This is a genomic window from Psychrobacillus vulpis (assembly GCF_006861825.1).
GTDB lineage: Bacteria > Bacillota > Bacilli > Bacillales_A > Planococcaceae > Psychrobacillus > Psychrobacillus vulpis.
Window position 1 is genome coordinate 57,672 of the sequence record NZ_VDGI01000006.1, and the last position, 57,671, is coordinate 115,342.

Here is a 57,671-nt window from a genome sequence, read left to right on the forward strand (position 1 = left end):
TCAAAGAAAAAGTAGAACGTCCTGGGAGAGTTGAGGTAGGTAATAGTGAGTACAAACAATCGAAAAATCTTGAATGGGTATCATGTTATTTTTTTGACGCAAAGTACAATGATTGGTACTGGAATCCTTTCACTCCCTCAAAGACTCAGTTCACTAGGTTATAGCCAAGCATTTGTCCCACTATTGTTTGGGGTAATTGCAAGTATCTCGTTATTACCTATGATTTGGATTAGCTCTCAATATAAAAATGATAATTTATTTACTATAAATGAGAAATTATTGGGAAAACCGTTTGGAAAAAGCGTTAATTTGTTTATTGTTGTTCACTTTACTCTTTTTTTGGCAGGAATCATTAGTAATTATATGCACCTTATTCAAACGACTGCACTTTCAGAACAATCAAGTACAATTCCAGTTTTCTTTCTCTTACTGTTACTTATTTACATAGTCAGTGGTGGTATTAAATCGATCGCTAGGTTTTGTACAATAACGTTTTTTTTAACGATACCGATGTTATATTTTTTACGTTGGGCAATTGAGAAAGGTGAACTAAGTCATTTGTTGCCTTTATTCAACTTTAATGGTAGCCAATTTTTAGATGCGTTAAAAAAAGGATATATATCAGTATTAGGATATGAGTTAATTATGTTTTATTTCCCGTATATTATAAACCAAAAGAAAGCATTAAAACATTCTTTAATAGGACTTTGGATAAGTATCATTCTTTGTTTTATAACGACTTTGGTAAGTGTGATTTATTATTCTGAGTGGCAATTGAAAAATATTGAGTATTCGGTATTACACTTGTTTAAAGCAGGGGAATTTACTTTTATAGAAAGAATCGACATAATCGGAATTACATTTTGGATATTTCTAATTTTATCATCGGCAGCTACTTATTTATGGAGTGCTAAGAAAGGAATAGATTCTCTTCGAGCTAAGAAAAAGAATTATCATACGTATTTAATAACTTTAGCTATTTTCTTATTCGTAGTAATACCATATTCAAGAGAATATCAAGACAAGTTATTTAAACTTTCCTACCAAATTTCCTACATAATGCTGGCGTGGCCATTACTTTTGGCTGTTGTTCATTCACTTAAGAAAAAGCAGGTGAAGCAATGAACAGGAATCTAATATTATTTTTTGCTTCGATTTTGATCATGTCAATCTTAGTTGGTTGTACAGATAAGGAATTGAAAGTACCTTTGGAAGACGTCGGAATGGTAGGAATAATGGCATTTGACTATATCGATGAAAACTCATTTAAATTAACGGTATCGATTCCTCAATTTTCTCCGGAAGCAAAAGAGAGAGCACAAATTTTCTCTGTTACTACAGATTTGATTTCTAAAGGAATTGTTGAAATTGAAACACTTTCAGACAAAAAGGTAGTATTAAATCAATTGCGCGTCGTTCTCATAAACGAAGAATTTGCTCGTAAAGGAAATATTCAAAAAGCAATTCACCATTTATATAGAAATGCAGACGTAGGAAATAAAGTGCTTCTTGCAATTGTGAAAGAAAACGGGGAAGAAATGTTAAAGGCGGAATACCCTGACAAACCGAATGTTAACATTTACCTAAACGACTTGTTACAACCAAGTATCAATACTGCATTTAATCCAAATACGAATATACACGATTATATGTACACAGAAACAAATCCAGTTTTTGACACGATAGTGCCGCTACTAGAAAAAAAAGAGGGCAAAATAGAAATGGATGGAATTGCTTTATTCAAAGAAAAGCATATGCTGAAAGAATTGCCAGAGGAAGAGGCTCTTATCATTCAGGCTTTACTAGGACGTAAAAAACTTGCTCCGCTATATCTAGAGTTAAATCAAGCTGAACAGAAAGAAGAATTAATGATGGATTTGATTAATAGTAAGGTTAGCATAAAAGGTAATAAGAATATGGAATCTCCAAAGGTATCTATTTCATTGCATATCGAAGGGACACTTGTTGAATATAGAGGAGGAAGAGAAAAAGAACTGGTAAATATAAAAGGTATTACAAAGTTAGAACATGATATTAACAAACAAATTGAAAAAGATATTAAAGAATTTTTGGAGAAGTTAAGTGAGCTGAAGGTCGATCCAATAGGACTATCTGAAAATTTCCGGATGTATTATAAAGGAAAATGGAACAATAAATTGAAGGAAGAAGTAATTAGTAATCTACAAGTGGATGTTCAGGTGGACACTTCTATCATTAGTACTGGTACACTGAAATGAGGAAATGAAAAGGAATGCTGCACTGTAAGTGATCAGCATTCCTTTTTTTATTCTTCACCCACTCATTACTAGTACGCTCATATTTTTATGAATCTCGTTTTGTTCAAAAAGAGTAGGAGAAGAGGGGAAAGTAAATTCAAATCTAGTGCCTACACCCAATTCACTTTCTACATGAATTCTTCCATTCATAGCATGTACAATGCTATAGACAACCATTATTCCGAGGCCAGTTCCTTTTTCTCCTTTTGTTGAATAATATGGTTCTCCTAAACGGTTTAGTTGTTCCGCCGTCATCCCAGCTCCGGTATCTTGAACTAGAATAGTCATGTTGGATGAAGTAGACATAGTTTCTACTGTTAATACACCGCCGTTTGGCATGGCTTCTATTGCATTTTTCATAATATTAACAAAGCATTGGTGGAACTTCTGACTATCTCCTTCGATTGCACCAGTATACGAATAGTTCGTAATTATGTGGACAGAATTCCGATTAGCTAATACTTGGAGTGATTGAATAATTTGCTGAAGTTCTTCATGTACAATGAGAGGTTCAACTAATTCAATTTCAGGTTTAGAGAAAGTTAAATAATTTTGAATAACCTGCTCCGCCGATTTTAGTTCATTTCTTAATATCGAAATGTATTGGACTCGGCTCTCTCTCGAAATAGACTCGTCTTGTAAAAGCTGAACAAAACCGATTGCTGCGGTCAATGGATTACGGATTTCGTGGCATATAGCTGCCCCCATTTGTTCTACTGTTTCAAGCCTTTTTAACTTTACAACATGTAGTCTCAACTGAATAGTTTTATAAATTTCTTCAATAAAATAGGCGATTACACCAACTCCCAATGGCTGAATGAATAAATAGGAAAACCAAACATCAAATTGGTTCATATCCGCGAAACCCAAAGGAAACGATTGAACGAAACTAAAAAGAAATGAAACACTAACAGAAAATAGAATACGCTTTTTGGATGAGAGCTTCAAAAACCAGGGGGAAATCCGCCAAAATAAAATAGCAAGACTTCCGTAAAAAAAGATTGTTAACCAAAATCCAGTGTCAATCCCATAAAAACTTCTCACAATTATTGTCAAGGAGGCTAATAAAGGTCCGAGTCCAATATAAAGACCTCCAATTATGAATGGAATTTTCCGTAAGTCGAGTATGACATCATGACCTTCTATACGATGCGTGAATACAAAACATAGGAGTAAACTAGCAATAATATAAACTGTGGCGATAATTTGAATGGTGCGTAAACTTTCAGCTCTTTCTACCCATAACATACTAAAAAAAAGCAATACGATTAATAAGGATAAGTTAAAAAAGAAGTGTTCTATTAATTCCAATGTGTTATCACTCCTAAATTACTAGCTATATTTAGAATAATAAAAATTTATCGAATACACAATATTTTTGTTGTAGTCAGAAAATATTATTTACATAATATACTAGATTTATATTGCTTAAAAGTGAATTGAAAAACAGTACCCTTACCTATTTCACTTTGAACATCAATCGTTCCCCTCATAGCACGTAAAATACTGTAAGCTACCATCATACTAAGTCCTGTTCCGGTCTCTCCCTTGGTAGAATAATATGGTTCTCCTAAACGTTTCAATTGATCATTACTCATACCTGCTCCAGTGTCTTGAATAGTAATTATCATATTACTCTTAACAACTTCTGTTTTTAGCAATAATGTACCACCGTTCGACATGGATTCAATCGAATGTTTAATAATATTAATAAAACATTGATGGAATTTCGATTGATCACCTTCAATCATTCCATGGGATGAGAAATTAGTAGATATCTCTACAGAGTAGTAGTTTGCTATTGGTTGTAGTAATTTTAGAATATGGGTTAGTTCCTTCTGGATATCTAGTTCTTCAACCGATTCAATTAATGGTTTGGAAAAGGTTAAATAATCTTGGATAATTTTTTCTGCCGCATCCAATTCCCTTTTTAATATGGAGAAATATTGCGTTTTCTTCTCTTGATCAAGAGAATCTTTGTTAAGCAATTCAACAAACCCAATGGCAGTTGTTAATGGATTTCGAATCTCATGTGAGATTGCAGCTCCCATTTGCTCAACTGCTTCTAATTTTTCTGCTTTTACCAACTGTTGTTGCAACTGAGTATTTTTTTCTGCCATTTCAATTGCATAAGAAATCATCGCAACGCCTATTGGTTGTACGATGAGATAGGCGACTAATAAATCTAATGTAGGTTCAGATGTTTCGGGAAATAGAACAACTGTTAAGATAGCAATACTTGTAAGTAAAGTAGTGCCCGTGGAAAAAAGTACTCGGTACTTGGAAGTTAGTTTTAAAAACCATGGGGAAATAAGCCATATGGAATAACTAATCAAAGAGTAAAATGGGATTGCTAAAAAGAATCCAAAATCTATCCCATGGAATGCGCGTAAGAAAATAACAAATAAGCCTAATATAGGACTTAATCTCATATAGAGACCACCGATTAAAAATGGAATAAGACGCAAATCTAATACTAATTCATCACTTAAACGATAGGAAAATATGTAGCAAATTGCTAGAGAAATAACAAAATAAAAAAGGGCTGTGAGTTTTAACGAACGCAGGCTATCAGATATTTTAGGATATGAAAAACAAAGAAATAGTAAGATAATTAACAAGGAGAGATTAAACAAAAAATGTACCGTTATGATTCCCAAGTGTATTCCTCTTCTACTGTTTTAGGTAAATTTTACCTCGTCAAGTATTAAAATACAATACATTTATTAACTATTTAGAATAGTTATACTTATATATGTTTTCTCATTCCTGGCTATTTATTCAATTAGATTGTTCTCATATAACTTTGCAATAATCCTTCTTTTTCGATAGAGCATCTTACCTGCTTCTGCAATATCGTTTACAGCGGAACGATTAATAAACGCACCAAATACAAGCCCGGCAATTGGGATCATTTGAAAAAGTTTTTTCCAGCCAAATTGATCACGATAGGAGAAAACGACTTCGCGCCATCCTTGCATTTCAGATAGAATCTCTCGTTTAGCTGCTTCGTCCTGTTGATTGAACATGGACAGTTGTGTCAGAATAGCTTGTTTTCCAACAATGTCTGAAGAGACAAACTGAAGGCATTTCACAATAAATAGACGCTCTTGTTCATCATTCGGATCATAGCCATAACAAATTGCTATGTCCTGTAAAGTTTTTAACTGAATACCTAATAGGAGAGGGATATCAATTGTTAATGTAAATATTCCTCCGATACCTGTACCAGCTCCTTGTAATGTTGCAATATTTTTTCTGTTTTTAGTTAGAATATCTACCGAGTGATCCATTTTAGAGACCGGAAGTTTTTCTACATCCTCTAGTGTTTGGACACCTAACTTAGGATAATAAGAGGGGACTTTAGATGTGGAGCTTAAATAGCTGCCGCCTGATTGTATATATTGACTGAGCTCGTCTAAAAGGACGCCAATTTTATTTTGAATGAATGTGGGAGTCCATTTATCAAGAATTTTAAATGGTAAACGCCCAAGCTTTTCCCAAAACATTAAATCATTTTGTTCCTTCTCCCAAATCTCCACTTTTTTCAATTCTTCTGATAACCATTGTTTAGAATCTAACACGTTTATTCTCTCCTCTTTCTTTCATTACTTTTAATACGCATATTGTTTAGGAAAGTTCCATCTCTCTTCTAAAGGAATGCATATATAGTAGAAAGAGTTCAATAAACGTATTATTAGGTTGGGATCAAATTAATATGGAATTTCGTACAGAGGAAATTTAGAAGCTTGATTAATCGAGGGATAAAACGGATCGAATGGTAAGTTAATTTATCCTTCTGTATTCTTTAGATTAAGAAAGAATTTAGAAAAAGACAAATCCCACTGGCATTCATTTTTGCAGTGGGATCTGTGCTTTTAATGTTCCTTTAACTCGTTGACATTTACTTCTGATCTTTCTTCTAACGAATGTCTAAGATGAACAGTTGCCGTTCTTCCATCCTCATGCAATTTGTCAATCCATACGGAAACACCATTATAACTGACCTCAAATTCGGAAGGAGAAGCTACAATTTCTTGTGCACGTTGATATTGCAAATTCAGACCTCCCTACAATTCTCTGTTTTCTTCGTTGCATTTTCTCCTAGCTCGGCAAATTCCCGAGCAAATTCCTCTTGAATATCATTAGGTTTAATTTTTTGATTTTTAGGTGTTTGAGGAAGTGAGTCTTTGTTCTTACTTTTTCCTTGTTTATTGTCTCTACCCATACTAATTCTCCTTTCTTATTTTCCGTACCACATTAATATGGCATTGAAATTACATATTAATCATGGAAGCATAAAAAGGAATTGACAAACTTTTATATTAATCGTACATTGTATATGAGCATATGTTCATATACTTTCTTAGAGGTGTTTACTATGATTTATGATGTAGTAGTACTAGGGGCAGGTCAAGCTGGTTTATCTATGGGATATTACTTAAAGAATTCCTCTTTATCGTTTTTAATAATTGATAATAGTGAACGAATAGGAGATGTTTGGAGAAAGAGATATGACTCTTTAACTTTGTTTACTCCAAGTTCTTATAGTTCATTACATGGATTAGCTATGGAAGGGAATCCTATTGAATTCCCAACAAAAGATGAAATAGCTGATTATCTAGAGCGTTATGCTAATAATTTCAATTTACCGTTATTACTTAACACTGAAGTCAAAAAGATTCATAAAGAAGATACCATATTCAAAATAACTACTGAATGCGACATCCTAGAAGCCAAAAACGTAGTCATAGCAACCGGGTCATTTCAATACCCAAGAATACCATCACTTTCGGAAGATATTTCAGAAGAGGTAGTTCAACTACATTCATCTCAATACAAAAATCCCTCTCAGTTGAAAGAGGGCTCCGTTATAGTTGTTGGGGGCGGAAATTCCGGTTCTCAAATTGCGTCTGAAATTTCACAATCACATGAAACGTATCTTTCAGTTGGCCAGAATCTTCGTTTTCTTCCGTTAAACCTTGCAAACAAAAGTATTTTTTGGTGGTTTGACAAAATAGGAATACTAAAAGCAAGTAGTTCTTCTTTTATTGGAAGAAGAATTCAAAATCTAGGCGATCCTATATTTGGATACGACCTAAAAGATAAAGTGAAAAATGGTACGGTTCAGATCAAAAATAGAACAGTTAGTGTAAAAGGCCATACAATTACATTTGAAGATCAAACATCATTAGATGTTCATAATATTATTTGGGCAACTGGCTTTATACCGGATTACTCATGGATAGATATTCCTTCCCTTTATGAAGAAAAGGGGAAATTACAGCATAATCGTGGAATTACAAATATTGATGGACTATACTTTCTCGGGTTACCATGGCAACACAGAAGAGGCTCTGCTCTCTTATTAGGAGTTGGCAACGATGCAAAGTACTTGTATCAATTTATTATGAGTAAAAACTAGACGAAGTGAGGATTTTTTATGAAACAACAAGATTATTCCATTTTATCGCCTAATACGGTAGATGAGGCTTCTCGTATTTTCAAAGCATTATCCGATCCAACAAGGATAAAAATATTATTTTTACTATCTCAAGAAGAATGCTCTGTAAATCATATTGCGGAAGTACTTGAAATGACACAATCAGCCGTTTCCCATCAATTAAGTTTTCTAAGAAATTTGCGACTTGTTAAATACAGACGTGAAGGGAACACTTTTTTTTACACTTATGATGACGATCATGTAATGACAATTTTAAATCAAGTGTTGTCACATATTGAATGTGAGTAATAATTTATCATCATCATGTGATGTTGTGACTAATTTTTATTTTGCTTTATTAAAAAAAGCAACAAGTTGTTTCGGGGTAGGTGATTGAACTTTGTATGAGATATTTCTATCTGCGTTATTTTCAACTCGGGGAATAATGGATTCGATAACGTTAAATTTCCAAAAAGAAGGTTTACTTTTCGTACTTTTTTCAGTTGAAGAGGTCATCATTTTTCTTTGAAAAGAATGAAGTTTTGCCATTAAGAATTTTTCTTTTATTCTAATGAGTATATAGCCTTCATCTTTTTCAGGATTATACTTTTTCAGAAGAGATTCGCTTATCTCGAACGTATTAGTTTTATTTTGAACTGACGGCGAGATAACGAAAATATTTCCTTTGCGAAATAAGGATGTATTAGATACTTGACGAAGACCTAAGTCATTTATGAGAAAATCAAGGTTTACTTGGGATGCTGGACTAGCGACGGACATAATAGTACCTCCTTTATTTGTACATTGATCAATACTATTAGTATACCCCAACTTGTATATAATAACTTCGTTTTTGGGAATTCTTCCTTAATATAAAGAAAACTACTCGTTTTTGTGTAATTTCAACACGGCTATTCGGAAAGGATGGCAATGAAAAGTGGAGTTCTGATATTTTTTTAATTAATATTTGCTCCTGCGGTTACTCGTCGCAGAAAAAATCGTTGCTCCTGCGGTTACTTGTCGCAGAAAATTTGCTACTAGGATTTAGCGCTCTGGCATTCGCTTTCCGCGGGCGAGCGCCGAGCCTCCTCCTTCGCTTCGCTTCGTGCGGGGTCTCTGCTGTCTCGCTTTCCCGCAGGAGTCTCATGCCTCCGCGCTAGATTCTTTTAATAGGAATTAAAGATTGTAAAAATACCAATTTAGAATTTCTCAGTGCACTTGATAAAATCGAAGGCACTGGAAAAGCATAACACTCATAAAATTGCTAATAAGCAGTGGCTCTAGGATTTAGCGCTCTGGCATTCGCTTTCCGCGGGCGAGGCCGAGCCTCCTCCTTCGCTTCGCTTCGTGCGGGGTCTCTGCTATCTCGCTATTCCCGCAGGAGTCTCATGCCTCCGCGCTAGATTCTTTTAATAGGAATTAAAGATAAAAATACCAATTTAGAATTTCTCAGTGCACTTGATAAAATCGAAGGCACTGGAAAAGCATAACACTCATAAATTTGCTGATAAGTAGTGGCTCTAGGATTTAGCGCACTGGCATTCGCTTTCCGCGGGCAAGGCCGAGCCCCCTCCTTCGCTTGTGTGTACTGAAAAAGTGCTATTATTCATAAGGTTGTTCAATATTCCAATAAATATGAAAATCGTTGAAACGGCTCCCTTTCCGGAAGGCACTGAAAAAGTCACTTTTTTTCAAAAAATAAAAACGAAATCCCATAATTCCTTCACTTTTTAGGGTGTTTATGGGGACGTCATGCCAATTTTGATACAAATATACTTCTCAAGTGGTGACTTTATTTTCTGAATTTTGGTTTTTCAGTGGCCTCCCTTTCCGCGGGCGTTGCCTCAGCCTCCTCGCTTCGCTGTGGGTCTTCGACTAACGCTATTCCCGCAGGAGTGTCGCCTTCTTCAACGATTTTCTAGAAATGCAAAAGTATTTAAATAAAATAATAGACAGTTTTTCAGCGCCCTTTCAGAAAGTATGGGTGTTTTTTATTTTCTAAAACTTTTTTCATAGTTGTAGGTCTAATAGATATGGACGAATGAAATGAGGTGAAATCTTGAGTGAAATGAAACTGGTAGAGCAAGCGATTAAAGGTAATGAAGATGCGTTTTTAGATTTAATTCACTCATATCAAGAGGCACTGTATCGAACAGCAATCTCATATTTGAAAAATGAAGGTGACGCACTAGAGGCTGTCCAGGAAGTGACATATAGGGCATATCGCAGTATAAAAACCGTGAAGCAACCTGCGTATTTTAAAACGTGGCTTATTCGGATCATGATGAACTATTGTCAGGATGTCATAAAGAAAAGTAAGAGGGAAGTGCTCGAAGATAGAATAGTTAGTATGCAAGGAGTAAGTGAAGATTTCACTTACTTGGAGGTCGAAGAAGCTCTTTTAAATTTATCTGATTACGAAAGAGAGTTATTGCACTTGAAATACTTTGAAGATGTCAAAATAAAGGACATCGCCGTTATGTGGAATACTCCGGAAGGAACGATTAAAACACGACTACATAAGGCGTTGCGAGCACTTAGGCACAATTTTGAAGAGAAAGGGGAGATGAAACGTGTTTGAGGAGGAAGAAAAGAAATTGGAGCAGAGGAAGAAATCCATAGATAAAGTCGAAGTACCAAGGGATAAGCTGCATTTTGCAGTACAAAGTGGGTTCGAGAAAGCAAAAAAAGAGAGAGCGTTAAAAAGGAGTAAGATTAGAAAAAGAAGTACATGGTCGATAGCGATAGCAGCCATCCTTCTCATCTCATTTGTTACATCTATCTCTGTATCTCCTGTATTCGCAAGTAAAGTTGCTTCGATTCCCGGTCTGGAGAAGATCGTTTCTCTTATAAAGCAAGATAGAGGTTTAACCGCAGCGGTAGAAAATGATTTCTATCAACCTATAAATCTGTCTCAAGAAAAGAACGGTATTACAGTAACGCTTGATGGAATAATTGCAGACAAAAAGGGAATGGTCATTTTTTATTCAGTTCATTCGAAAGAAGTGGATTTGAGCACACTTGAAATAAAGTATCTGGAATTATCCTCAGGAATGACCCCCCGCTATCGTTTTGGTCTAGGTAATAATTATGGTTTGAATTTGACGCCAAGAGAAGGAACAAACTTTTATAGCGGAGTGAAAACTATAGAAAAAGTAGCTTTTTCAAAGGACCCCTCTTGGGGGATGGGTATAAAAAATGGAGACAAGATTGAACATTTTAATATTCCATTCACTTATAAATTAATGGATGTAGAAAATAAAAATATTGTTGTGGATAAAGAAGTTACCATAGAAGGACAACGTTTTAAAATAAAGCAGCTAATCGTCAATCCGATAAGAACCACTATTAAATTAGAGGAAGATCCTAATAATTCAAAGAAACTTCTTTCAAGAGCATTTGATGAATTAAAGCTTGTAGATGAAATGGGTAGGACTTGGTCTACTACGCCTGGAAATTCATATAAAGTACTTCCTAAAGGGAACTTGTGGGAAGTCCCGCTTATGGAAAGTTTTTATTTCCATGATCCGAAGGAATTAACTTTAACCTTTGGAAAAGTAGCAGCAATGGAGAAATCGGAAGCATATGTTTTAATCGATACAGAAACTAAGGAATTTTTGGAACAGCCTTCAAAATCGATATTCTCCAACTTGCAAGTGAAGGATAATAGAGTCAGTTTTATAGTACAAGTTGATAAGGAATACGATAAGAATTTAGTTCACTTTAATAAATTTATAGATGCTAATGAAAAAGAATTCTATATAGAGACTGGGGGACTTACGCCAGTTGTTAATAATTATGTGAGAGGTTCAATGATAACCGTTCCTGAAGTAGGGCAGAAATTCGAATTTGAACTACCCGATAAGTCTTTTACTACTTATACAAATCCAATTCGGTTAGATCTCGAATTTTACCCATCCTGGATAGAAGAGGATGTACAGATAGAAATTAAATAATAAAAAGAAGAGGTTCTTGAACAATTTTTCGTAGTTCAAGAACCTTCTTTTAACGATTAATACATATTAACAATACCTATCTGGTCAATTTTATATTCCATGTATCCGGTAGGTTGTACCGTAAAATATAATTTGTTCTCTCCACTAACTAGGGGGCCATTATAATTATTATCGACTGTCACTTGAATAGTAGCAATAAATTCTACTTGCATACGGCTTCTGTCAATTTCCTTTAAGTTTGTCATTTCTACTTTTCTAATTCCTTTTTTGAATTCAGTTACTTGGAATGAAGAGTAGGGAAGGAATTGATTTTGAGCTACCTTTGAATCAACGAGTAAGTTATTGAATAGAATGGAAATCGGATTTACGTTCCCTGGGATATTTAGGTCTACGTATGGTTCCTTGCTTATTCTCCATCCAGCTTTATCAACATACTGATACTCCACGATATACATAAGCTTTTCCTGAGTTTCTCCAAAAGGTACAGTTAGTCGATAACTCATTGTATGCTGATCTTTTTTAATGAATTCAATGCTCGCTTTTTCCCATTCCGCTAATGAACCACCATCGGCATCCACTTGTGCAAGTTTTCCGTTGTACTCGATGATTCCTCTATTTTTAATAAATTGCTCAGCTGTAGATGAAGTCATCCATTGAGTTAAGTAATTCATTAATTCTGCTTTCGTGTCTAATTTGCTTGAAAGGTATCGATAAGTTGAACCTGTATAGGAAAATGTTTTGTATTCATCTTTTCCATAATCTCCACCAGCCTGAACATAAAGTATGGCTTTGGCGTACTCCGCTGCAAGTTCTACAACCATCTGATTTGTCAAGGCAGTACTTTTTTCTTGTTTAGGTTCTTTACTAATTTTCCAACCAAGTTTGTTTACATATTGATATTCAACTATGAAATTTTGCTTTTCATTCGTATTCCATACTGGAACTGTTAATCGGTAATACAGGGTATCTTTTTCGGTTTTTACATACTTAGCAGTTGCTTTTTCCCATTGTAGCAAGGAACCCCCATCTGCTTCCACCTGTGCTAGTTTACCTTTGTACTCAATAATGCCTCGATTTTTTATAAATTGTTCAGCTTCTGAAGAAACAAGAACTTTTTCTAAGTAAGTCTTTAACTCTTTTTTTGTATCAATGGTACTTGATAGGTAGCGGTACGTTTTTTTATTGTAAGAAAAAGTTTGATACTCTCCTTTTTTATATTCCCCTCCACGTTGCACATAATTGGACACTTTATGAAACTCAATTGCCAGATTAATTGCTTGTTCGGATGTTAACTCCTTTTTTTGTTGTGTGGATTGTGCGGTTTTGGTTTGGTCTTTTGCTGACACTAACGCATTTTGTGAAAAAGGAGTACTTAACATAATAGCAGTTAATCCAATAAATAAAAGCTTTTTTCCAACTTTACTCATGTAAAAACCTCCAAAAAGTGTATTACTTACTATTATTAAACATTCTCCACTAAATTCCTGTTACACCTAAAAATTTTATCACCTCTTATAAATAGTAAATTTCGTCAAAATTTATTCATAAAAAAACTGCAGCTACTTGTATTTCTACGAGTATTGCTGCAGTTAGTAATATATTATTCTACATCAGATTCATCAGATTCAATGAATGCATCAAGGTATTTCCAGTTACCTTCTTCATCTTTTTCTAAAATATAAATATAAGTATGTTCAAGCTCATCTTTTTCGTCAATAGTTGATTTTTCATCATGAATAACTAACGCAGTTCCGTCTACAATGTACTGAACTTCTAAGCCTAGAGTCTCATATTTAACATCCATGTCTTTGAAAGTTGTTTCCATATTTTCTTTCAGACTATCATAGTCAGGGAATTCTTTGCTATATAAGCCCATCAATGCATCTAGATCTTCAGCATTTGCATATTCAGTAGACTTTTTGAAAAACTCGCTAATTTCTTTTTCTTTTGCAAGGAAGTTCGTGTCTTTTCTAATAATATCATAGTAAGCATAGTATAAATCTGCTGCAGTTTCATCATTTTCAATTACATCAAGTAAGTCGAAAAATCCAACAACATGTGTTTCAACAGTTTTTTGATCAGCATTTTTAGTAATCAACTTATCAAGTTCATCTAAGTTCATTTTTGCAGTAATGACATATTTAGTAGATTGAAGTGCTTTTTCACCAGGTGTTTTGTATTCTTTAAGAATTGCGTCACGTGTAGATTTTCCATATACACGGTATAGTAAAATGGCTTGTTTACGAATCTCACTAGATAGTTCGTGGTAGCTTTTTTCAGTTACATCTGATGTTGGGTTCTCTGCATATAATGCGTTATATTGATTTGCTTTCTCTACTATTTTCTTACCAGAAGTAATAGCATCAATATACCCCATTGCGCGAGTATAATGTATTCCAACATTCTCTTCTAAACGTTTTTCTAATATCAATTTATCTTTAACACTTACTTTAGCGATTTCTTTTTTGGCATTTAAATAAGCATCTTTTGTTAAGTTGAAAATTTTCATGTCTGGATACTTAATTTCTTTTGTTAGCTCATAAGAAATTTGCCATTTTAAAGCTCCTGCGTGTTGTTCTGCTGTTTTTACTAAAGATTCTGCTGTAGTGATAGATGCTGCTTCTACGTTAGTAAAAGGTGTCAATGTACTAGCTCCTATGATTCCAGTTGCTAATATGATAGATAATAATTTCTTCATACATATTCTCCTACAAAATAATTAGTCTTATTAAAAGTTATCTTTCATAAGCCTTATTAAGAATATGATATATCGTAAAATTCTACTAGTATTATTATATGGGTATAAGACCATATAATGGTATTATTTTATAAGAGGTGGAAATAAAAATAGAGTTATCTGGAATAGATAACTCTTTTATGCATTATATTTGCTCAATTTTTGGGGGAAATGGATATTTTAGTTCATTTTTTACCATTTTTTGTCGTGCAGCTTCTTTTAAATCTATTCCTAATAAATTTGCAAATTGAAGTAGATAAATAAAAACATCTGCTGTCTCATCTATAATCGCTTGTTTGTCCTTTTTGATTGCCTCTTCTGCAGAAATCCATTGAAAACATTCTAATAGTTCGCTTGCCTCCAAGGAAATGGAGATAGCAAGACTTCTAGCGTCATGATTTCCGCCCCAGTCACGATCATCTCGAAATTTGAGTATTTCATCTGTTAATTCTTTCATGGTGTTCTCCTCCTAAAAATAGTTTTCTATTTACTTAGCTGCAAATGCATAGGTAGACATAGATTTTATCTCATTCCGATTGATTGCAGCTTCTAATAAATATATTTGAGATTGAAACAGTGCTTTAAACTTTGCAGGTAAATTGTCCACTACTAAGAGCTCTTTTTCATAGTCTAATAATGTTTGTTCAATTTCCCATTTCCCGTCTTGAAGTTGAGAAGAGTCAATAGTGTTTTCGGTTAATATGTTCCACCCAGCGCTTTTAGCTATAGTTTGAATATCAATTGGCGTGAAGAGTGTACGAATATTAGAAAAGCTGTTTTCTTTAAAGCACTCATATTGAGCTTGTATCAGCACAGATAAAAAGTGGGGAAGCTGTTCATTTGTAGTGATTCGTGTATCCCATTCTGCAAAGCATAGCGTTTTTCCGAAATCTTTAATTTTCTTTAAAATTTCAAAGAGTTCCTCAGGGGATTTGAAGTACCATGAACAATGAGATAACACAATGAAATCAAAAGAATCTTTAGGGAAATTTATGTCAGGTGAAAGTATATTCGTTTCAAAATCAATTTGTATTCGGTTGCCTAAAGAAGAGTTCTGTAAAAACTGAATTGACTCTCCTAAAGTAACAGGGCTTCCATAGTTAGGTGAAGCAATATCAATTCCGTGTACGAATCCTTCAGCGCCAACTAAGTGGGCTAATACTGCAGTCGTGTCCCCTTGTCCACAACCAATCTCTAATACTTTGCTTCTTGTTTTAATATCCCAAAAGTTAGCTAAATTCAATCGGTGCTCTGTTTGAACTCTTTGTATCGTAGCGTCGTATTCATTTGGTGGCATACATGTCACAATCGTATCTACTATATGGTTAATCACTGAATCGCCCCTTTAAGAGTATTTTAACACTCGCTGAAATTCCATCATACAAATTGTTAGAAAACATGAAAAATAGTGCTTGAAAATTAAGATTAAAGGTAGGGACTGATTCTTCAAGTAGACTAAAAAGCCATCCTTTTCATATATGAAAAGGATGGCTTTTGAGATTTCAACTTTTATGAAAAAATGCATATTTATCTTCTAGTACGAAACTACAATCTGGTACAAGAGGAGATTCTTTAAGACGTGCATCAAATTGATCTAGTGTAGAAGTTAGGTTAACTAGCTCAACCTCTTCCATTTTATATTCTAACTCATATTGATAAACACCAGTATTCTTTTCTTTCAACCAAACAACGGAACCTTCTAATGTTATGATTTGATTTAATATTTTTGTTTTCAAGCCTAAAATAATTTCTTGATTTGCAGCTAATTTAATATTAGATATAAAACGTATTCCTCTTGTCCAAATCTCATAGATTAATACTTCAGTTGTACCAAGCTCCACTTTTTTACCTCGTATGTGAGTTAATGTCATAGAGGCGCTTAAAGAATGTTCAAGTTTAATCCTGAAATCTTTTTCATGGTCTATAAAATCTTCATCTTCTGTGTTACTTTCTAGTGGCATAATTTTACCTTTTCGCAAAAGTTTTTCAAAATCTGCTGTTGATACCGGTTTTGAGAATAAATAACCTTGAATTGTATTACAGTTATAATTCCTTAATACTTGAAGTTGTTCAGACGTTTCTACTCCTTCAGCAACTACTTCCATTTTTAGCTGCTGTGATAATTGGATAATCATATTTGTTATAAAATTTGAATCGTCTGTTTCGATTTCACTTAAGTCTTTAATGAAAGTACGATCAATTTTAAGTATGTCTATTAACCCTTTAAACCGTTTCAATGAAGATAGCGAAGAATAGCCTGTACCAAAATCGTCTAAAGCTACTTTGATACCTAATTCTTTTAAGCCACCTAGAACAGAAAACACTATTTTTTCGTTTTCTAATAAAGACGTCTCTGTTATTTCAACCTCTAAGTATTTCGGTTCTAATTTTGTTTCTTTTAACGTCTCTACAGTGTTTATAAGTAAGCTGTGTTCTAAAAAACGATTAGCGGAAAGATTAATAGAGACAGGGATTTTTGGTAAATTAGCATCTTGCCATAGCTTGTTTTGAATACATGCAGTGCGTTTAACCCAACTTCCAAGTTCTATATCAAGTCCCGTTTCTTCGGCTAGTGAAATAAATTCATCAGGTAGTACAAGTCCCCATTCTGGGTGATTCCAGCGAATAAGTGCTTCTGCACCGATAATATCATATGTATTCGGACAAACTTTAGGTTGATAATATAATTCCAATTGATTTAAATCAATTGCGTTCCGAAGATTGGACTCCAATGAAAATATTTTAAACGTTTGTGCATTCATTGAGGAGGTATAGACTTGAAAGTTATTTTTTCCTAATTCTTTTGCTTTATATAGTGCGGAATCTGCATTCTTCATAAGTGTGTGACTATCTTCCCCGTCATTTGGATAAATACTAATTCCAATACTAGTAGTTATAAAGAGGTGATAGCCTTCTATAAGAAATGGTCCCTCTAGAGCATCTATAATTGTTTTAGAACGTTCTATTACTTGATGCATATAGAAGTTTGGTAGCAATACTCCAAACTCATCTCCACCCAATCTAGCAAGAATAACATCTTCTCCAAGACATTTTCTCAACCTCTTTGCTATTTGTACGAGTAATTTATCACCTAAAAAATGACCAAGTGTATCGTTAATATATTTAAATCGATCCAAATCTAAATACATAACAGCAAGTTTTTGCTGTAATGTCTTGCTAATGATTAAATCCTGTTCCAATTTTTCTTGGAATAACCTTCTGTTTGGAAGATTTGTTAAAGAATCATAAAAAGCTAGATGTTTATTTAAATCTTCTGCTTTTTTATGGTCTGTAATATCTTTTGCAATTCCAAAAATAGCACTAATATGTCCATCATAACTAGTTGGAATCAGTGTTAAATTAATATCAATTAAGCGTCCATCCTGATTTATAAACGCTGTTTCCATATTTTGAGGTACTCCAGAGAGTGCTTTATAAAAAGCATCTTTATACGATTGGATGTCTTCCGAATGGAATAACAACTCCGTTGCTTTAAGTTCAGTGTTATTTGAATATCCAAGAGTTTTGGAGAATACACTATTCCTTTGTTTTACTGTTCCAAAAGTGTCTATTAGATAAACCATTTCTGGGTTATGCTCGTACAAAGAGCGATAAAAAAAATCAGCATTTGCATTAGATTCCATTGTTTTGCTCCTTTCGTATGAACAGAATCTAAATAACCATTCGTATTTATAATAAATAAGTTCTTTTTAACTAATTAATTTGAATGATTTGTAAAATTTCGTTCTAAATTTGACCTGCATATACAATAGTATGATATATAATCCAAAAGATATAGTCATTTTGATATTTATTTTAACATGAATATGTTAAAAATTGATAAAAAAATAAGAATATTTATTTTATTCTAATATTGGTCTGTTGGTAATATTTCTTTAATAAAAAACCATTTGAGACGGAGAGCTCAAATGGAGGGAGGAAATCTTTATTTATTCTGCAAAATGATAATCATTTTTTCCTTTTTCTTTCACTTGATACATTGCATTGTCTGCTTTATTTAATAATGTTAATACATCCTTACCATTTTGAGGGAAGCGAGCAATACCAATGCTGGGAGTTACTAGAACTTCGTCATATAAAAATCGGAAAGGCTTATTAAGGGTTTGAATAATTCTTTCAGCTACAGCGATGCAGTCTTGATCTGAAGCTTCTAATAATAAGATTGTAAATTCATCTCCTGCCAATCTTGCGACTAAATCATTTTCTCGGACACTGTTCATTAATCGTTGGCTTACATTTTTTAGAAGTTCATCTCCGGCTTCATGACCATGTCTATCATTCACTTGTTTAAAGCCATCCAAATCCATGAAAAAAATAGCAAAGCTAGTAGGGGATTCCACATTTAATAGTTGCTCCAGTTTTCCAGTGAAATACCTTCGATTTGGAAGTTCTGTTAATTCATCTTGAAAAGCAAGTTGTTTAACAATTTGTTCACGTTTCTTTCTATTTGTTACATCTCTAGCGATGAATTCTCTTGCTGGTAATCCGTTAAATTCAATATCAATGGATGTGATCTCTAAAACGATAAGTTGTCCGTCCAGTCTTCGAGCGATAATTGGAAGATTAGTAACATTAAGTTGGTTCCTTTTTAAATATGCTATGGATAGTTGTTCTGGATTGTAGGAATGAAAATGAATAAGGTCTTCCCAATTTCGGTTTATTAACTCTTCTAAACTAGTAGCACCAATTAATGAAACACTTGCTTGATTTGCATAAAGTATGTTTCCATCTCGATGAACAAAAATAGCTTCCGGCACAAGATCAATTAAATGACGATATTGTTCTTCTTTTTCTTTTGCATTATTAATTATTCTATTTCCACAGTAAAGAGCCCAAACAATCAAAACAATTGCTCCAATAGTAAACCCAGTCTCGAGCATAAATACAACTAGTTTATTATCTTTGATAATTAAATACTCTATAAGTTGAAGATCCAAAATTTCTAAAAGAATCACAAACGAGATTAGAGTGAGAATAATCCTAATATTAATTGTTAGTTTCTTCATATTCATACCTCCAGTCTGTGCAAACTCTTACTTTTTAGTATATATTAGTTAGCGTTTAGTAGACTTGTTTTATATGATAGAAATTTTTGGCATAAATACTATGTTTTGTTGGATAAATTTAAGATAGGTGGATTACAGTACTAGATTTGAATTTGAAATCCGCCTTTTTCAGTAGTCAGGCAGCTGCAGATTATATGCTCACCCAAAAAGTGGTAAGATTATTAATATAGCTTCCCAAATGGAAGCGAATACGTAATTGATCGGAGGAGGGTATTTGATGGAAGGAAAAGTTTTGTTTATTACTGGAGCTGCACGAGGTATAGGTTTTGATATTGCGAAAGCATTTTCGAAAGCAGGAGCAAATGTTGTGATTTCCGACTTATCTCAAGATGCAATCGATGAAGCAGTTGCGCAATTAAGTGGCAATGCAAAAGGAATTATATGTGACGTGACGAAAGAAGCAGACATTCAACGTGCAATTCAATTCACCGTAGAAACTCACGGACGTATAGATTTTCTAGTTAATAATGCAGGAATGCAGCATGTGTCTATGATTGAAGATTTCCCAACAGAAAAGTTTGAGTTATTAGTGAAAATTATGCTGACAGCACCTTTTATAGCTATCAAACATGCACTACCTTATATGAAGAAACAACAATTTGGTAGAATTATTAATATGGCATCTATTAATGGAGTTATTGGATTTGCAGGAAAAGCAGCGTATAATTCTGCGAAGCACGGTGTTATTGGACTAACAAAAGTTGCGGCACTAGAATCTGCTGCTTATGGCATAACAGTGAATGCGATATGCCCTGGCTATGTGGATACCGCACTTGTTCGAAACCAGTTTGAAGATTTAGCTAAAACTCGAGATATACAAGTGGAACAAGTATTAGAAGAAGTGCTATACCCACTCGTTCCACAAAAGAGACTATTAAACATTGAGGAAATTACAGATTTAGCGATATATGTTGCAAGTGATTCAGCAAAAGGAATGACAGGACAAGCGCTTATTTTAGATGGCGGTTATACTGCTCAATAATATAATGATAGAGTGCTCTTGAAGTTTTATTTTCTGGACTTCTAGGGCATTTTTAATATATAAAATAAGCATGTGATGAAGCACGGCATGGTACTTAGGATTAGTGGATTGCTTATTTCTTTCGAAAAAGAATCAGTGGAGAGTAACTTCACAATTTTAGTCTATTATTTCTTTTGATGCCTATAAGAAGTTCATTTTTTTCTCCCCTTTTTTAGTAAGAAATATGCACCAAGTCGTTCGGTCCTTAATAATCTGCCAAAAATATGGTAGACTAGAGCGATATCTATTTTGAAGGACGTGTTTTCAATGGTAGGACGTAATGATCCATGCCCATGCGGTAGCGGAAAGAAATATAAAAAATGTTGTGAGTCTAAAGAGGCCATTACAATAGAAGAAGTACAAACAGAAGAATTAGAACGTATATTGCAAACATTTTATGATGAGTATCCTGAACGAAAAGATGTATCAAAGTTTGCTGAGCTTGTGAAATCGTGGAGTGCATCTTTAAGTAATTATTTGGAACATGAAATGGTTGAAGCAATTGCATTAGATGAATTCTTTTTCCATCATGAACCTGAAATTTGGACTGGCTATTTAGATAAGCAGGAGAAGAGAATTGTTCGCCCTTCCATTTTGAAAGTATTAAAAGAGTGGAGAAATCCTCGTGTTTTCGTTGGTGAAGTGGTTGGAATAGACGATACATATATGAAGGTAACACATATTTTATCAAACGAAACGATTCAATTAAGACGTGAGAGTGATAAGCCTGTACCAGTAGGCGTGCATTTATTTTGTTTCATCTTGCCAGATGGTTCTGACAGAGAAAATCATAATTTAGCTATTTCTAGTTTAATATTCTTCCCTACAGATCAAAATGAAGTATTTAAAAACTTTGTAAAACAATTTGAATCTCAAAGTGAGCTGTCCGCACAAACATATTTAAAAGAGAATGGGAAAACACTTTGGAGTTTACTTGGAGAAAATGGCTATGAAGGCGGGGAGTATACTCACTTTGAAGCTGGGGTTCTACAAGTTGCTATAGATTTCTTAGAGAAAAATAATCGAGACTATGAGAAGCTTTTAGAAATAGTAGAGGATTATTTGGTAGAGCAGCAACCGAATGCTCGTAAAGAAGTAGCGATTGCTGCTGGAGCAATTCGTTTTGGACAAGAAAATGGATTATTTGAACCGTTAGAAATAACAATTAAAGAAATTGCGGAAGAATTTAATGTATCTACTAGCTCTTTAAATAAGTACTATCATGATCTGAACAATTATTATGAACGTATAAAGGAAACTAAATAGATATAAAACGGTAAGTGGAATTAATCCTGCTTACCGTTTTTTATTCGGGACATAGTTCCTTCAATAAAAATAAATAAATAGGTCTAAATAACTTCCAAATACTAGTCTTGTTACATGGGTAATAATACTTTATGATAAATTTAACATTAGAGGAGTGTTTGGTATGAAAATGTCTAAAAGTATTGCTTTAAAGCTATCTGTATTAATTATTAGTTTATTTTTGATTTTATTTCTTGCTTATACCGTAGTAACAAGTGTAATTATACATGACCAGAGTGTGGAAGATTCAGAGAGTTCTACTCTTCAAAATGCACAATTTTCTGCTGCTAAGATGAGCGATCGTTTTAACAAAACAAATGAGATGTTATTGACGACGAAGGACATTTTTGAAACATTGCAGGCAAAAGGAGAGCTCTCTGCAGCAGAAGTATTAAATGTGATTGAGACGAATCTAGCAAATAATGAGGATCTAATCGGAGCTGCTGCGGTGTTTGAGAGTGGAGCGATAGAAATAGAAGCTACTATTCCTAAGACACTTCTAGACGACGAAAATCGTTTTATACCGTATTTGAATAAAGATGGAAATAATATCTTAACTAGCCCATTAGAAGCATACGAAGAGGAGGGTGATGGAGATTGGTATTTAATACCTAAAAAAGAGGGGCGTGCTGTTCTTACAGAACCTTATGATTACAAGATAAATGGTGAGACCGTTTCAATGACAACAATATCAATTCCTTTAGTTACATCTTCTGGAACATTTTTTGGTGTACTCACCGCGGACTTGTCTATCGACTTTTTAGCAGAACTAGTTAACTCTATTAAACCTGATGGTGGATATGCTGGGATAATTACAGATAGTGGAATGCTAACAGTAAATAGTTTAGACGAAAAAATAAATGGAACTAATCTACAGGATGCAATTGATTGGAATCCAGTTAAAAGTACATTGGATGGCGGAAAGCCTGCGAATGTGTATGTTGAGTCGAAGCAGCTTGGTGAACAAGCCTTTAATGCATTCGCACCTATGATGCTTGAGGGCATTGAAGATACATGGTCTGTCCAGCTGGTTTATCCAAAATCTAAAATCCTGCAAACATATAATCAAATACTATTATTAACGATAGTCGCTGCAATTGTAATGGTAGCATTGATGGCAATTGTGACTGTGTGGTTTATTTATCAGCAATTAAAACCGTTGAAATTTTTACGAGAATCAATTGAAACTGCCGCTGGTGGAGATTTGTCTAAAAAAGTGGAAGCAAAATTTATTAAATCGGATGAAATAGGTGCAGTTGCTTTAGCGTACAATAATATGCTTGAGCAAACGAAGGATGCAATTCATACTGTATTTGAATCCTCTACACTTCTCAATAAATCGTCTAAACATGTACATGAAGCATTTGATGAAATAGTAGCATCAAGCCAAGAGGTATCTTTGGCTACAAATGAAATTGCAGAAGGTGCTTCCAAGCAGTCAGAGGATACGGAAGAAACGAATTATCGAATGATTGATTTATCTGATCAAATAGATGCGTTAACTGCACTGTCTGTTCAAATGGATGAGTTATCAAATAAAACAAATATATCAACACAAATAGGGATGAAGGAAGTAGCAACCTTACGAGAACATAATTTAGCGACTAATGAAATGAATGAAAAGGTACAACAACAGATTGAAACACTTACAACGAATATAGAAAATATCAATCAAGTTATTGCATCCATTCAAGGTATAACAGAACAAACAAACTTGCTTGCACTTAATGCTAGTATTGAAGCCGCTCGTGCTGGTGAGCATGGGAAAGGTTTTGCGGTAGTAGCGGAAGAAGTAAGAAAGTTGGCTGAACAGTCTAGAAGTGAAACAGAAGTTATTAAACAAACAGTGGATAGTATTTTGGTAGAATCCAAACAAACCGTTGCAGTTATAGCTTCAAATGTAGCACTAATGCAAGTTCAAAGTGAATCTGTCCAAAGCACAGATACGGCTTTTAGAGAAAATAATGAACTTTCAAGTGCAATTGCTAAGGTAATTAATGAGTTAGTCACAGAGCTATCTAATATGGTTGAACATAAAAATCAGGCGATGATGGCGATTCAAAGTATTTCAGCTATATCAGAGGAGACTGCTGCATCAGCCGAAGAGGTAAGCGCTTCAGCAGTTGATCAGCAAGCTGAGTTAGAGAGAGTAGCAGTTTCTATTGAACAAATGAACAAAATTGCACAAGAACTGCAGGAAGTAGTCAATCGATTTAAGCTTTCATAAAAAATGGGCTGTCCAAAAGTCTATGAGTAGACTTTTGGAGACAGCCCTTTCTTATTTAATTTTTATCTTTACCTTTTGGAGGTTTTGTTTCTTTTACTTCTTGTTTCGTCACGCTAATTTTTTGTGTAGCTTCGTTCCCAACTAAGTCGACTACTTTTAGTTCAAATTCATTTTTGCCAGGTTCTAGCGGTAACTCAACGTCAACCGTTTGACTATAGCCATTCATTGCGTATGGCTCAGAAACCGGATTATAAAATACTTCGCTGCCATTTAAGTATAGACGAATTTCATCGAAATTATCTCCAACATTTACTTGTATTATCGGGTTAGGCTCATCTCCCTTAACATTTTTAGGAAGTGTTTTCTTGACTGCTTCTACAGTAGGTTTTTGAGTATCAACGATAACTTTTCTAGTAATGGCCATTTTATTGTCAAATTCATCAATAGCTTCTACGTTTACATCCTGTACACCATTTTTGAATGTTAATGTGTGTATGAAATTTTTACCATCAAATGAAGTGGCAGGTGTACCATTTACTTTTAATGATTTGATGACAGAGTCATCTTCAACTGTTCCTTCTACTACTACGTTAGAAGTATTGAAATAGCCGAAATACTCTGGTTTTTGAATATAGATAACCGGTTCCTTTGTTTCCGTTGCACTACCTACAGTAAAATCTTTAGAAGTTGAATTGCCAGCAACGTCCCAAACCTTTACAGAAATTTTATCACCTGGCTGAGCTTGCTCTACCACATATGACTCTAGAGAAGCAGCTTTTGTTACTTCTTGATTATTTACATAAACTTCTACACGATCAATTCCGCCTCCTTGATCACTAGCATTAGCGATAGCTAGTGTCTTCGTTGATGCATTGAACTCAATTTCAGCAGTAGGAGCTTTTGTATCCACAATGATTGGGTATTCGATCGATTGCCACTGTGCACCTTCGAAATCGATAGCCCCTCTTAGCTGAATTTTGTATTGTCCATCAGCTGCAGGCTTTCCATTGATTAAACCATCCCACCCATTTACAAGATTATAAGTATATGGAGATCTGGTTGCTGAATTAATATAGTGCTTCGTCAAATATTTTTCAGTACGGATTGTGCGTAATTTTTTACCGTTTGCGTCTAATATATTTATCTCAAAGTTTTTAGCATTACGTAATAGAGAATATACTGGGATCACTTTATCTAAAGTTCCATCTCCATTTGGAGAAAATGCAAATTTAGATGGATCGAAATCCTCACTGAGTGATGATCCATTAATGAAGTTTCCTTTTTCATCAGCAAGTGCTTGGAAGCCCCAATACGTCAGATCCTCCCATAAGAACTTATCAAAAATGGACGCGTCGTCCCATGAACCGTTAAATCCGAAGAAAGGAACAGTCAATGGTACATTTCCTGAAGTATCTTCATTTGGGTCTACTAGAGTAACAAAACCATCGATGAAATAGCCATTAGTGAAATATTCCATTAGCCATTGAGAACCAGAAGCGTCCACAGCTACATTAATATTGGATTCTCCTTTAGCTGGAATTGTTACTTTAGCTGGAATAGAAATCGTTGCATCTGTTTCATCTAATACATACGAACCATAAGCAGTGTTGTTTGGAATCGTAACGAAATTTGCTCCAGCATTTACTGGGCGATCCACTTGTAATTGAACTTTCACATCGTACGTTTTTTGTTCGGCACTGAAATTCTTCGCTTTCAATGAAAAGTTAAATTGTCCTCCATTAATTTCTTTCAGCGCTACTTTTGCTTCGCCGGTTGCAGCATTTGTTACCATTACATCAGTTTCTAGAGCATTAGCAAGCTGCATAATTCCAGCTCCTTGGCGACGTGGTGAAACATACTCGCCAGGTTTAAGTTCTACTGGTTTTGCAGTGTTCATCATTAAGTTTTTAGCGAATTTAACACGAGCAGCTCCAGTTAGACCAAATTCGTTATTTACACGTTCCAACACTAGAGTAGTTCCTCCTGCAACATGTGGAGCTGCCATAGATGTACCACTCATCAAACCATATGAGTTGTCATTTAATGTTGAAAAGATATTTCCACCTGGAGCTGTGATTTCAGGTTTGAAATCTAAGTTTGGAGTTGGACCCCAAGAAGTAAAGGAACTCATTTTACCTTTTTCAGGATTTGGAGTATCTATATATTTACCATCAAAATTGATAGTAACCACTTTACCTGCGTCAATTCCAGATTTCATTGCAAGTCCGTCAGCTTGGAGTGTAGACATATATGGAATCTTAATCTTAGGATCAGATGCCATATTAATCGTTCCTGCAGCATTATTATAAACAATAACACCTGCAGCCCCCGCAGCTTGAGCATTTAAACCTTTTTCAACAAAAGAAATGCTGCCACGAGAAACTAAAGCAAATTTCCCTTTTAAATCTTTGCCCGCGAAGTCTTGAGGAGTACCAAAGCCAGCAAATACAATTTCAAATGAATCTTGTGGAAGTTTACTAGGATCTTGATCGTTTGCTAGTAAAAATAATGAACGACCAGACACCGCGCCATCCAATGCATAGTTAAAACTTGCTGCTGTAATAGAATCGTTTTCAAAGGATGCAACTCCAAAGGAGTCTTCTGATACTGAAGGGGAGCCGGTCAATCCATAATCTTGATTGTCTGCATATGGATACCAAGTTCCTGAACCGAACATATCGGAGTTACCCGCAGAAATAGCTACTAATAAACCATTTTCTTGTGCACGAGTAACAGCTTGTTGTTCTGGACTACTGTTATCTACATAACCAGCTGTAGAACCAAGAGACATATTTAATACATCTGCCCCAAGCTTAATCGCATCATCCATAGCTTTTACATATATATCTCCAAATGTTGATGGGAAAAGGGGATCATTTCCGAATACTTTTAAAGCGAGCAATTGTGCTTCTGGTGCTACACCTTTAATACCACCGTTTTCTTCGTCTCCATTTGCTCCTACAGTACCTGATACGTGCATACCATGCATCGAAGCATCTGGACCAAGATCGCGAATCTCTGTGTTGCCGTCCATATAGTTATAGCCAAAAGGTACTTTAGCTGTAAAATATTTTCCTGGCTCAATGGAACCATCGGTTAATAAAGAACTAACCTCCGAGGAAGTAATATCACCGGAAGAATTGTCAGATAATATCATGTCGCGGTGACTTGGATCTATTCCTGTATCGATGACCCCAACGACCATTCCTTCACCTTTGAATGAATATTTTTCCCAAGCCAATTGTGCTTGTACCAGTTCCTTCGAATGAACCATTTGTGGTTCTATGCTTGGTCGTTCGTATTCAGTTGTTTCATAAACTGCTTTTACACCAGCTAATAAACCAATAGTTGCTACGTCTCTTGCTTCTACTTCAGCAGAGAATCCATTGAAAACGGCAGTAAATTCTTCTTTAAATTGTATGTTATTAGACACTTGTTTGATTTTATCTTTTATACTTCTTTGATCTGTTTCAATTGCACTTTCAATCGATTTTCGCTGGGACTTTGGTAAGTCCTTGTATAGAACACCCTTGTTAGTTGCTGTTTCAATTGCCGGTGCTTTTTCTAGTTCTACTATTACCCGAACTTTTTCACTTGGATTTTCAGGAACCAACAAATGCTGTGGTACTTTCGGTGTCGATTTTTGTACTTGAATGGATGTAAGCTCTTTCTCTAGTTGTTTTGCAGCTACAGGAGCAGGTGCACCAAATGAAGCAGTACTAAGTGCTAGTGCAGTAGCAATGACAATTATTTTGCTTTTTCTCTTAATCCCCAATCTATTAACCTCCCTAATTGTAGTTCATAAAATGGATGAAGCTTTATATAAATTATAAAGATATCCAAATTTATGTGACAATCAGAAACTTACCATATATTCTGAAAATTTGAAATATGAGTTGCTAATGGCATATTATAGAATTAAAGAGAAAATGGTTATAATGGTACTTTTTGAAAAAATATATTAGTAGATTAGTTATGATTTCGACATATTCTACTTTTAGATAGTTTGAATTATTTTTCAGAGTTACTCAAAAAAAAGCAAATGTACTAATTGGGAAATATGATCAATATAGATTTACTTATAAAATTCTTTTAGAATTTTTAGATTTTTAATCCTTATTTAAAGGGATTGGAAGGAGATTAAATTGGTTTTGTTAGTTTAAATTAGGATTCTTTGTTTCACATTAAGTAAGAGGTAGAATGTCCTGGTTGTTTAGATTCATTTTCTTGTTTTTATTAAAAAGTTAATCCTTTTTCAAAAAAATTCTTAAAGTCGTTTTTTCGCATTTGAAATAGATAAATGGAATCATTTCGGATAGATAAATGATAAAATATGTCTTATAATGTCTTATTTTTATGGAAATCACCTAGAAGAAATGAGTTGATAAATTTTGATACAGTTTTGGAAGACACAATGGTTTTCTCGTGTTCTAAAAATAACCATACCACTTTTAATATTCACTGTTCTTTATATAGAATCTAATCAAGCACTGAAAAATTTAGACTTTACACTTCTGAAAGACCATTTTAAAGATCTAGCTTTGTATCAAGTAATAATGATAGTTGTTTTAGGGATTTTTGCTGTTTCCCCAATGCTATTATATGACTTTGTTCTAAGTCGTCACTTGCGAATGGTGATTCCGGTTAAAAAGAAATTAATATATTCCTGGACTGCCAACACTATGTCCAATTTTATTGGCTTTGGTGGAATTGCAGGAATGATGATCCGCACTTTTTTTTACGGGCAATATGGATACGATAAGAAAACACTCGTAAAAGGAATTGGATTAATTACTTTATTTTATTTATCAGGAATGTCATTGCTTAGCTGGTTCCCATTACTTGGAATTATTCAAACTCCGATTTTTCAAGAAGTAAAATGGATTCATTTTGCACTGATAGGAATTGCATTGTATTTTCCAATTTTAATCATAAGTATAAGAAAGAATAAAAAAGCTTCCGAGCAAAAACATATTAATAGTAAAAATATATTTTTGTTGGCTGTTATTTCTCTATTAGAGTGGATTTTTGCCTTTGTATTAATATATTTTATTTCTGTTTTTTTAGGGGTTTCCGTTTCTATTCCAAGTATGTTTGCAACTTTTATCGTAGCATCGTTTGCGGGTATCATAAGTATGCTTCCAGGTGGAATAGGATCGTTCGACTTGATGTTTTTACTTGGATTGGAAGGGCTCGGTGTACCTACGGAATTTACTTTATTAATCTTGCTATTGTACAGAATTAGTTATTTTATTCTTCCGGCTTTAGTTGGTGCGATAATGCTCTTATTTCATTTTTGGGGAGAAATGAATCAAAAATTGAATCGAATCCCATCGATTATATTGCAAAATATTAGTCACTGGATTGTCACTGCCTTTGTATTATTGGCAGGAATTACACTGTTACTAACTGCAGCGGCACCGACCGCACTTGAGAGAATAAAAGTGCCTAACGAGCTCTTAGCTTTACCTTTAATGAATCTATCTCACCAATTAACGGTTGGTTTAGGTATTTCTCTATTAATGTTGACGAGAGGGATACAGTATCGGGTGAAATGGGCATATCATTTAACATTAATTACTTTAATAGTCGCAGCTGTTTTCTCGTTATCAAAATGGTTTGACTATGAAGATGCAGCTTTTGTTCTTGTCGTTTTCATTGTTCTTCTTTTGTCAAAAAATCATTTTTATCGTGAAAATTTTGTTCCCACTTGGGGGAAATCAATAGTAGATATTATCGGAATCGGACTAATTTTAGGCTTGTTTATTTTTATTGGGTATGTCAATTTACCATCCTCCAATATCATCATTCCAGCAAAACTACAGCCATACGTCATAACAGAGTCAACTGATTTATTTCACAGTGCATTAACTGGTATTATTCTTGCTTTACTATATATGACTGCTGGTTACTTACTAAATAAACCAAGAAATTTTCCATTTGAAAAGTCTAATTCCTATGAAGATGAAATAAAAGCCCACCTTGATAAATACGAAGGTACTGCATTATCCCATTTGATCTTCCTTCATGATAAGTATATTTTTTGGAATCAATCAAGAACTGTCATGCTCTCTTTTCAAAAATATTCCGATAAGTTGATTGTATTAGGGGATTTAATAGGAGAAAAGGCAGATATTCTTCGTGCCATGGAGGAATTCCATGATCGAGCGAATGTATATGGATACACGCCAGTCTATTATCAAGTTACTTCTAAAATGTTCCCTTATCTTCATGAAAACGGTTATGATTTTTTTAAACTAGGAGAAGAAGCTTTTGTGGATCTTCCTTCTTTTGAATTGTCAGGTAAGAAGATGAAAAATTTACGTGCCAATAAAAATAAACTTGAAAGAGAAGGTTATTGTCTTCAAGTTATACAGCCTCCTCATTCAGATGCATTTCTTGCTAGTCTAAAACTTATATCAGATGAGTGGCTCGATGGCCGTAAAGAAAAAGGATTCTCTTTAGGCTGGTTTGATGCTACTTATTTAAAAACTGTTGCGATTGCTTTAGTGGTGGACGGAGAAGGGAAGAGTGTAGCATTTTGTAATATAATGCCTGCTTATGATAATGGGAAAATGGTTTCTATAGATCTCATGCGATATGCCGCAAATGCACCAAATGCTACTATGGATTTCTTATTTATCAAACTTTTTGAGTGGTATAAAGAAAAAAAATACGAGAAATTTAATCTAGGAATGGCACCTTTGGCAAATGTAGGACTGTCTAAGTATTCATTTTTGACAGAAAAAATTGCTTATCAAATTTTCTTATATGGTCATGCAGTATATCATTTTAAAGGTTTGAAAAAGTTTAAAGAAAAATATGCTGATCATTGGGAACCTAAATACTTGGCATTAAGAAAAAAAGCATCGTTACCAATAACTATGGCTCAAGTTTCCTTACTTATCGCTCGTTCAGGTCCGAACAATAAAAATAAGTGGATGTCTATTTTTTCTAAGTTTTATTGAAATATTAGGAAAAAGAGGTTTATGGAGAAAAAAATAGGTTAAACAGAGGATAACAATATTAAAAGGAGCGATAAATATGAAGAATAAATCATCTGAAAATCGCGAACGGCAAGATGTTATCGGCCGTATATTGGATAATCCGGATTTGGTGAAAACAAAGAAAGTATTTTCGATAAACACATTGATATGCAAACAGTAGATGCGGTTCCTGTAGAAGAATTAAATGAAAAGGTAAAAGATGAGAAAGATAAATATACGACAAAATCAACTTCTTCTAGTGAAGAACGATATCCGGATTAAGCGTTTAGGGAAAAGTAATGTATCTCCATTTGTTTATGAAATTATCATAATGGATATACCTTAATTAGATCTAAAATTCAGCTTAAGGGGAGATTAATATGAAAAAATACTCTATATACGGAAGTGTATTACTTTCTACAGCATTATTACTAGGGGCTTGTGGAGATAATGATAAGGATAATGTGAAAGATGCACCTGGCCACCATGAAATGCAAAATGAATTTGGATTTCAATCTTTTGATTTGGATATAGATACAGCAGACCAAAGAGATGTAATTGATGTATCTTTTGATATGGATGTATCCGAAACAGAAGCAGAATATGAAAACAAATTAGAATCGAAAAAATTGACAGGAGATAAAGCATACGATGAGTTGGCACCAATATTTAAAGACCTTGCATTGACTAAAGATATGAGTAAAGAAGAGGTCATCGAGAAAGTTTCCAAAGCATTTGGAGTAGAAGACTATACAGAATTTGATCTGGAAGTTGAGTTTTCAGACGGTGACAATCAAGAATTTAGAGATAAAAAATAGTTGGTGTATTGCCAAGTCATGAAAATAATGACTTGGCTTTTTTGTTGCTTAGAAAATTATAATCTGGATTGTGGATAACTTTCTAAAGTCGATTTCTTACAATTTATCTTACAAATATTTTCATGAAATGTTGACAAAGTCCACTAATTTCACTAGAGTATTAGTGGATAAAGTCCACTAAAAGGAGGCAGAAATGAATATAAGTAATGACATGATTGCAGATATACGGCAATTCAATAGATTTTATACGAATATACTTGGTGTATTAGATAAGCATATATTGGATACTGGATATTCTTTCACTGAGGCACGGGTAATTTTAGAAATCGGTTTGATGGAGCAGTGTATAGCAAACAATTTAGTTGATAAACTGGAAATTGATCGTAGCTACATGAGTAGGATAATTAACAAGCTAAGTAAAGATGGGCTGGTTATGAAGGAAAACTCGATCTTGGATAACAGAACTAGTCTGATACGGTTGACTCCTAAAGGAATTACTTTCTTCAACCAGATTAATGAAAAATCTGATAAACAAATAGTGAGATTATTCGAAGGATTATCACAGAAAGAAATAAAAGAGATCCATGCTTCTATGCTGTTCATTCAGAAGAAACTGGATAGTTTGGAGTGAATATAGATGATACGATTTGAAAATGATTATACAGAAGGTGCACATAAGCGAATTCTGAAACGATTAATAGAAACAAATGAAGAACAAACACCCGGATATGGGGTAGATGAATACTGTGAAAAAGCGAAAGCTTACATCCAAAGAGAGTGTGATGCTTCGAATGCAGATATACACTTTTTAGTAGGAGGAACACAAACGAATACAACTATAATAGCTTCAATTTTGCGCCCGCATCAAGGGGCAGTTGCTGCAATTACTGGTCATATCGCAATACATGAAACTGGAGCAATTGAAGCCACTGGTCATAAAGTACTTACTTTGCCGAGTGATGATGGAAAAATTCAAGCAAAACAGGTGAAAGAATTATATGACGCTCATTGGAATGATGTTACTCATGAGCATATGGTACAGCCAGGCTTGGTTTATATTTCTAATCCTACAGAAAATGGAACGACTTATAGTAAAGCCGAATTGGAAGCATTAAGTGAAGTATGTCGAGAATGTCGTTTGCCATTGGTATTGGATGGCGCTAGATTAGGGTATGGTTTGGCTTCAATAGACAGCGATTTAACCTTGGCAGATATTGCACGGCTATGTGATGTATTCTATATAGGTGGAACGAAAATTGGTGCAATGTTTGGTGAAGCAGTAGTCATTATAAATGATGCCTTGAAAAAGGATTTCCGATATATGATTAAGCAAAAAGGAGGTTTACTTGCTAAAGGGAGACTATTGGGTATTCAATTTGAAACCTTATTTGTAGATGGCTTATACTATGAAATTTCTAAACATGCTGTGGAAATGGCAATGATGATTCGAGAAGCATTTGTTGAAAATGGATTTTCATTACGATATGATTCTACATCAAATCAGCAGTTTCCGATTTTGACAAATGATGTAATTTTGGAACTAGGCAAAAAGTATTCATTTTCCTTCTGGGAAAAAGTCGATGCTACACACAGTTCAGTGAGATTTTGTACGAGTTGGGCTACGAAAAAAGAACATGTTGAGATGCTAGTAGAGGATATTAAGGCAACTAAAAGAGAAAAAAATGGCAACGATAGAGTTATTTAAAAATAAAGTACGGCAGATATTGTTTCGATACAATAACGGTTCTACAAAAAAGATTAAAATTCAACTATTGGAATAAGTTTAACTATCTTTTTTTTAATTGAATATGTTAAGAGCATGTTTTGACCAATCTTTTTTCAAAACATGCTTTTTCTATTTGTTTATATATTTGACTAATTGTCTTTATCCTGTTTTTTTAGAGTGGCACTTGCACATTTGTTCAAAGATAAGAAAGTATAAAAACTTGGTATGTCATGACACAGTACTCATCGCTGAATGTCTACAATTATCACTATAAAATGCAGAAGAAAGTACTCCGTAAAATCATTACATTCTTAATAAACTAGATGGATGGAGTGAAAAGCGGCGACTCCTGCGGGATAAGCGTTTGTCGAAGACCCCACAGCGTAGCGAGGAGGCTGAGGCAACGCCCGCGGAAAGCGTCCGATTGTAACGGAATCCTTTGACAAAAGACCATGTGGAATCTTTTGACCAAGTTTTTCTCTTTTTAGAAATAGAGTAAAAGAAGTAGTCATGCTATCTTTGTTTCGTTCACGATTCAAATGATCGTCATTCTACTTATAAACAGCAGCAATTATGAATAGACCAATATTAGTTGATGGGAGCGAAGACGGCGGCTTCTGCGGGAATAGCAGATGTTTTCTGCGCCGAAAGCGAAGTGGCAGGTGCATGAGCAGAAGGCCCCGCAGGAAAGACACTGGCCGAACTTTATTTGGCCAGTGTCTTTGCAGTGACGAGGAGACTGAAGCCATGCCCGCGAAAAGCGTCCGCTGTAACGGGAATCCACGGTTACTCTTCTTAAAAGGATCGGGCGTTTTTTTGCCCGGTTTTTCTTATTGCTTTTAAAATCACAAAATATGGATTTGTAAATAATTTTCTGTAAGCGTATTTATGCCTGGAATTCAGCACAAAAACGCTTTTTTTTCTTGTGGGGTAAATATTGATGTAGTGATCACAATAGTGTATGATGCATAGTATGATATATAGTGTACATTACACAGTATAAAGAGGTGAGAAAAAGTATGAGTAAATTACTAAGTTCTTTAACGATAGAACTAAGACGGGGGACTTTAACTTTAGCTGTATTAAGTCAGCTGCGAACTCCTCAATACGGTTATTCCCTTGTCCAATTATTAGAAAAATCGAATGTTGCAATAGACCAAAGTACACTATATCCACTGCTTCGTCGTTTAGAAAAACAAGAATTGGTCGTCAGTAGCTGGGACACATCTGAGAGTAGGCCACGCAAGTACTATGTATTAAGCGAATATGGAATAGAAATCTTCGAAAAGCTGAAAGAAGAGTGGGAGCAGACGACAAGAGAGCTATATACTTTATTGAAAGGAGAGGAAGAGAATGCATCTAATTGATGTTTACATTCAGGAAGTAACCCGTAGACTTCCTGAAAAGAATAGGCAGGATATTGCACTTGAGCTACGTTCAACAATTGAGGATATGCTACCTGAAAACTATACAGAGGTAGAAGTGAAGGAAGCTCTTGGAAAGATGGGAAGTCCAGTTTCGCTTGCTAGTGGTTATTTAGATCGGCCAATGCATTTAATAGGTCCACGCTACTTTGATGTATATGTAACTTTATTGAAAATGATTGTACCGATTGCAGCTACAATCGCCTTCATTATATTAATTGCAGAAAACATGTTCTCTTATAATGGGGAAGAAGCTTTGATAAATATAATTCTCACAATTGTTGGGAAAGGTATATGGGAAATTTTAAGCATATCTATTCATACTTTCTTTTGGATAACTTTAGTTTTTGCGATAATAGAACGGACAGATACGTCGAAAGAAAAGTTACCTTTAACAACTAGTTTAAAAGAGTGGACTCCAGATGATTTGAATAATATTCCGTATATTTTGAAGGGAAAAGAAATCTCTAAGTCATCGATTTTTGGAAGTCTGTTAGGGATTGCAATCTTTACAGCGATTTATTTTAATGCGGTTCAATTGATTGGTGTGTATGAAAAAATACAAGGAAAATTACAATTTGTTACACCTACCTTTAATCAGGAAGTGTTACATGCCTATTGGTTAATTGTCTTAATTGCAATTGGAGTAGAAGTCGCTTTAGTATGCTATAAATTTGTCATCGGTCAATGGACTAGAAAAGTAGCAATAATGAATACGTTACGACATGTCGTATCTTCCACTGTGTTTATTTTAATATTCAGTAATACCAATCTCATTAATCCAGATTTCATATCATATTTAGAGAGGTTGTTTAATACTTCTATTGAGATAAAAAGTTCAATTATTTTAGGAGTTATATTTTTGTGGATAGTCTCTGTAGTTATAGATGTAATACAAGGTTTTCGAAAAGCAAATATTAGTAAATAAGAAGAGATGCTTAGTCAGCTCTTCTTTCAGACTGTTGACAAACGCTTTCATTCTTCGTTGCTCCTGCGCAAAGCTCGTCGCAGAAAGTACATGTGCTTGCACATCGTTGTAAGCTCATGAACTTAAGTTCTATTCGCTTCCGCCTCGGTGCTCCTGCGGTTACTCGTCGCAAAGGGACTTTGCTGGCGCGCCTCGACTGACAAGCGTTTTCAAGACAGCCTGAAGTGAGACCTTCGAAATCGTATGTTGTTTTGCACCTTGTAAGAGAGATGCTTAGTCAGCTCTTCTTTTTTTATTTGTATTATTACAAAATTATTAAAAAAGTAAGTGAAAAGTTATTTTGTATCCATAAGGGGGTATGAAAAGAACAAGCCAAAATAATAGGAGGATACACAATGAATATCGAATCAAATCGACGAATCGAAGTAGCTCGTTCAGAAGAAGAGATGTATGAAAAATTGGAACTCCTGCAGGCACAAGGATACGAAGAAAGAGATATCCACTTGATATCAACAGAAAATGCTCATTTATATTCATTAAATCGTCATTCCGATGTTTCCACACATGAAGCAGGTACGTTTGTGGATAAGTTTAAGTCATGGTTTACTGGTGAAAATGCCATATCGGAGAGTTTAAGGAAATTGGATTTGGATACCCACGAAACTGAACTCATTTCGAATGGGATAGTAAACGGGAGCATAGTTCTATTTACAGACGTTGTAACTCATGCGGATGATGTTAGTTATGGGACAACCCAATATGAATCTGAATATACGGACACAGTAGGAACAGATGTCGTTCAGTCAAGATTTAAAGCAACGGAAGAACCGGTAAATGACTTTTCTAAAAAAGAGAGATTCACCCCACGTACAGATAAATTTGTGAATGAAACAAGTAAGCGTTTCGATGAACCGATAGATCGATTTACACGTGCTGAGTCATTTGCAACGGATCCATACTTAGCAAAAAGTGAAAAGCATAACGGACACACAATGGAAGAAGAAAAAATGATTCGAGAGCGTCGCCCTACCAATATGGAGGTTGTACAAAACGATAATCAGCGCTCTCCAACATTGGAAGATGAGAAAGAAGGGGTGACGTTAGAACAATATGAGGAAAGACTAGAAAGAGAGAAAAGGCGAGAACAAGTACCCCCGATGAATAGGCTACACTGAACGAAGTGAACTGCCCTGCCCCTTGTAGAATTTATAATCTACAAGGGGTTTTAAGTGTTCCAATGAATATGAGATAATCTATATCGATACATTCGAAATGGAGGAACAAAAATGGACTTTGTAGCAATAGATTTTGAGACCGCGAATAGTTCACGGTCTAGTGTATGCTCCATCGGAATTGTACAAGTAAAGGATGGGGCAATAAAAGATGAAATACATACTTTTATAAATCCTTTAAGTGAATTTCATTATTACAATACTAAAATTCATGGAATCTCAGAAGAGATGGTTGTAAGTGCACCTACATTTGAAGAGTTTTGGCCTGACTTCAAAGGTTTCATCGAAAATCAAACAATCATCGCACATAATGCTAGTTTTGATATTAGTGTTCTACGTTCATCCCTAAACAATTTTCATGAATCTTATCCCGATTTTCAATATGGATGTTCCTATTTAATCGCCAAAAAGGTTTGGCCAAATTTATTCAATCATAAGCTATCAACTGTAGCGAATTATTTAGGGATTAGTTTAAAGCATCATGACGCTTTGGAAGATGCTCGTGCTTCTGCTTTAATAACGGTAGAGGCGTTGAGAAAAACACGAACGAATTCGATCCAAGAATTATTAAACTTACAAAAAATAAAAATAGGTATCCCTACAGCTATTAACAAACAACTAAACCGTACGAAAAAAACTAATGAAGATACTTTAATGCAATCACTTGTCTCAGAAATACCAAGACTAAACAAAAAGCATCCATTTTACCGATCTACTATCGTTTTTACAGGGAGAATGGTCTCAATGACAAGAACACAAGCTGCACAATTAGCAGTTAATTGCGGTGCAATATGTAGCGGTAATGTTGATAGTAATACGAATTTTTTAGTCGTTGGAGATAATGATTTAGTGAAATATGTACAAGGTATTAAAAGTACGAAAATGAAAAAAGTTGAAGCAATGATTAGTAAAGGAATGCCGATTGAAATTGTAGGAGAACAAGATTTTTTGAGATTAGTTCGTTAAAACGACAAGAGATTCAAAGACTCTTTAAACCTTTTATATAAATTTAGTTGAAAAACACTTTGCCACATGTGGGGGAACATCATGAGAATAAAAACAAGGCTGATTTTGGTTACATCCATTTTATTATTATCTATTATGGTTGTAGGGGGAATTGCTACATGGTCTTTATCAGACGTTATTACTAAAAATAATCATCTAACCAAACTGATGGAAATGCAAACGATCTCCAAACAAATTCAATATAGACTAGCAGGTCTTTCTAATGACGAAAGAGCGTTATTGCTAACAGGTGATCAAACCTATGCAAAGCAAATGGAAGAAAAGTCCGATGATATTAAAGAACAATTCAACAATTTAAGTAAATTATCTAGTAAAGCTTCCGATCAAAACATAATTGATGACATAGAAAAAAACTATGAGCAATTTTGGGCTCAAAGTCAATTAGTTATTCAGAATAGTACAATTGATCCTACGAAGTCAGAAGAAATCCATTTTGGTGAAGAACGTAGAATACGTAAAGAAATTCTAGATCCATCATTTGAGAGTTTCATAGACCAATTAAATCAAGCAACAGATGAAGCTCAGAAAAATATGGAGTCACACTCAAAGCTAAGTAAAATAGTTTTAATAGCGATATCTGGTGCTGCAATCTTTACTGGAATTACTCTTGGAGGAGTGCTCCTTAAAGCTATTTTAGTTCCTTTAGGTCATTTAAAAAATCAAATGAATGAAATTGCAAATGGAGATGGGGATTTAACTCAAACAATTCATATAAGAAATAAGGATGAGTTAGGGGAAGTTGCGAGTTCCTTCAATCAATTCCTCTCCTCTTTGAGAGTAATGATTACGCAAATTAGTAAATCCTCAAGCCAAGCGACGGGAGCTTCAGAAGAATTTTCTGCTAGTGCTGACCAATCAAAAATTTCTTCCCATCAAATAGCAGAGAATATCCAAAATGTTTCTGAAAGTATGGATGATCAGTCGCAAATATTAAAAGATAGTTCCTATGCTGTTGAGCAGTCTCTAGAAAGATTACAAAGTATGACACTGCAAACAACAGAAGTATCTAAAGAAACAAGTGAAGTTAGTTTGCAAGCCAGTAATGGAGAAGAATCCGTAAGGAAAATAGTTAGTTCTATGCAAGTAATTTATGAATCCGTGTCCAAAGCAGATAATAATATAAACTCATTAGCGGAAGATGCAGTAAAAATTGGAGAAATTACAACTATTATTAATGAGATTGCAGATCAAACAAATCTTCTTGCATTAAACGCAGCAATTGAAGCAGCAAGAGCAGGAGAGCATGGAAAAGGGTTTGCAATAGTAGCTGACGAAGTACGTAAATTAGCAGAACAATCGAGCCATTCAGCTAACCAAATTAGAGGACTTATCACTGGTATTCAAGGGACAACAAATGAAACGGTTCAAACCATTGAAACAGTTAAAATAAATGTGGATAGTGGAATAGATTTAACTACAGCGACAGCTATTCAATTTAGAGAGATTATCCGTTCTATTTCGAATGTCTCTAGTAAAATACAAGAAATTGCTTTAGCAACGGGGCAACTAACGGGAGATTTCCAAGTGGTTGCAAAAAAATATGAAGAAGTTAATCTTCTGTTTAAAGATAGTTCTGAAAGCACACATGAAATTGCAGCTGCTACAGAGGAGCAGTTAGCTACTATGGATGAAATTCAATCTGCCGCACAATCATTGACAACTATTTCCGACTCCCTTAACGAGATGGTACATAGGTTTAAAATTTAATATGAGAATAAAGACTTCCCGTTCATTTTCTAAATGGACGGGAAGTTTTTTCGATATATAGGAAATTATGAAATTTCGACTTGTGGGTAAGTTTCTATAAGTACTTTTACGTCCAGACTCCTGCTCGAACCTCGTCGCAATTAGACATTGTCGCAGCAAACGGGGCCTGCATCTTTCTTTCCTGTTTTGGAAGTTATCACATCTCAATTCTATTGATAACTTTATACAAGTAAATCTACTTCTAGACTTCAGTTCTAGCCACTCGTTGTTAGAAACATAATATGATTCTAGAGCAAATCCTCCTCATTTTTTCTAATGGGGGAGTCCCATGTAATAATTCTTATGCGGCAATTTTTTTAATAATAATTGCCGCATTGATAACACTATTTGAACTATTACCATTCTCAACTATATCAAGAGTTTGTTTTCTTAGTGTTAGCTCTGTATTTGCATCTAATTGAATGACTTGAATACCTATGTTAAGTGAATTTCCGTTCATTCCACCATAGGTTGTACCTGTTATTTCCATACTATTTGCGAAGAGAGTAAGTTGATTTGACTGACTTCCAGGAACGTGGTACATGATTTCATAAACACCTGATTGCTTTACCGTAATGATAGAGTCTCCTTCAGTGTGTATAATGCCAGCTGTTAATATGCCATTTGTGTCAAATGTTATATTTTCTTCCTGTGCATTTTTTTGTTCACCTGTATTGTAAATATAGGCATATTCTGCAATTCCACCAGCTGCCCCATCAATTCCACGAGGTCCTCGAGGCCCTGGAGGACCGGTATCGCCTGGTTCACCAGGAGGCCCAGCTACTCCTTGAAGTCCTTCTAGACCCATAAATCCCCTTGGACCACGTTCTCCAGAAGGACCTTGAGGACCCGGAGGACCCATAGCACCAGCATCACCAGGAGGCCCAGCGTATCCTCTAAATCCACGTTTACCTCGGTTACTATGAACCTTTCCGCATTTACTGCATGGTTGTCGATTTTCCACTTTTTCACCACCTCTATTCCTTAACGTATTCACCTAGCAACTGGTGAATTAGACGTTAGTCAGTGGTGCTGAAACTTATACAGGGCAAAAATAACAGCCCATATTACATTTCGACGGGAGCTTTTATCCCGAGTAACCTAAGGGCTTCCTCAAGTACAATAACAACACACTGAACAATTGAAACACGGTAAGAAGTATAACTAGAATCTTTCATAACCTGAACATTTCCATAAAAAGAATTAAATGATTGTGCTAAATCTATAGCATATTTGGCTACTAATGATGGATCATATTCTATGGCTGCACGTTGAATGACGAAAGGAAATTGTTGTAGTGATTTAATAACATCCCATTCATAGTCGTTAACGACTGTGACTTGGAAGGTATCTACGCTTTTAACCTTTCTTAAAATAGAGCATGCTCTTGCGTATGAATATTGAACGTATGGCCCAGTTTCTCCTTCTGTTTGGAGCATTTTTTTTAAATCAAATTCAATATCATGCTTTCGATGTTGTTTTAAATCACTAAAAATAATTGCTCCAACACCGACCACTTTAGAAACTTCTTTTTTATTCGTTAATTGAGGATTTTTTTCTTCGATTGTTGTCTCTGCTAATTGAATTGCCTCATTTAATACCTCTTCTAATAAAACAATCTTTCCTTTACGAGTCGAAAGCTTCTTACCCTCTTTTAAAATTAAACCAAATGGAATATGCTGAATAGTTTCAGACCATTCATACCCCATATTGCCTAAAACTTTCTTAATTTGAGCAAAGTGCAAACTTTGTTCATTTCCAACTACATACAAAGATTTAGCAAAATCATATGTTTGTTTTCGATTAATAGCTGCCGTAATATCTCTTGTAGCATACAAAGTCGCTCCGTCGGATTTTTTTATGAGGCAGGGAGGTATATTTTCTCCTACTTCTACTACAAGCGCACCATCAGATTCTATTAATAGATTTTTGTCTAATAACTCCTGAACGATCGAATCCATTTTGTCGTTATAATATGCTTCACCTTGAAATGAATCAAAAGATACCCCAAGCAAATCATATATTTTTTGAAATTCATTTAACGATTCTGATCGAAACCATTTCCAAAGTTCTAATGCTTCCGGATGACCGTCTTCTAACGATTTAAAAGCAGCTCTTCCTTTGTCATTTAGAGAGTCGTCATTTTCAGCTTCTTCATGAAAACGAATATAAAGATTTAATAATGTTTGAATAGGGGCTTCTTGAACTTTCTTTTCATCTCCCCATAAACGATAAGCTACTAGTAGTTTTCCAAATTGCGTGCCCCAGTCACCAAGGTGATTGATTTTAATAGGTTGATACCCGTTTTTCTCAAGTAATAAAGAAATTGAATTTCCAATTACAGTAGATCTCAAATGCCCCATGGAAAATGGCTTTGCAATATTAGGTGATGACATGTCAATCGTTACTACTCCACCAGCCCCTAAATTGGAAGAACCGTATTGTTTCCCTTGATTGTGGATGGTAGTTAATGTGGAATAAGCAAATGTAGATCTTTTCATAAATAAATTTACGTATCCATTTACAGCTTCCACTTTTTCAATGTATTCACTGTGAATATTTCCAGCAAGTTCCTGTGCAATTACATTGGGAGATTTTCTTAGCTTTTTAGCAAAGGGAAAGCAAGGAAGGGCGAAGTCACCTAAGTGAGCATAAGCAGGTATTTCAATCATGTTTTCTTCAATCAACTCAGATGTGAAGTTTTGCAGAATGTCTAATACTTTCATTTTCATTTGAATTCCTCCTAAAAATAAAAAAGCCCTCGTCTCATTAAAAATGAGACGAAAGCTTAACTTCCGCGGTACCACTCAATTTGCCTATTTCGGCCACTTTCTCTATAACGGTGAGTCTCCGGCTTTTTTTACTATATAAGTGTAAACTTTTCTATATAGTATATGTCCAGCTCCAGACGCCATCTGCTCGAGGTCAAATGCCTGTTTCTTGCGGTGGCTGAGGGAACTGCCTCCTCAGAAACCGGCATTTGCTTGTCGCAGCAAGGCGGCGTCTGCCGCTTTTCTAACAAGCATCTCCAAAGTGCGTTTCACAACTCTTCATAACTAGGCTCACACCATCCCTAGCTCGCTTTGTATTTCGATATTGTTACTCTCTTCATCTAAGATATTGTATTTGAATTTATCAAATTGCAGAGAAGAAGTCAAATTGTTTTGATATTTTTTCACGACAGTTGGTTATTGCATTCTAACAAAAAGAACTTGTAAGTAGATCGTAAAAAGTTCTCGAGGGTTTTATTAAAAAGAAAATATTTGAAATAAGTAGTTGCAATTATCAGAAAGTACTGTATACTAAAATTTAGTTAAATAACTAGGCAGAGACTATGAGATGAAAGCCTGAGTGTAAGCCCTTACATTGGAAGGGTTACATTTGGCATTCGTCTCTATTTTTTTGTCCATTAACTATAATATGAGGGGGATTCATGTGAGAAAAATTTCTGGTTTGGCTGCAAGTGTTTTACTAGCGGCGGGAATGTTAGCAGGATGTGCCGGAGGAACTTCGGAAGGAGAAAATGGCAAGGGAAGCAGAATTACGCTTTACTCACCGGAAACACCGGATTTTACAAAAGAGTTAGCAATGAAGTATGAAGAACTTAATGATGAAAAAGTAGATGTGCATTATGCTGGGACAAACGTTCTAGTAAATCAAATGCTTGCAGAGAAAGATAATCCAAAAGCCGACGTTTGGTATGGTGGAGGAGGAATACTTCCATTTGAGGCTGCGGTTGAGCGTGGAATTTTGAGTAACTATATCCCGGATTTTGCAGCAGATTGGGACATTGTAGAAAATGGAATTAAAATGAAACATGAAGACGGGAAGTATGTAGGAGTTGAAATCTTCGTATTAGGTTTCTCGTATAACCCAGAACTTGTTTCTGAAGCAGAAGCACCAAAGACATGGGAAGATTTGCTTGACCCTAAATGGGAAGGAAAAATTCAGTTTCCTAACCCAGCAGCATCAGGTACAGCCACTTTAATGGTAATGGATCAAATGATGCGAAAAGGTGAAGACGAAGCTTGGAAATACTTTGAGAAACTTGTAAAACAAGCGAATTCAATGCCTGACTCAGGTTCTGCTCCTACTAAAGGAGTGGCAATGGGAGAAGCACATATCGGCATTGGTTTTGACTTTATGGCATACGAACAAAAAAACAAAGGGGAGAGTGTAGATTTTATCGTACCTGATAAAACTCCAGTACTTGTAAACCCTGTTACATTAATCGAAGGTGGACCAAACGCAGAAGGGGGTAAAAAGTTTATGGACTTCTTACTTTCTGAAGATGCTCAACAAATTATGGCAGACTGGTACCATATACCAATTAATCCTAATGTAGAATCTAAAACACCTTTAACGCTAGAAAAAGTTAAAGCACACGCAGTTGATCTTGATATCGACTGGGTTAATGAAAACTATGATCGTGTTCGTAATGAGTGGAAAGCTAAATTTCAATAAATAAGGGTGAAAATCAATGGGATCAGTAATAATCAATAATATGACTAAAAAGTTTGGGGAATTTACTGCACTTCATGATATTAACCTAGAAATTGAGGAGGGCGAATTCTTCGCTCTTCTCGGTCCTTCGGGATGTGGGAAGACTACAACAATGCGTTGTATAGCTGGGTTTGAAAATCCTACATCTGGGAAAATTTACATAGGAAATAATGAAGTAGAAAATATTCCCGCAAATAAACGAAATTGTGGAATGGTTTTTCAAAGTTATGCTTTGTTCCCACATATGAATGTCTTCGACAATGTTGCTTATAGTCTTAATATTAAGGAATTGAATTCTAGTAATCCAGTAAAGCAGTTAGCGATTTATGCACGCCTCTTAAATAATAGATTAGGGAAGCATCCGAAAGCAATTCAGGAAAAAGTTATGGAGATACTTAAGTATGTAGAACTGGATAAGCATGCTGATCGCTTAACAAGCGAATTATCAGGAGGACAGCAACAACGTGTTGCTCTAGCGAGAGCATTAGTTATGGAACCGGCTGTACTACTGATGGATGAGCCTCTATCAAATTTGGATCAAAAGCTTCGACATTCTATGAGGAATACAATTCGTACTATTCAACAAGATCTCGGAATTACGACAATTTTTGTTACGCATGACCAAGAAGAAGCTATGAGTATGGCAGATAGAATAGCAGTAATGGATAAAGGGCATATTGTTCAAATTGGGACACCAACAGATTTGTATAGTAATCCGTCCACTCCCTTCATTGCTGATTTTGTAGGTACCTCTAATATTCTTAGTGGAACTGTCGCTGGAGAAGAGAATGGACTTGTAATTGTGAAAGGTGATGGATTTGTTCTTAGGTCTGCTAACAAGGCTTTGAAAGATGAATTAAATGTAATTATCAGACCTGAGCATGTAAAGGTAGAAGCGGTTGACAGTATTATTGACGATAAGAAAACTAATGTAATTGAAGGTACTGTTATCATGTCTACCTATTTGGGTTCGATTGTTCGATATGACGTCCAAGTGGGTTCATACCAGCTTATTGTAGATACGACATACTCATCTGGATCTAATATATTTGAAGAAGGAAGGAAGGTAAAGCTGACGGTAGAGCATGAAAGGGTACTATTAATATGAAGAAACTTAAAAACAGTTTTAATGGATTATCGGTTGTCAAAATATTAATTTATGCATTCTTCGGTCTTTTCATGTTACTTCCTTTATTTTCTGTTTTCCTTGTTAGCTTTACAGGGCAGCCCATTAATATCTTAGGTTCTCTAACTGATCCAGCAATACTAAGTTCAACGATAGAGAAATTTAAAGGTGCATCATTAGAAAATTATAAACAAGTATTCTCAAATGCAGGCTACTTAGACGGATTAAAGAACAGCCTATTATTAGGTTTCCTTGTAACTTTGATTGTAATAGTAATTTGCGTTCCTATGGCATATGGAATTGCTAGGACAAAGATGCCGTTTAAAAAAACGATTTCTGCATTGTGTATGGTACCTCTTATTGTACCAACATTCATCTCTGCTTACGCATTTATCATTATGTTTGGCCGTTCAGGATGGGTTACTGAAATTTACAATGTTTTGGGAGGGGAAGGAATGCTCCTAAATCCGTACTCCATGGCGGGTGTAGTAACGGTGCAAGTATTCTTTTTCTTCCCCTATGCTTTGTGGACGCTTGTGGCTGCTTTTAAAATAAGCGATGTCAGTTTAGAAGAGGCTTCTCAGAACTTAGGAGCAAAGAACTGGTTTACATTCATCTTTGTGACTTTTCCATTAGCTCTTCCTGGAATAATTTCGAGTGCGCTCCTTATTTTCACTGTCAGTTTCTCGGATTTTGGAACACCGATAGTTTTAGCTCCAAAAGAGCTGAACTTATTAGTAGTTGAAGCGTATCGTGAAATTGCCGGTTTCTTCAATTGGGGCGGCGCCGCTATCTTGACTGTTGTTATGGTAATTGTAGCTGCATTCTTCTTTTGGCTTCAACATTTGTTTACAAAAGGGAAAAACTACGGGTCAGTTTCAGGTAAACCAAAACAGCAAAAGTTAATCGAGAACAAGACTCTAACAAGAATACTTTCTGGATATTCTTTCTTAGTCGTTTTGGTTCCTCTTTTTGCAATGCTTTCGGTAGCGCTACAATCTGTTGCGACTACTTGGGGGAAGGATTTATTGCCAAATGGTTACACGTTGGACCATTACAAGACAATTTTTACAACTTCGATGGGGAACATACAAAACAGTATTATGCTGGCAACAGGGGCTTTAGTTTTAAGTGTAATCATTGCTACATTTGTTTCCTATTTTGTTGTTAGACAAAATTCTTCTAAACTAGATTTTATGGCATCAATTCCTCTAGTTGTTCCTGGAATAGCTTTTGGTATTGCTTTAATACAAACTTTTAATACTGCACCACTTCATTTAACAGGCACGGCTGTTCTGCTTATTATTGCATATACAATTCGTAGGCTTCCTTATATGGTGCGTTCGACGATGGGGGCGATGAGAGCAATCAAACAAGATATAGAAGAAGCTGCAATTAATTTAGGTGCGACACCACTTACGGCCGCTATTACGATTATTGGCCCTCTTATGCTTCCAGGAATTGCTGCAGGATCGATACTAGTTTTCATAACGGTCATTAAAGAAGCTAGTGTCTCTATTTTACTTGCACCACCGGAATGGGCACCTATGAGTTTGGCTATCTTTCATAATATTTTGCGTGCAGAGTATTATTCTGCGGCAGCAATGTCTATTGTTTTAATAGTTTTGGTTCTGTTATTACAAGGAGCTGCTAATTTATTGTCCCGTAAGCAAAAGTTATAAATTTATTGGAGTGAAGAGTTTGAAAGGATTTATATTTGACCTCGATGGCACAATTTATGTTGATAATGAGATAATTCCAGGGGTACCTGATGCCATAAAGAGTCTAAAAGAACGTGGCGATAAAGTGGTATTTCTTACTAATAAGTCAATTGCGAGTAGGAAAGATTACGTTGAAAAATTGAACAATTTAGATATCCATGTAGAGCTAAATGAAATAATAAATTCTAATTATATAACTGCTCATTACTTAAAGTCGGTTATGAAGCCTGATGATGCAGTTTATGTAATTGGGGAAGCACCATTATTTGAAGAACTTTCTGATGAGAATATTAAGTTGGCGGATATATCCGCCAACGCTTCTCATGTAGTTCTAGGATGGGATAGGAATTTTACTTATGATAAGCTGAATGATGCTTTTCAGGCTTGGAGGAATGGAGCAAAAATAATTGCTACAAACCCAGATAGAACTTGTCCGGTTCGAGAGGGAGAAATCCCAGATTGTGGTGCAATGATTGGAGCAATTGAAGGAGCAACTGGAGAGCCGGTGAATTTGATCACAGGTAAACCATCATCCATGATGGCAGAGTATGTCTTAGAAAAAGTATTAGGAATGCAAGCTTCTGATTGCTACATGGTGGGAGATAGATTGGAAACAGATATTAAAATGGCCAATGAAGCAGGTATACAATCTGTTTTAGTCATGACAGGTATTACAAATCCAGAAATGCTAAAACAGACAACGTATCAACCAAAATATGTACTGGAGAGTGTAAAGGATATAGGTAATTTATAAATCAAAGTTCCACATTTCTGGATTCCCGGATGAAACGGCAAGTGCCCCAGATTTGAGTGCTTGATGAACTTCAGAAATGTCATCTATCAATCCTCCGGCGATAATAGGAAATTCTAGTTCGGTGGAAAGTTGGTCTATAATTTTTGGCATGATTCCTGGTAAAACTTCAACGGCATTAGGTCGGCAGGAATTCACCATTTCTATACCTTTGGAAACAGCGCTACGATCAAGTAAGAAAATACGTTGAATTGTCTTAAGTCCGATCTCATTTGCAATTTTGACTATATGACTTTTAGTAGTAATGATACCTGTGGGCTTCCAGTTCTCTGCCACGAAGGTTAAAGCATTTTTTGAATTGGAAATGCCGTCGATAAAATCAAGATGGACAAAAACATATTTTCCAGCTTTTTTGAGTTGACTAATGTAATTGGTAATGGTCATTAGATTACCAGTAAGGAGGAAAACGATGTTTGCTTTACTTTCTAAGGCATATTTTAAATCTTCCTCGTTTGTAACAGATGCTATCATTTGCGATTCTACCATATCGACTAAGCTCACTAAAATTCATCCTTCCTACTTGTAAGAATTGTTAATACTTCATTATTGTAGCATAGATTAAATATTCAGAAGAGAAAAATTAATAGGGTCAGAGATAAAGAGAAGAGACCATTACAATCCCTGCATTAAGCAGGGTTATTGTAATGGTCTTTTAATGTGAAGGAGTTTTTAATATGAAAAATTTTTCATTTGAAGAAAGAAATACGACATTATCACAAATTGAAGGAGAACACTATGATGTTATTGTAATTGGGGGAGGGATTACGGGTACCGGTATTTCTCTTGATAGTGTGACTAGAGGGATGAAGACGCTTGTTATAGAAATGCAAGATTTTGCTGCAGGAACTTCAAGTAGATCGACTAAACTTGTTCATGGAGGTCTAAGGTATTTAAAGCAATTGGAAGTGAAGATGGTAGCAGATGTGGGAAAAGAAAGAGAAGTTGTATATTTAAATGCACCACATGTAACGCATCCTGAATGGATGTTACTCCCAATTTATCGTAACGGAACTTTCGGGAAATATTCAACCTCATTAGGTCTTAAAGTCTATGATTTCTTAGCTGGAGTAAAGAGATATGAAAGAAGAAAGATGCTATCTATAAAAGAAACGATAGAAAAAGAACCACTACTTAAAAAGGATGGACTTATAGGAGGGGGATACTATGTTGAATATAGAACTGATGATGCTAGGCTGACAATTGAAGTAGCAAAGAAAGCGAGTCAAAAAGGAGCTGCACTGCTTAATTATACAAAAGCGAAATCCTTTATTTATTCTGATGATGGTAAAATTTGTGGAGTCTTCATAAAGGATGTTCTGACGGGAGATACATATCAGGTGTATGGGAAAAAAATTGTTAACGCGTCAGGGCCATGGGTGGAAAACTTGATCGGGTTAGATAAAAAAATAATTGGTAAAAGCCTACAACACACAAAGGGGATACATATAGTAATTGATGAGTCTAGATTTCCGTTAAGGCAAGCGGTTTATTTTGATACTCCAGATGGTCGTATGGTTTTTGCTATTCCTAGGGATGGAAAAACATATATCGGCACAACAGATACAATTTTTGAAAACGACCTTACCTATCCAAAGGTAGATATTGAAGACAAGAAGTATTTATTAGAGTGTATCAATTTTGTGTTTCCTGAAACGAAACTAGAAATGAGTGATATTGAGTCAACTTGGGCTGGTGTAAGACCATTGATTCGTGAAATTGGAAAAGGACCTTCTGAAATTTCAAGAAAAGATGAGATTTGGATATCTAATACAGGTCTTATCACAATTGCGGGAGGTAAATTGACTGGTTATCGTAAGATGGCAGAAACAGTTACAGATTTACTAAGTAAAGAATTAGAGGCTAGTGGAGTTAAAGTAGGGAAATCAGTTACAAAAAAGATGAGACTATCGGGTGGTGACTTCAAAAACCCAGAGGATTATTCAAACTTTATCGTTGCCAAAGGAAATGTATTATCCAAGCTTGGTATTCCAATCGATGAAGCAATGAACATTTCAGCTGTATATGGTACAAATACAGATATACTCATTGAACTCGCTGATGAAGTTTTAAAAGAAACGGCTTTACCTTTGGCGATAAAGTTAATACTTCATTATTCAATAAAACACGAAATGACTTTGACTGCCGTTGACTTTTTCTTACGTAGAACAGGGAAAATTCTTTTTGATATACATTGGGTTCATACATGGAAATCTGAAGTTATTAACTATATGGCGCTAATGATGGAGTGGGATGAAAAGAGGAAAGAAATAATAAGGGAAGATCTTGAACTGAGAATTCATGAAGCAGCACATTGAGCATATCTTGGTGCCAGGCACTTGTAATATAACTGTAATACTATTAAAAAAACTACCTGAAAATGTATGGAACATTTTCAGGTAGTTTTTAATTTGTAACTGCAGCTACAATATTAACCAATTTTGAAGTAGACTTATTGTTTTCCAGTGGCTGTTCTTGAATAATCCAGTTAATTGAAAGAAGTTGTTTCAAAGAAGAAAGCTGTTGCTCATCGATTTCTAAACACTCTATCCCGTTTTCGTGGAGCTGATAATCGCGATCATCAATTTTTTCGAACTTCAATTTCAATAAGTTTTTAAGTCCGTTCATCGTAATGAACTTCACTGAGTAACCGTCCATTAAAATGGACTTAAATTTAGTTTGGTCTTCTTCAAACAATGTGATTAGTACACTGAATCTATTATTTGGATATTCATTTTCCCACGTTCGAAGATCTTTTTGTTCCAGTTTTGTAAGAATTTCATCATTTGAAATGCCATTGCTTCGTAGGGTTTCTATCAAAAAAGCATCCATCATCGAAATTTTGTTGTTCTCCATTCTCATAATCCCCCAAATAAAAAGTAAATACATGATAAGTAATTATAACAAAAATTCTCAATTGTCCAGTTCTTTTTACAAGAATAATTAAAATACTTCGACTAAGCATTTGCTTAATCGAAGTATTTTTGGTTACTTATTAATTTTCTTGAATTTCCACTTCTTCGATTTGGTATCGTAGTAAGCACCTTCAACTGTAGGTTTCTTACCTTCTGTAACGATAATGAAGTAGTCTTTGAATCCTGTTGTTATTTGATTCTGTTTGCTATCAAGGAAAGATATATCTTTCAATTTAAGATTATCTTTAATTTTATCTTTGTTTTTTTCCTTCAATAGACCCGATGGCACATGGTAATCTAGGTGAAGTGTAAATTCCCCACTTGAAGCGAGTGTATTAAAGTTATTAGCAGTGATCGTGAATGTTCCAGTAACAAGTGTAATCACGACATCTTTGTTAGCTGTGTCGATTTTCTTTGTAGCTTCTTCTGTGAAACGAATATATACATTTCCAGCGTCATGCAGTACAGAACCATCTACAGTAATAACAGATTTAGAAGTATCTACCTCATCTGCGGTAATAACTGCTTCACCATCTTTGACAGTTTGAACAGTTACGTTAATCGTTACTGTATTGTCGCCATATGTTGCGGTTATTGTTGTTTTTCCAGCTGCTTTTGCAGTAATAACGCCCTTTTCAACAGAAACGATTTTCGAATCAAAGCCACTATAAGTAGCTTCTTCTGTTACATCTTTCGTTAAAGTTGTACCGTCTTGTTTCGTAGCAGTTTCTGTTAATGTAATTTGCTCTGATTGACCTGTTTTTAATTCTAGAGATGTTTTATTAGCTTGTAGAGTGTAAGTTTCTAGTTCGTTAAACTCTACTTGGACTAAAACTGGATCGTGATCAGATGCACGGCCGTGAATGTCCATATAGTTCGCATTAATGTGAATCATGTCTACAGCAGTTTTGTCTGCTAAGTTATTTGTTACTAAAATATGGTCTAAAACTTGGTTGTTTCCTTGATAGTAATAAGAAAAACGTTCACCAGCAGGTACTTTTTCAACCATATTTGTTAATATACCGCCTTTTAATGCAGAGAGTGTTGGTGTGAACTCGAAATCATTCATATCACCAGCGACGATTACTTTTAAATCTGGATCTTTAGCTTGTCCAGCTTTAATGAAGTTATTGATCATCGTTGCCAACTCAATTCGCTCAGCTTCCGAACCTAAGAACGGCGGCTGATTTTTTCCAAATAAAGGTTGATCTCCACCTTTGGAATTTAAATGCGCTCCTATAACGATTACTTTTTCCCCTTGGAAATCAAATTGAGCCGCAAGAGGTTTACGTGTATTAGGCTGTGGTAAGTCTAGAATACGACCTGGATTTAAAGTTAAACTACCATTTTCATCCCAAGCTACTTTATCGGTCGAGCCACCTTTTGTTCCTTCAACTAAAGTGACACGGTTTGGATTGTATAAGTATCCAACTCGGATATTTCCTCCAGGTTGCCCGCCATCTTGATTATATTCAGGTGAAATGTCTGTCCATTTGTATACTGGACCACCTGCTGAAACGATTGCTGCAATTAAGTGTTCATAACTCGCAGATGCATCCGTATTTCCAGAAGCTGTTGGCCCATCATTATCTTGAACTTCTACTAATGTAATAATGTCAGGAGATTTCATATTCTCCACGAATGATTTTGCAATTTTTTCTACTTTTGCATCGGGTGTATTTTCTTTATTTGTCGAGAAGTTTTCAACGTTGTACGAAGCCACTGTCAGTTTATCTTCAGTAGGTTCAATATTCGTTACGACCATTGGTTTCTCAATACGAGTGATTGGAGGAAGAGAAGACTCTTCTGCCCATAACTTGAAGTTTCCAAATCCGAAGCCCATCACACCAATAATGTTCCCTGAATAATAGTCACCAGATTTAGCATTATAATTTTCGTTATTTATATCTACTAAAATTCTTTCAGGGTTGTAGTCATTAGGAGAAATACTAACACCACCTAAAATGTTGAATGTTGTATTGGTAGAATTACCAGCAACAACGACTACTTCACCATATTCTTGAGGTCCAACTACTTTTGCATTTGGAACTGCGAGTCGCATTAATTCGACAGATTCCCAAAAATCGATCCCATCTTCCTGTGGATCAAATGAAGTTAATCTATCATTGTCAATTAGTTCAGTTGGCGGGAAAATCTCTTCACCGATTACTAATGGAGCAGGAAGCGTTGCTGTTCCAGTTTTTGTAGCAGCTGTCGCGCGAATTCTTGTGATTGGTAAATCATTTACTTTCATATCCGAATAGCCTTCGTAATACCATTCCTCCACAGTTCCTGTAACTGATACTAAATCACCAACTTTAAGTCCATTTGAAGCTTTATTAACAATGATTGCTTCTGAAGTTGTATTGTCGTTATCAGGATTAATGTCTTGAATGACAAAGTTTGCTGAGTTATACAAGTGAGTCACGACACCTGTGATGTTTTGTACATTTGTACCTTCATAAGGAGAGAAGTGTCCTTTTCCTTGAATGTCGCGAATTGCAAGGTCATTTGACTTCAATACATCGTACACGAAAGTGAATACATCAGAAGTAGTGTCACTAACAGCAATTGCTTTAATTGTTGTACTTTTTGTTAGCTTGATAGGAGCAGTGTATTGTGTACTTTCCAATTTTGGTGTAGTTCCATCTAAAGTATAATGGATAGTCGCACCTTCAATTGGTGTCATTAATGAGACTTCTGTTCCTTCAGAAATAGTCCCTGGGAAAATATCTGTGTAAACTGCTGGTTTATTTACTAAGTCAAAGCTCTCTAAACCGAGCGTTTTCACTTGATAGGTTATATTGAATTTTGAAGCGATACCAGATACATGAACTATGTCGCCTTCTTTGTATTGCTTCAAGAATGAATTGTAATCTAAACCGTTTCGATTATCGTTACGTATAATAACAGATTCACCATTTGAATGTGTCGCCGTGAATTCAAATGTCCCAAAATCATTCGATTTTACTAGATTCGTAATGGTGACGTTGTTTAATTGAATACGTTCACCTTGCGTCTCTTCATTTACTCCAGCGGGTGTGATTTCTTGGGCTGTTGGAAGTATATTACCTGAAGAGATTTTAGTGATTTTTGTCGGTTGGATTTGAATTTCACCACTATATGGACTTACTTTACCCTCTAGTTCCACAATGTCGCAAGGATTTACATCTGCTGAGGTAGTAAAAACGTAGATTCCTGCCGTTTCATCTTGAATGTAGAAAGCTTTTCCACCCCAAAATCCAGTGCCTGTTGTTACCGTTCCTTTCACTTTCACTAATTTATTTACATCTGTTATGGCACGAGCTGCAGCGATATTTTCTAGTTCTTCTACTTCAGGAGGTGTAGGCACTTCACCATTAGAAATAATCGTGAACGCACTTGCACTTCTTAGTCCTGGAACACTGAAATAAGGAGAAAGAGAACCAGTTATTGTTACCTCACCTTTAAATAATGTTGGGTTGTCCACTAAATTTAAGCCGGCACGTACTGCACCGGTTGGTAATTGTACCGGTAATATTTTCGAAGCATCGGTCTCGTTAGGGGAATCTGCGAGGCCAATGTTTGTAGCAACAGTGAAAGGTGCTTCTTGATCGTAAGAAGTTCCAGAGCTTGCTGTGCCTACGATAAAACCTTGAACTGTTGCTGTACCAGTATTATTTGCGATAGCGTCTGCAACTGATATCGGTTCTGTTGCTTGTGCTTTTGGTGCGGCGATAAATGGTACAAACATGGATAGTACTAGAATGAGAGAGAGTGCTATTTTACTGAAAGCATGATTCCAAATTCGATCTTTTGTCATCCAATTCACTCCTTGGTATATTATTGTTTTGCTCCTAGATTATAGCAAAACAAAATTATTAAAATAATAAGATATTGTAAAGTTTAAAAAATTTAAATAAAAACAGGAAGGAAGTAATTGATTGAAGTGAGTATGCTGTGAAAATGTAATTATAGGAAGGTATAACTAAAGTGGTGTCTATTTTTAAAAAAAATTATTAAAAGTATTACAAGTGCCAGTCACCAGTAACTATGTTACTGGTGACTGGCACTTGTAATGTTTTTAGTATAAAATGGAAGTTAATTTGGCCAGGGGGGATAAAATGAGATTACGGATATTACATACGAATGATGTGCACAGCAACTTTGATAATTTCTCTAAAGTTGCAACACTGATTAAGCAATATAAAGATGAAGATACGATCATTTTGGACGGTGGTGATTTCGCTGATTTCAAAAGCATTGAGTTACAAGGAACAAGGGGATTAGCCGCAATTGAATTACTAGAAGCTATTGGTTACGACGCACTTACTATTGGAAACAATGAGATGTTTAATGGAGTAGATACGCTCGAGTATATGGCGAGTAATAGTCCTTTTCCTTTCATCAGTAATAACTTATTTAAAAAGGATAACTCGACAATTAATGGAGTATTTCCTAGTGCAATTTTAGAGAAGAACGGTCTTAGAATTCTTATCACCGGGTCTTCACCGAATATGGGAGAATTCAATGACGGTCTTGGGATTTATATGACGGATTATAAAGAAGGCATCCTAAATGAAATTAAAAGAAACGAAGGAAAATACGATATTTGTATCCTTCTAAGTCATGTTGGTACCTTTGCAGACGAGCCTCTTGCTATGGAAATACCAGAACTCGATATTATTATTTCAGCACATGATCATAAACTCTTTAACGAGGCTAAATTGGTAAACAATACAATAATGAATAGTGCAGGAAATTACGGTGAGCATTTAGGGATACTAGAGATTGAAATTATCGATGGTAAAGTAAAGCTGATTCATTCTGCTACGCTTTCTTCCATGGAAGTTGAAAAAGATGAACAGATTTTATCTTTATTAAAAATAAGTAAGGAAAAAGCGGTTAAAGTATTGAGTAAGCCGCTTTATGAACTCTCACGACCACTATGGCATGATGTAATCGAAGAAAATCCAATAACGAATTTAATTGCAGATGGATTAAAAGATATGCTGAATTGTGACATAGGGCTAATTAATAGTGGTATTTGCAATGCAGGTGCATTCAATGAAATGACAAATAAAAAGTTAATCGAAATCTGCCCATCTCCATTAAATCCAACATCTTTTGAATTACAAGGAAAATATATTAAAGAAGCCATTGAACAATCCTTAGACGCACAAGCTTGCTTGGCAGATGGAAGAGGACCTGGATTTCGAGGGAAATTTGTTGGTAGATTACATATAGCAGGAGCAGAAATTTTGCACGATAGTAAACATGTTCATACGGTGTATATAAAAGGACAACCGTTACAAGATGATACGTGGTATACGGTGGCAAGCTCTGATTATTTACAAAGAGGATCTGGGTACGGGAGCCTTGCGAACAATCGAAATGAAAAGTATCTTGCAGAAGAAATAAAAGATGTGATCCGTTTATATGCCGATAAACAGGAGTTTGTAGAGAAAGCATATTTAAATAGATGGAAAGAAGCGGCTAAAGTGGGGGGAGTATGTTGAAACAAAAAGGACCGATGAAAATCAGGAAAAGAGGGATTGAGGTAGGTCGTCTCCAAGTTGGAAATAAGAACTGCATTACAGACGTAGAAGGTGTTCGAGTAGGTCATGTTACACTAGATAGCCCTCTTGGTGAAGGGGAGTATGCATGCACCGGTGTGACAGCTATTTTGCCTCATGGAGATAATTTGTTTCAACAAAAAGTGGTTGGTGCAAGTTATGTATTAAATGGATTTGGTAAAACGACGGGTCTTGTACAAGTGGATGAATTAGGCTTAATCGAATCTCCAATCATGCTAACAAATACGTTTGCTATTCCAGCTGTTACGCAAGGCACATTAGAGTATATGTTAGATTCTAATCCAGAAATAGGAGAATCTACGGGAACAATTAATTTAGTTGTCGGGGAATGCAATGATAGTAGGTTGAACTCGATTCGTAAACTTCCTATTCAACCAGCTCATGCAAGAGAATGCATAGAAAAAGCTTCCAATGAGACTTCAGAGGAAGGGGCTGTAGGAGCAGGAAAAGGAATGATTTGTTTTGGTTACAAAGGAGGAATAGGTTCTTCTTCGCGTCTTGTAAGAGAAGAAGAAAGTGGAACTACTTATACAATCGGCTGCCTAGTCCTAAGTAATTTTGGAAGAAAAGAAGATTTTCAATGCTCTCAATACAATGTAGAGGGGAAGATGGATGTCCCAACTTTTCCAAAGCCGGCTGATGGGTCCATCATTATTGTATTGGCTACGGATGCTCCGCTTAGTAATAGGCAGTTAAAACGTGTGGCTAAAAGGTGCGGAATTGGACTAGGTAGAACAGGTAGTCACTTTAGTAATGGCAGCGGAGATATTGTCATTGCTTTTTCCACAGCCCATAAAATTCCACATGTTTCAGAGGGAAGTATTGAAACTAGAATACAATTGAGGGATGATCATCCCATTATGAACGAACTTTTTCTTGGAGCTGCAGAAGTTACAGAAGAATCTATATTAAATTCCTTATCTCAAGCTGTAACTACAAAAGGACGTATGGAGAATATTGCGCATGCTTATCCATTTGAATAGTTATATGGAGTTAAATTTCTGTATAACAAAAATCATTCTTGTAATTAATCGTGACTATGATACGATTTAGATGCATTTGTAATTGAATAAATGACTGCTAG

At 35.2% G+C, this 57,671-nt stretch carries 44 protein-coding genes, 1 pseudogene, 1 riboswitch and 1 other annotated feature (2 of these 47 cut by a window edge); of the genes and pseudogenes, 27 read left to right on the top strand and 18 right to left on the bottom strand.

Translation table 11 applies throughout. The features are described 5' to 3' along the window. The 3 genes in view from FG384_RS07775 to FG384_RS07785 are tightly spaced (at most 30 nt apart) and all read left to right on the top strand, a layout consistent with a single transcriptional unit that may run on beyond the window. On the top strand, positions 1-15 hold the 3' portion of the coding sequence (locus tag FG384_RS07775) for a spore germination protein (protein WP_240793370.1). The gene continues 1,488 nt to the left of window position 1, outside the view; only the last 15 of its 1,503 coding nucleotides appear in the window; its start codon lies beyond the left edge, outside the window; its stop codon occupies positions 13-15. Positions 16-45: 30 nt separating this feature from the next. Beyond that, on the top strand, positions 46-1,125 hold the full coding sequence (locus FG384_RS07780; protein ID WP_142642029.1) for a GerAB/ArcD/ProY family transporter: 1,080 nt from the start codon (positions 46-48) through the stop codon (positions 1,123-1,125). Next, entirely contained in the window at positions 1,122-2,237 is a 1,116-nt protein-coding gene (locus FG384_RS07785; protein WP_142642030.1) for a Ger(x)C family spore germination protein, read from the top strand. Before FG384_RS07780 ends, FG384_RS07785 begins: the two co-directional genes overlap by 4 nt. A 54-nt stretch (positions 2,238-2,291) precedes the next feature. Here the strand turns inward: FG384_RS07785 and FG384_RS07790 are convergent, their stop codons facing one another. The 5 genes from FG384_RS07790 to FG384_RS07810 form a co-directional block, all read right to left on the bottom strand. Next, positions 2,292-3,587, bottom strand: coding sequence for a sensor histidine kinase (locus tag FG384_RS07790; protein WP_142642031.1), 1,296 nt, complete (start codon positions 3,585-3,587; stop codon positions 2,292-2,294). An 86-nt stretch (positions 3,588-3,673) separates the two neighbouring features. Continuing rightward, positions 3,674-4,936, bottom strand: a complete 1,263-nt coding sequence (locus tag FG384_RS07795) for a sensor histidine kinase (protein ID WP_142642032.1) — start codon at positions 4,934-4,936, stop codon at positions 3,674-3,676. Between the two features lie 117 nt (positions 4,937-5,053). Continuing rightward, entirely contained in the window at positions 5,054-5,860 is an 807-nt protein-coding gene (locus tag FG384_RS07800) for an EcsC family protein (RefSeq protein WP_142642033.1), read from the bottom strand. Positions 5,861-6,154: 294 nt separating this feature from the next. Beyond that, positions 6,155-6,334 carry an H-type small acid-soluble spore protein gene (locus tag FG384_RS07805; RefSeq protein WP_142642034.1) on the bottom strand — a complete coding sequence of 60 codons (180 nt, stop codon included), beginning with the start codon at positions 6,332-6,334 and terminating at the stop codon, positions 6,155-6,157. A 2-nt stretch (positions 6,335-6,336) separates the two neighbouring features. After that, entirely contained in the window at positions 6,337-6,504 is a 168-nt protein-coding gene (locus FG384_RS07810) for a YfhD family protein (RefSeq protein ID WP_142642035.1), read from the bottom strand. 153 nt (positions 6,505-6,657) lie between these two features. Between FG384_RS07810 and FG384_RS07815 the strand changes: the two genes are divergently transcribed. Together FG384_RS07815 and FG384_RS07820 are read left to right on the top strand one after the other, a co-directional pair. Continuing rightward, positions 6,658-7,701: a flavin-containing monooxygenase gene (locus FG384_RS07815; RefSeq protein ID WP_142642036.1), complete on the top strand. Its 1,044-nt coding sequence runs from the start codon at positions 6,658-6,660 to the stop codon at positions 7,699-7,701. An 18-nt stretch (positions 7,702-7,719) separates the two neighbouring features. After that, positions 7,720-8,028, top strand: a complete 309-nt coding sequence (locus FG384_RS07820; RefSeq protein WP_142642037.1) for an ArsR/SmtB family transcription factor — start codon at positions 7,720-7,722, stop codon at positions 8,026-8,028. A gap of 36 nt (positions 8,029-8,064) precedes the next feature. On the opposite strand, the gene FG384_RS07825 is transcribed toward FG384_RS07820, so the two are convergent. Then, positions 8,065-8,499, bottom strand: a complete 435-nt coding sequence (locus tag FG384_RS07825) for a hypothetical protein (RefSeq protein ID WP_142642038.1) — start codon at positions 8,497-8,499, stop codon at positions 8,065-8,067. 1,288 nt (positions 8,500-9,787) lie between these two features. Here FG384_RS07825 and FG384_RS07830 point away from each other — a divergent pair. Beyond that, complete coding sequence (locus FG384_RS07830) at positions 9,788-10,300, top strand: sigma-70 family RNA polymerase sigma factor (RefSeq protein ID WP_240793376.1); 513 nt, start codon at positions 9,788-9,790, stop codon at positions 10,298-10,300. Then, positions 10,293-11,675 carry a DUF4179 domain-containing protein gene (locus FG384_RS07835; protein WP_142642040.1) on the top strand — a complete coding sequence of 461 codons (1,383 nt, stop codon included), beginning with the start codon at positions 10,293-10,295 and terminating at the stop codon, positions 11,673-11,675. The genes FG384_RS07830 and FG384_RS07835 overlap by 8 nt, the downstream gene beginning before the upstream one ends. 56 nt (positions 11,676-11,731) lie before the next feature. On the opposite strand, the gene FG384_RS07840 is transcribed toward FG384_RS07835, so the two are convergent. The 6 genes from FG384_RS07840 to FG384_RS07865 form a co-directional block, all read right to left on the bottom strand. Beyond that, the gene (locus FG384_RS07840; protein WP_142642041.1) at positions 11,732-13,102 is read right to left on the bottom strand and encodes a DL-endopeptidase inhibitor IseA family protein; all 1,371 of its coding nucleotides are present in this window, start codon (positions 13,100-13,102) and stop codon (positions 11,732-11,734) included. 173 nt (positions 13,103-13,275) lie between these two features. After that, complete coding sequence (locus FG384_RS07845) at positions 13,276-14,373, bottom strand: hypothetical protein (RefSeq protein ID WP_142642042.1); 1,098 nt, start codon at positions 14,371-14,373, stop codon at positions 13,276-13,278. 184 nt (positions 14,374-14,557) lie between these two features. Beyond that, on the bottom strand, positions 14,558-14,869 hold the full coding sequence (locus FG384_RS07850; protein WP_142642043.1) for a nucleotide pyrophosphohydrolase: 312 nt from the start codon (positions 14,867-14,869) through the stop codon (positions 14,558-14,560). 30 nt (positions 14,870-14,899) lie between these two features. After that, a complete protein-coding gene (locus FG384_RS07855) occupies positions 14,900-15,709 on the bottom strand; it encodes a class I SAM-dependent methyltransferase (RefSeq protein ID WP_142642111.1) in 810 nt (269 codons plus the stop codon). A 205-nt stretch (positions 15,710-15,914) separates the two neighbouring features. Next, a complete protein-coding gene (locus FG384_RS07860; protein ID WP_142642044.1) occupies positions 15,915-18,056 on the bottom strand; it encodes a sensor domain-containing protein in 2,142 nt (713 codons plus the stop codon). 306 nt (positions 18,057-18,362) lie between these two features. Next, the gene (locus FG384_RS07865; protein WP_166462405.1) at positions 18,363-19,439 is read right to left on the bottom strand and encodes a sensor domain-containing diguanylate cyclase; all 1,077 of its coding nucleotides are present in this window, start codon (positions 19,437-19,439) and stop codon (positions 18,363-18,365) included. Between the two features lie 277 nt (positions 19,440-19,716). On the opposite strand from FG384_RS07865, the gene FG384_RS07870 reads away from it, so the two are divergent. From FG384_RS07870 to FG384_RS07880, 3 genes are all read left to right on the top strand, one after another. Then, complete coding sequence (locus FG384_RS07870; protein ID WP_338101322.1) at positions 19,717-20,481, top strand: 3-hydroxybutyrate dehydrogenase; 765 nt, start codon at positions 19,717-19,719, stop codon at positions 20,479-20,481. 306 nt (positions 20,482-20,787) lie between these two features. Beyond that, positions 20,788-21,786 carry a YecA family protein gene (locus FG384_RS07875; RefSeq protein ID WP_142642047.1) on the top strand — a complete coding sequence of 333 codons (999 nt, stop codon included), beginning with the start codon at positions 20,788-20,790 and terminating at the stop codon, positions 21,784-21,786. 163 nt (positions 21,787-21,949) lie between these two features. Beyond that, positions 21,950-24,052, top strand: coding sequence for a methyl-accepting chemotaxis protein (locus FG384_RS07880; RefSeq protein WP_142642048.1), 2,103 nt, complete (start codon positions 21,950-21,952; stop codon positions 24,050-24,052). A gap of 55 nt (positions 24,053-24,107) precedes the next feature. Here FG384_RS07880 and FG384_RS07885 read toward each other — a convergent pair whose 3' ends face one another. Then, on the bottom strand, positions 24,108-27,827 hold the full coding sequence (locus FG384_RS07885) for a S8 family serine peptidase (RefSeq protein ID WP_142642049.1): 3,720 nt from the start codon (positions 27,825-27,827) through the stop codon (positions 24,108-24,110). 616 nt (positions 27,828-28,443) lie between these two features. On the opposite strand from FG384_RS07885, the gene mprF reads away from it, so the two are divergent. The 10 genes and pseudogenes from mprF to FG384_RS07940 all read left to right on the top strand — a co-directional run bounded on the left by mprF (position 28,444) and on the right by FG384_RS07940 (position 39,899). Then, on the top strand, positions 28,444-31,020 hold the full coding sequence (gene mprF, locus FG384_RS07890; protein ID WP_166462406.1) for a bifunctional lysylphosphatidylglycerol flippase/synthetase MprF: 2,577 nt from the start codon (positions 28,444-28,446) through the stop codon (positions 31,018-31,020). A 76-nt stretch (positions 31,021-31,096) separates the two neighbouring features. Then, a pseudogene (locus FG384_RS07895) lies at positions 31,097-31,320 on the top strand (hypothetical protein). A 98-nt stretch (positions 31,321-31,418) separates the two neighbouring features. Next, positions 31,419-31,856 carry a YusW family protein gene (locus FG384_RS07900; RefSeq protein WP_142642051.1) on the top strand — a complete coding sequence of 146 codons (438 nt, stop codon included), beginning with the start codon at positions 31,419-31,421 and terminating at the stop codon, positions 31,854-31,856. 193 nt (positions 31,857-32,049) lie between these two features. Then, the gene (locus tag FG384_RS07905) at positions 32,050-32,487 is read left to right on the top strand and encodes a MarR family winged helix-turn-helix transcriptional regulator (protein WP_142642052.1); all 438 of its coding nucleotides are present in this window, start codon (positions 32,050-32,052) and stop codon (positions 32,485-32,487) included. 6 nt (positions 32,488-32,493) lie between these two features. Then, positions 32,494-33,561, top strand: coding sequence for a threonine aldolase family protein (locus FG384_RS07910; RefSeq protein ID WP_142642053.1), 1,068 nt, complete (start codon positions 32,494-32,496; stop codon positions 33,559-33,561). 1,040 nt (positions 33,562-34,601) lie between these two features. Then, positions 34,602-34,949: a PadR family transcriptional regulator gene (locus tag FG384_RS07920; RefSeq protein ID WP_142642055.1), complete on the top strand. Its 348-nt coding sequence runs from the start codon at positions 34,602-34,604 to the stop codon at positions 34,947-34,949. Beyond that, a complete protein-coding gene (locus FG384_RS07925) occupies positions 34,936-35,934 on the top strand; it encodes an HAAS signaling domain-containing protein (RefSeq protein WP_142642056.1) in 999 nt (332 codons plus the stop codon). Before FG384_RS07920 ends, FG384_RS07925 begins: the two co-directional genes overlap by 14 nt. A gap of 395 nt (positions 35,935-36,329) precedes the next feature. Further along, positions 36,330-37,109 (top strand): general stress protein, encoded by a 780-nt coding sequence (locus FG384_RS07930; RefSeq protein WP_142642057.1) that lies wholly within the window; start codon positions 36,330-36,332, stop codon positions 37,107-37,109. 111 nt (positions 37,110-37,220) lie between these two features. Continuing rightward, a complete protein-coding gene (locus tag FG384_RS07935; protein WP_142642058.1) occupies positions 37,221-38,132 on the top strand; it encodes an exonuclease domain-containing protein in 912 nt (303 codons plus the stop codon). Positions 38,133-38,213: 81 nt separating this feature from the next. Beyond that, the gene (locus FG384_RS07940) at positions 38,214-39,899 is read left to right on the top strand and encodes a methyl-accepting chemotaxis protein (RefSeq protein WP_166462407.1); all 1,686 of its coding nucleotides are present in this window, start codon (positions 38,214-38,216) and stop codon (positions 39,897-39,899) included. A 340-nt stretch (positions 39,900-40,239) separates the two neighbouring features. On the opposite strand, the gene FG384_RS07945 is transcribed toward FG384_RS07940, so the two are convergent. Both FG384_RS07945 and argS read right to left on the bottom strand, forming a co-directional pair. Further along, on the bottom strand, positions 40,240-40,902 hold the full coding sequence (locus tag FG384_RS07945) for a hypothetical protein (RefSeq protein ID WP_205961760.1): 663 nt from the start codon (positions 40,900-40,902) through the stop codon (positions 40,240-40,242). 103 nt (positions 40,903-41,005) lie between these two features. Next, complete coding sequence (argS, locus tag FG384_RS07950) at positions 41,006-42,670, bottom strand: arginine--tRNA ligase (RefSeq protein WP_142642061.1); 1,665 nt, start codon at positions 42,668-42,670, stop codon at positions 41,006-41,008. Positions 42,671-42,711: 41 nt separating this feature from the next. Continuing rightward, positions 42,712-43,062 (bottom strand) — a binding site (T-box leader). Between the two features lie 311 nt (positions 43,063-43,373). On the opposite strand from argS, the gene FG384_RS07955 reads away from it, so the two are divergent. From FG384_RS07955 to FG384_RS07970, 4 genes are read left to right on the top strand one after another with little or no spacing between them, the layout of a single operon-like run. Beyond that, positions 43,374-44,402: an ABC transporter substrate-binding protein gene (locus FG384_RS07955; RefSeq protein ID WP_338101323.1), complete on the top strand. Its 1,029-nt coding sequence runs from the start codon at positions 43,374-43,376 to the stop codon at positions 44,400-44,402. A 16-nt stretch (positions 44,403-44,418) separates the two neighbouring features. Then, positions 44,419-45,549: an ABC transporter ATP-binding protein gene (locus tag FG384_RS07960; RefSeq protein WP_142642062.1), complete on the top strand. Its 1,131-nt coding sequence runs from the start codon at positions 44,419-44,421 to the stop codon at positions 45,547-45,549. Continuing rightward, positions 45,546-47,249, top strand: a complete 1,704-nt coding sequence (locus FG384_RS07965; protein ID WP_142642063.1) for an ABC transporter permease — start codon at positions 45,546-45,548, stop codon at positions 47,247-47,249. The genes FG384_RS07960 and FG384_RS07965 overlap by 4 nt, the downstream gene beginning before the upstream one ends. Before the next feature lie 10 nt (positions 47,250-47,259). Further along, the gene (locus FG384_RS07970) at positions 47,260-48,042 is read left to right on the top strand and encodes an HAD-IIA family hydrolase (RefSeq protein ID WP_338101324.1); all 783 of its coding nucleotides are present in this window, start codon (positions 47,260-47,262) and stop codon (positions 48,040-48,042) included. Here the strand turns inward: FG384_RS07970 and FG384_RS07975 are convergent. Then, complete coding sequence (locus FG384_RS07975; RefSeq protein WP_142642065.1) at positions 48,037-48,600, bottom strand: glycerol-3-phosphate responsive antiterminator; 564 nt, start codon at positions 48,598-48,600, stop codon at positions 48,037-48,039. The two genes, FG384_RS07970 and FG384_RS07975, sit on opposite strands and share 6 nt — an antisense overlap. Positions 48,601-48,773: 173 nt before the next feature. Here FG384_RS07975 and FG384_RS07980 point away from each other — a divergent pair, with 173 nt between their 5' ends. Beyond that, positions 48,774-50,414, top strand: a complete 1,641-nt coding sequence (locus FG384_RS07980) for a glycerol-3-phosphate dehydrogenase/oxidase (protein WP_142642066.1) — start codon at positions 48,774-48,776, stop codon at positions 50,412-50,414. Positions 50,415-50,502: 88 nt separating this feature from the next. On the opposite strand, the gene FG384_RS07985 is transcribed toward FG384_RS07980, so the two are convergent. Together FG384_RS07985 and FG384_RS07990 are read right to left on the bottom strand one after the other, a co-directional pair. Further along, a complete protein-coding gene (locus FG384_RS07985) occupies positions 50,503-50,952 on the bottom strand; it encodes a hypothetical protein (protein WP_142642067.1) in 450 nt (149 codons plus the stop codon). A gap of 132 nt (positions 50,953-51,084) precedes the next feature. Further along, the gene (locus FG384_RS07990; protein WP_142642068.1) at positions 51,085-54,813 is read right to left on the bottom strand and encodes a DUF6359 domain-containing protein; all 3,729 of its coding nucleotides are present in this window, start codon (positions 54,811-54,813) and stop codon (positions 51,085-51,087) included. A gap of 301 nt (positions 54,814-55,114) precedes the next feature. On the opposite strand from FG384_RS07990, the gene FG384_RS07995 reads away from it, so the two are divergent. Both FG384_RS07995 and FG384_RS08000 read left to right on the top strand, forming a co-directional pair. Next, positions 55,115-56,509, top strand: a complete 1,395-nt coding sequence (locus FG384_RS07995) for a bifunctional metallophosphatase/5'-nucleotidase (RefSeq protein ID WP_142642069.1) — start codon at positions 55,115-55,117, stop codon at positions 56,507-56,509. Positions 56,510-56,523: 14 nt separating this feature from the next. Beyond that, the gene (locus FG384_RS08000; RefSeq protein WP_142642113.1) at positions 56,524-57,570 is read left to right on the top strand and encodes a P1 family peptidase; all 1,047 of its coding nucleotides are present in this window, start codon (positions 56,524-56,526) and stop codon (positions 57,568-57,570) included. Positions 57,571-57,659: 89 nt separating this feature from the next. Further along, positions 57,660-57,671, top strand: a riboswitch (TPP riboswitch) (it continues 92 nt past the right edge of the window).

What these genes read in the sequence shown, in the direction of transcription:
- FG384_RS07960 (WP_142642062.1), top strand. Translation starts at nt 44,419, where the DNA reads ATGGGATCAGTAATAATCAATAATATGACTAAAAAGTTTGGGGAATTT.
- FG384_RS07865 (WP_166462405.1), bottom strand. Translation starts at nt 19,439, where the DNA reads ATGAAGAAACTAACAATTAATATTAGGATTATTCTCACTCTAATCTCG.
- FG384_RS07785 (WP_142642030.1), top strand. Translation starts at nt 1,122, where the DNA reads ATGAACAGGAATCTAATATTATTTTTTGCTTCGATTTTGATCATGTCA.
- FG384_RS07935 (WP_142642058.1), top strand. Translation starts at nt 37,221, where the DNA reads ATGGACTTTGTAGCAATAGATTTTGAGACCGCGAATAGTTCACGGTCT.
- FG384_RS07995 (WP_142642069.1), top strand. Translation starts at nt 55,115, where the DNA reads ATGAGATTACGGATATTACATACGAATGATGTGCACAGCAACTTTGAT.
- FG384_RS07965 (WP_142642063.1), top strand. Translation starts at nt 45,546, where the DNA reads ATGAAGAAACTTAAAAACAGTTTTAATGGATTATCGGTTGTCAAAATA.
- FG384_RS07855 (WP_142642111.1), bottom strand. Translation starts at nt 15,709, where the DNA reads ATGCCACCAAATGAATACGACGCTACGATACAAAGAGTTCAAACAGAG.
- FG384_RS07810 (WP_142642035.1), bottom strand. Translation starts at nt 6,504, where the DNA reads ATGGGTAGAGACAATAAACAAGGAAAAAGTAAGAACAAAGACTCACTT.
- FG384_RS07830 (WP_240793376.1), top strand. Translation starts at nt 9,788, where the DNA reads ATGAAACTGGTAGAGCAAGCGATTAAAGGTAATGAAGATGCGTTTTTA.
- FG384_RS07930 (WP_142642057.1), top strand. Translation starts at nt 36,330, where the DNA reads ATGAATATCGAATCAAATCGACGAATCGAAGTAGCTCGTTCAGAAGAA.
- argS (WP_142642061.1), bottom strand. Translation starts at nt 42,670, where the DNA reads ATGAAAATGAAAGTATTAGACATTCTGCAAAACTTCACATCTGAGTTG.
- FG384_RS07925 (WP_142642056.1), top strand. Translation starts at nt 34,936, where the DNA reads ATGCATCTAATTGATGTTTACATTCAGGAAGTAACCCGTAGACTTCCT.
- FG384_RS07860 (WP_142642044.1), bottom strand. Translation starts at nt 18,056, where the DNA reads ATGGAATCTAATGCAAATGCTGATTTTTTTTATCGCTCTTTGTACGAG.
- FG384_RS07985 (WP_142642067.1), bottom strand. Translation starts at nt 50,952, where the DNA reads ATGGAGAACAACAAAATTTCGATGATGGATGCTTTTTTGATAGAAACC.
- FG384_RS07980 (WP_142642066.1), top strand. Translation starts at nt 48,774, where the DNA reads ATGAAAAATTTTTCATTTGAAGAAAGAAATACGACATTATCACAAATT.
- FG384_RS07920 (WP_142642055.1), top strand. Translation starts at nt 34,602, where the DNA reads ATGAGTAAATTACTAAGTTCTTTAACGATAGAACTAAGACGGGGGACT.
- FG384_RS07825 (WP_142642038.1), bottom strand. Translation starts at nt 8,499, where the DNA reads ATGTCCGTCGCTAGTCCAGCATCCCAAGTAAACCTTGATTTTCTCATA.
- FG384_RS07905 (WP_142642052.1), top strand. Translation starts at nt 32,050, where the DNA reads ATGAATATAAGTAATGACATGATTGCAGATATACGGCAATTCAATAGA.
- FG384_RS07875 (WP_142642047.1), top strand. Translation starts at nt 20,788, where the DNA reads ATGGTAGGACGTAATGATCCATGCCCATGCGGTAGCGGAAAGAAATAT.
- FG384_RS07880 (WP_142642048.1), top strand. Translation starts at nt 21,950, where the DNA reads ATGAAAATGTCTAAAAGTATTGCTTTAAAGCTATCTGTATTAATTATT.
- FG384_RS07870 (WP_338101322.1), top strand. Translation starts at nt 19,717, where the DNA reads ATGGAAGGAAAAGTTTTGTTTATTACTGGAGCTGCACGAGGTATAGGT.
- FG384_RS07845 (WP_142642042.1), bottom strand. Translation starts at nt 14,373, where the DNA reads ATGAAGAAATTATTATCTATCATATTAGCAACTGGAATCATAGGAGCT.
- FG384_RS07850 (WP_142642043.1), bottom strand. Translation starts at nt 14,869, where the DNA reads ATGAAAGAATTAACAGATGAAATACTCAAATTTCGAGATGATCGTGAC.
- FG384_RS07990 (WP_142642068.1), bottom strand. Translation starts at nt 54,813, where the DNA reads ATGACAAAAGATCGAATTTGGAATCATGCTTTCAGTAAAATAGCACTC.
- FG384_RS07820 (WP_142642037.1), top strand. Translation starts at nt 7,720, where the DNA reads ATGAAACAACAAGATTATTCCATTTTATCGCCTAATACGGTAGATGAG.
- FG384_RS07815 (WP_142642036.1), top strand. Translation starts at nt 6,658, where the DNA reads ATGATTTATGATGTAGTAGTACTAGGGGCAGGTCAAGCTGGTTTATCT.
- FG384_RS08000 (WP_142642113.1), top strand. Translation starts at nt 56,524, where the DNA reads ATGAAAATCAGGAAAAGAGGGATTGAGGTAGGTCGTCTCCAAGTTGGA.
- FG384_RS07910 (WP_142642053.1), top strand. Translation starts at nt 32,494, where the DNA reads ATGATACGATTTGAAAATGATTATACAGAAGGTGCACATAAGCGAATT.
- FG384_RS07840 (WP_142642041.1), bottom strand. Translation starts at nt 13,102, where the DNA reads ATGAGTAAAGTTGGAAAAAAGCTTTTATTTATTGGATTAACTGCTATT.
- FG384_RS07900 (WP_142642051.1), top strand. Translation starts at nt 31,419, where the DNA reads ATGAAAAAATACTCTATATACGGAAGTGTATTACTTTCTACAGCATTA.
- FG384_RS07940 (WP_166462407.1), top strand. Translation starts at nt 38,214, where the DNA reads ATGAGAATAAAAACAAGGCTGATTTTGGTTACATCCATTTTATTATTA.